Raw genomic sequence first — 54,188 nt, 5'->3', positions numbered from 1 at the left:
GAGTACAAGCAGGACGTCGTCTTCACCAAGCAGCGCCTCGGGGGTGCGTTCCAGGTGCAGGCGGGCGCGCTGCACGTGGTTCCCTTCGCCCTGGAGATCCCGTGGGAGACGCCGATCACCCACTACGCGGGGCAGCACCTGCACGGCATGAACATCGGGGTCAGCACCGAGCTGGAGATCGCTCGCGCGGTGGACGCCGGTGACCTCGACGCGATCAACGTGCACCCGGTGCCGGCGCAGCAGGCCATCCTGGACGCCTTCCGCCAGCTCGGTTTCACCTTCCGCAGCGCGGACATGGAGCGGGGCCACATCCGCGGGACGCGGCAGACGCTGCCCTTCTACCAGGAGATCGAATTCCTGCCGCCGTCGCAGTACCGGGGTCTGCACCAGGTCGAGCTGACCTTCGTCTCGGACGGCCGGGAGATGGACGTCGTTCTGGAGATGGACAAGAAGCCGGGGCTCTTCAGCGAGGGCAGCGACACCTACCGCTGCTTCCAGGTGGGTCTGCAGTCGTACCAGAGCACGGACTGGGCGGCGTACCTGAACCAGTGGATCGCCTCGGTGGGCTCGCAGCGCAACTGGTTCTGAGGCCCTTGTGAGCTGGACGGGGTGACGGCCCTGCCGTCCGTGCGGCGGGGCCCGGGGGGAGGCCTAGGCTCCGTCTCTGCAGGGTTTCCATTCCGATCAGGAGGTTTCGACGTGACCGAACGTGACAGGCCGCCGCTCCCCCACGATTTCCACCCCGAGGTGCCCGGGTTCACCGTGACGAGCGAGGACGTCTCCCACGGGGCCGACCTGCACGCGGCCCAGGTGCTCACGGGCAAGAACGTCTCGCCGCACCTTCGGTGGGAGGGGTTCCCCGAGGGGACGAAGAGCTTCGCCGTCACCTGCTTCGACCCGGACGCGCCCACGGGCAGCGGCTTCTGGCACTGGGTCCTCTTCGACCTGCCCGTCTCGGTGACGGAGCTGTCGGCCGGCGCGGGCAGCGGGGACTTCCCGGGTCTGCCGGAGGGGGCCGTGCACGCGCGGAACGACTACGGCACGCGGGACTTCGGCGGCGCGGCCCCGCCGCGCGGGGAGCGGCACCGCTACGTGTTCACCGTGTACGCGGTGGACCGCGAGCAGCTCGGTCCGGACGCGGACTCCTCGCCGGCGGTCGTCGGTTTCCACCTGCGGTTCCACGCGATCGGGCGGGCGCAGCTCGTCGCCGAGTACGAGGCGCCCGCCGCGCGCTGATCGTTCGCCCGCCGTTTGCCCGGTCCTGGTCTGAAGAAGGCCTGGACCGGGCAGTTTTATTGCGTTGTCCCGCGTGGCGCGCGCGGCCAGAGTGGTCGCGGGCCCTGCCGCCATGGTGGTCGCGGGCCTGCACACGGGAGGTGGGCGAGATGCGGGACACGCTGGTGCTGAATGCGAGCTTCGAGCCGCTGTCGACGGTGACGCTGAACCGGGCTGTGGTCCTGGTGCTGCAGGACAAGGCCGTCGTCGAACAGTCGCACCCCGATCTCCGTGTCCGCGCCGCCACCATGGAGCTTCCGATGCCTCGGGTGATCAGGCTCTGCAGGTACGTCAGGGTGCCGTTCCGAAGACATGCTCCCTGGTCACGGAGGGGGGTGCTGGTCCGGGACCAGCACCGGTGCGCGTACTGCGGCAAGCGCGCGACCACCGTCGACCACGTGCTGCCCCGGGCGCAGGGTGGTGGGGACACCTGGCTGAACACGGTGGCGTCCTGCGCCGAGGACAACCACCGCAAAGCGGCCCGGACGCCGGAGGAAGCGGGGATGCCCCTGCTCCGCAAGCCCTTCGTGCCCTCTCCGGCGGACGCCATGCTCCTCGCGCTGGGGGTGGCCGGGGAGGAGGCGCTCCCGGAGTGGCTGGGGCGTTCCGCTTGAGTTCTCTCCGCTGAGCGGCGTAGATCTTCTACGTCGCTCAGCGGGCCACCAGCTGGACGATCGCGAGGACGCCGACCGTCACGATGACTCCCCGCAGGATGTGGGGCGGGAGGCGGCGGCCGACCTTGGCTCCGATCTGGCCGCCGATCGTCGAGCCGACGGCGATGAGGAGGACGGCCGTCCAGTCGAACTCGGCGACGAAGAGGAAGAAGACGGCTGCGATGCCGTTCACGAGGGCGGCGATGACGTTCTTGACGGCGTTGATGCGTTGCAGGTCGTCGCGGAGCAGCAGGCCCATCAGGCCGAGGTAGAGCACGCCCTGGGCGGCGCCGAAGTAGCCGCCGTAGGCGCTGGAGAACAACATGCCGCCGAGCAGGGCCGGGCCGCCGTCGGGGTGGCCGGTGTCGCCGCCGGCGGCTTCCTGGCGTCGGCGCAGGGCGGCGGCGAGCCGCGGCTGGAGGACGACGAGGACGAGCGCCAGTCCGATCAGGACGGGCACGATCGTGTCGAAGGAGTCCGACGGCAGGGCGAGGAGCAGGGCCGCGCCCGCGAGTCCTCCGACGGCGGATACCGCGCCGAGGCGCAGGATGCGGGCGCGCTGCCCCCGGAGCTCCTTGCGGTAGCCGATGGCTCCGCTGAGGGAACCGGGCACGAGGCCGAGGGTGTTGGAGACGTTGGCGGTGACCGGCGGCAGGCCGGTGGCCAGCAGCACCGGGAAGGTGATCAGGGTTCCGGAGCCGACGATGGTGTTGATCGTGCCCGCGCCGATGCCGGCGGCGAACACCGCGAGTGATTCCCAGATGGACATGGACTGCGCCATCCCCTTTGCACGAGTGAGTCGCCTCCCCGCCATGAAGGTCGAGGGGCCTCACTGATCATGCATCAGGCGCGGGCTCCGTCAGTCGATGGGGGGCTGCTCGCGGCGGTCGGCGGAGTCCTTGTCCCGGGCGGCCGGGATGCTGCCGTCGCCCTTGCCGGAGTTCTGCGGGTTGAAGCCGGAACCTCCGCCGAGCGGGCCGAAGTTGCCCATGGCGCCGGAGAGGCCCTTGAGGGCGTCGCCGATCTCGCTGGGCACGATCCAGAGCTTGTTGGCGTCGCCCTCGGCGATCTTCGGGAGCATCTGGAGGTACTGGTAGGCGAGGAGCTTCTGGTCGGCGTCGCCGGCGTGGATGGACTCGAAGACCGTACGGATGGCCTGCGCCTCACCCTCGGCCTTGAGCGCGGCGGCCTTGGCCTCGCCCTCGGCGCGCAGGATGGAGGACTGCTTCTCGCCCTCGGCGCGCAGGATCTCGGACTGCCGGACGCCTTCGGCCTGGAGGATCGCGGCACGCTTGTCGCGGTCGGCGCGCATCTGCTTCTCCATCGAGTCCTGGATGGAGGTCGGCGGCTCGATGGCCTTGAGTTCGACGCGGTTGACGCGGATGCCCCACTTGCCGGTGGCCTCGTCGAGGACTCCGCGCAGGGCGGCGTTGATCTCCTCGCGGGAGGTGAGGGTCCGCTCCAGGTCCATGCCGCCGATGATGTTGCGCAGGGTGGTGACGGTGAGCTGCTCGATCGCCTGGATGTAGCTGGCCACTTCGTAGGTGGCGGCCCGGGCGTCGGTCACCTGGTAGTAGATGACGGTGTCGATGTTGACGACCAGGTTGTCCTGGGTGATGACGGGCTGCGGCGGGAAGGGGACGACCTGTTCACGCAGGTCGATCCGGTTGCGGATCGAGTCGATGAACGGGACGACGATGTTGAGGCCCGCGTTGAGGGTGCGGGTGTAGCGGCCGAACCGCTCGACGATGGCGGCGCTGGCCTGCGGGATCACCTGGATCGTCTTGACCAGTGCGATGAAGACCAGAACCACCAGAATGATCAGGACGATGATGATCGGTTGCATGCGGTTCCCCGTGCCCTTCCGGCTGTCTGTGCTGCCCCGTTGATCGGAGTCTCGCAGACCTGTGGGCCGCGAGCAGGCTGCTTCTCACATCACGACGGCCGTGGCTCCGTCGATCTCCACCACGTCGACGGACTGGCCGGGTTCGAAGCTGGTGTCCGCGTCGAGGCTGCGGGCGGACCAGACCTCTCCGGCGAGCTTGATGCGGCCGCCGGCGCCGTCGACGCGTTCGAGGACGACGGCGGTCCTGCCCCGCAACGCGTCGACTCCGCTGCGGTGTTGGGGCCGCTGGTCGCGGTGGCGGTTGGCGATGGGCCGGACGACGGCGATCAGCGCCACCGACACCACCACGAACACAAGGACTTGGGCCACCACTCCCCCGCCGAGGGCCGCCGTGGCGGCTGCCGCCACCGCCCCGACGGCGAACATGCCGAACTCCGGCATGGCGGTCAGGACCAGGGGGATGCCCAGTCCGACCGCGCCGATGAGCCACCACACCCACGCGTCGATGTCCACGGGGGTCATGGTAGGTCGGTCGGGCACGGTCGGGACAGGGTGCGGGGAACCGTACCCGGAGCGTGACCGGTGCGGTCGCCCGGCGGGGCCCGACGGCTCAGCCGAGGGGCAGGCCCTGCGCGGTCCAGCGGTCGGTGCCGTTGCGCTCGACGACCAGGGGGAGGCCGAAGCAGAGCGAGAGGTTGCGGGAGGTCAGTTCGAGGTCGATCGGGCCCGCGGTGACGACCTTGCCCTGACGGATCATCAGGACGTGGGTGAAGCCGGGGGCGATCTCCTCGACGTGGTGGGTGACCATGACCATGGAGGGGGCGAGCGGGTCGCGGGCGAGCCGGCCGAGGCGGCGTACGAGGTCCTCGCGGCCGCCGAGGTCGAGGCCGGCGGCGGGCTCGTCGAGCAGCAGCAGCTCGGGGTCGGTCATCAGCGCGCGGGCGATCAGCGTGCGCTTGCGCTCGCCCTCGGAGAGGGTGCCGAACTTCCGGTCGAGGTACTCGGTCATGCCGAGGCGGTCGAGGAAGGCGCGGGCGCGCTGCTCGTCGACGGCCTCGTACTCCTCCTGCCAGGTCGCCGTCATGCCGTAGGCGGCGGTGAGGACGGTCTGCAGGACGGTCTGCTGCTTCGGGAGCTTGTCGGCCATCGCGATGCCGGCCATGCCGATGCGGGGGCGCAGCTCGAAGACGTCGACCTTGCCGAGGGTGCTGCCGAGGATGGTGGCGGAGCCCTTGGTGGGGAAGAGGTAGCTGGAGGCGAGGTTCAGCAGTGTGGTCTTGCCGGCGCCGTTGGGGCCGAGGATCACCCAGCGCTCGCCCTCCTTCACCGACCAGGAGACCTGGTCCACCAGAGCCCGGCCCTCGCGGACCACGGATACGTCCACCAGCTCCAGAACATCGCTCATGAGCGTGTTGTCACCCCTTGCAGTCACGGTTCACTGTGCGCCGGTAGACGCAGCCCCAGGGGAAAACCTACGCCACTCGGGGAGGGGTCCGGGGCCGGGGCCCGGTGCGGGTGGCGATCCGTAAAGTGGGGGGATGCTTTTCGAACCACGTTCAGGGCGGCTGGCCGCCTGGGGGAACGCGCTGCTGGCCGGTCTGGTGTCGCCCGACGAGGCCGCGATGTCGATCGTGGGTGAGGACGCCGTGCACCGGGTGGAGGGGCTGCCGGGCGAGGCGGGTCCGGTGGGGCTGACGCTGGCGCTCGGCCGGCTGCGGGCGCTGGGGGTGACCGGCCTGCGGGTCGCGCTGCCGGCGCCGGGGCACCCGCTGGGGCTGAGCGGACCGCCGGAGTTCAACGCGCGGGCGCTGGAGGCCGAGGAGGCCGTCGTCGCGGTGGGGGCGGCGCTGGGGCTGGTGCCGGAGGTGGCGGAGGCCGGGCCGGCCGGGGACGTGCACGTGGCGGTGACCTGGCACGTGCTGCCGGTACGGGAGGCCCCGCCGGCCGACGTGCCGTCGCTCGGTGAGGCGGAGCGGGAGCTGGCGGAGGCGCTGCGGGAGGCGACCGTGGTGCTGACGCGGCTGGACGTGGCCGGCTCCGGGCCGGTGGCGGAGGCGGCGCTGTCGGCGTACCGGGCGCGGGCGGACGCGGGGCGGGAGGCGCTGGCGCCGGGGTATCCGGCGCGGGCGGTGCGGGTGCTGGCGCTGGCGCAGCGGGTGGACCTGATGGTGTCGCTGGCGTACGAAAGCGGGCACGGGGGTGCGGTGGCGGCGTCGGAGATGGCGGCGCGGGCGGAGGCGCTGCGTCCGGTGGAGCGGGTGGCGCGGCGGGCGCTGGTGGCGGCTTACAACTCGGCCGTGGAGGCGCGCGAGCGGGGGTGACGGTCCGCCGAGCGGCGGACGAGGGCCGGGCCGGGTGGGGCTCCGCCCGGCACCCCGCGCCTCGAACGCCGGCGGACCGGGTGGGCTGCGTGCGGCGCGACCGGTGAGGCTCGCGCCGGGGGCCTCGACGGGCGGATGCACCGCGGCGGCCCCGCTTCCCGGGGAGAGGGGGGAAAGCGGGGCCGCGGGTCGGGGTGGGGTCAGGCGTTGACGCCGGTGTTGCCCCAGGCGCCGTTGAGCAGGCCGATCACGCTGACCGTGTTGCCCACGGCGTTCACGGGGACCTGGACCGGCACCTGCAGCAGGTTCCCCGAGGCCACGCCGGGCGAGTTCAGGGCCTCGCCCTCCGCCGACGCACCGCCGTGCGCCGAGGAGACACCGGCGCCGGCGGCGAGGAGGCCGCCCGCGATCATGGTGACGGCTGCGGCCTTCTTGAAGTTCTTCACGTTCTCGTTCCTCCGTTGCGTCGGCCGCGACCAGCCGTCGCGGCACGCCATGGGAAACGTCCGCCCCCGCTCCGGGGTACGCCATGTGGGCTACATACACCCGACCGTATGAACCTCAGACCGGAAGGAAGCGGTCCGGTTCTGCCCCTTCACTCGGCGATTCCGTGCCTGACCGCCCACAATGCCGCCTGGGTCCGGTCGGAAAGGTCCAGCTTCATCAGGATGTTCGACACGTGGGTCTTGACCGTCTTCTCGGACAGCACCAGGGCCCGGGCGATCTCCCGGTTGGAACGGCCGTCCGCGATGAGGCCGAGGACCTCGCGCTCGCGCTCGGTCAGCGAGCCGGGCCGGCCCGCCGCGGGGCCGTGCTCCTCCTGAGCGAGCAGGGCCTGCGCCACCTCCGGCTGGAGCAGGACGTGGCCGGCGTGGACGGAGCGGATGGCTCCGGCCAGGGCGTCGGGGTCGATGTCCTTGTACACGTATCCCGCCGCGCCGGCGCGCAGGGCGGGGACCACCGTCCGCTGCTCGGTGAAGCTGGTGACGATCAGCACCCGGGCCGGGTTGGCCAGCTCGCGCAGCCGGCGCAGGGCGTCGATGCCGTCGGCGCCCGGCATCTTCACGTCCATGAGGATCACGTCGGGCCGCAGCTCCTCGGCGCGGGCGACGCCCTCCTCGCCGTCGGCGGCCTCCCCGACCACCTCGATGTCCTCCTGGACCTCCAGGAAGGTGCGCAGGCCCCGGCGGACCACCTGGTGGTCGTCCACCAGCAGGACCCTGATGCGGCTGCGGCCGGTGCTGTCAGCCACCCGGGACCTCCATCTCGATCGTGGTGCCCCGGCCGGGCTCGGAGTGCACCGCGAGCCGGCCTCCTGCACCGCTCGCGCGGTCCCGCATGGAGACCAGGCCGAGGTGGCGGCCCGCCCGGCGGACGGCCCGGGGGTCGAAGCCCTTGCCGGAGTCGGCGACCCTGAGGACGGCGCCCCCGCCGGCCGTCCGGGCCAGGGCAACCTCGACGCGGTCGCCGCCCGAGTGGCGCAGGGCGTTGTGGAGGGCCTCCTGGGCGACGCGCAGCACCGCTTCCTCCTGGGCAGCGGGCAGGGCCCGTACGCCGTCGCAGGTGAAGGTGACGTGCGCGGTGTGCGCTCGGTCGAGTACCTGGACGTGGGTGCGCAGCGTGGCCACGAGGCCGTCCTCGTCCAGGGCGGCAGGGCGCAGCTCGGTGACGGCGGCGCGCAGTTCGTCGGCGGCCTCCGCCGCGAGGGCGGCGACCTGCTGGAGCTCGCCCTTGGCCCGGGCCGGGTCGCGGTCGACGAGGGTCGCGGCGGCCTGGGCGGTCAGGCGCAGGGAGAAGAGCTTCTGGCTGACGGCGTCGTGCAGTTCGTGGGCGAGACGGGAGCGCTCCTCCGCGATGGTGAGCTCGCGGCTGCGTTCGTACAGCCGGGCGTTGGTGAGGGCGATCGCCGCGTGCTGTGCGAGGAGGGAGAGGAGTTCCTGGTCCTCGTCGGTGAAGACGCGTTCGCTGCCGTCGGGGGCGTGGCGCTTGTTGGCGAGGAAGATCGCGCCGAGGGTCTCCTCGCCGTCCCGTACGGGCATGCCGAGGAAGTCGGACATGTCCGGGTGGGCGGCGGGCCAGCCTCCGAAGCGGGGGTCCTTGCGTACGTCGGCCAGCCGCTCGGGGCCGTCTTCGTGGAGCATCGCGGCGAGGATGCCGTGCTGGCGGGGCAGCGGGCCGATCCGCCGCCACTGCTCGGCGCTGATGCCGTCGACGACGAACTGTGCGAAGCCGCCGTGGTCGTCCGGGACGCCCAGGGCCGCGTACTCGGCGTCCAGCAGCTCGCGGGCCGACACGACGATGGTGCGCAGCACGTCGCGGACCTCCAGGCGGCGGCTCATGGCGAGCAGCGCGGTGCTCACTGCGGCGAGGCCGCTGCGGGGGCCGCCCTGCAGGGGGCTTGCGGTCATGGCCTCACCGTACCGGCGGCCGCGACCTGCCGGATCGGGCGGTGGGGGGACTCGGGGCACGCCGTGCGACGTAGGTCGAAGGGACCGGTGCGGCTGGGGCCGGCGGCCGACGCGGCGGCGGCGGGCCCCTTCCTACGTTGAGGACATCTGCTGATCGAAGAGACGAAGCGAGGGTGCTGTCATGTCGGTGGCGATCGTGACGGGGGCGTCCAGGGGGCTCGGCCGGGCACTGGCCGGGGTGCTGGCGGCGCAGGGCTGGGACCTGGTGCTGAGCGCGCGGGGCGCGGCGGCGCTCGAGGAGGCGGCGGCCGGGATGGAGCGGGCCGAGGGGGCGAGGGTCGTGGCGGTGGCCGGGGACGTGGCCGAGGAGCGGCACCGGGCGGCGCTGGTGGCGGCCGCACGGGAGCTGGGCGGGCTGGACCTGCTGGTCAACAACGCGGGAGTGCTCGGGGCGGAGCCGCTGGTGCCGCTGGCGCTCCAGCCGCCGGCCGGGTTCCGGGAGGCGTTCGAGGTCAATGTGGTGGGGCCGCTGGGGCTGGTGCAGGAGGGGCTGCCGCTGCTGCGGGAGTCGCCGGCGGGGGCGGTGCTGAACATCAGCTCGGACGCCGGGGTCGTTCCGTACGCCACGTGGGGTGCGTACGGGGCGACCAAGGCGGCGGTGGACCTGATGTCGGCCGTGCTGGCGGTGGAGGAGCCGGGGCTGCGGGTGTGGTGGGCGGACCCGGGGTCGATGCGGACACGGATGATGGCGGCGGCCGAGCCGGGTGAGGACCTGTCCGGGCTGCCGTCCCCGGAGCAGGTGGCGCCCGTGCTGCTGCGCCTGGCGGCGCGGAACCTGCCGAGCGGGCGGTACACGATGGAGGCGCTCGCCGCCGGCACGGGTCCCGAGGCCGGCGTCGGAGCCGGCCGATGACCGGCGGCCGGGCCCTGCGGGAGGGCGGCGCGCGGGACGACGCAGCCCGGCGGGAGCACGGACGGCGGCGCGGGCGCGAGGACGCGCTGCCGCCGGGGCCGCAGCACGCGTTCCTGCCGGGGCGCGAGGACGGGCCCCTGCGGGAGGGGTGGCGCGGGATGGGGGCGCCGGGGGACGGAGCGGGGCCCTATATAACGGACATTCCGCCCGAACTGCTGGCGCGGGTGCCGGTCGAGCAGCGGATGCCGGGGCGGGGGCGTGACGCGGTGCGGCTCCTGGTGTCCCGCGGCCGGGCCGAGCCGTCGCTGCACGCCTTCCGGGAGCTGCCTGACCTGCTGCGGGCCGGTGACGTGCTGGTGGTGAACACGTCGGCCACTCTCGCGGCGGCGGTGGACGCCCGGTTGGGCGGCGAGGAACTGGTCGTGCACTTCTCGACCCGCGGCGACGACGGCCGCTGGGCGGTGGAACTGCGCGTCCCGACGGGCGGCGGCACGACCGGGCCGCGTCCCGGCGGGCCGGCGGGGGCGGTGGTGGAGCTGGCGGGCGGCCGCCGCCTGGTACTGGAGGAGCCACTGGCCGCGGGCGCCGACCGGCTGTGGTGGGGGCGCCCCTCCCCCGGGCCGTACGCGGTCCCGGAGCTGCTGCGGGAGCAGGGGCGGCCGATCCGGTACGCCTACACGGAGCGGGACCAGCCGCTGTCGGCGTACCAGACGGTGTTCGCGGTGCCCGCGGCCGACGGGGCGGGCTCGGCGGAGATGCCGAGCGCGGGCCGCCCCTTCACGGCGGAACTGGTGGCACGGCTGGTGAGCCGGGGGGTGCAGTTCGCGCCGCTGACCCTGCACACCGGGGTGGCTTCGCAGGAGGCACACGAGCCGCCGTACCCGGAGCGGTACGCGGTGCCCGGCGCGACGGCTGCGCTGGTGAACGCCGCCCGGGCGGGCGGCGGGCGGGTCATCGCGGTGGGGACCACCGCGGTGCGGGCCCTGGAGTCGGCGGCGGACGAGCGGGGGGTGGTCCGGGCCGCCGGCGGGTGGACGGACCTGGTGGTGACGCCGGAGCGCGGGGTCCGGGCGGTGGACGGCCTGCTGACCGGGCTGCACGAGCCGGAGGCGTCGCACCTGCTGATGCTGGAGGCGGTGGCGGGGCGGGCCGCCGTACGGCTCGGGTATGCGCGGGCCGTGGCCGAGCTCTGCCTGTGGCACGAGTTCGGCGACGTCCATCTCCTCCTCAGGGAGGACAGCCGTCACGCATCGCATTGCTGAAGCAACGCATGGTGAGAACGAGGTAAGGGCGATGTGAGCCCCGGCATAGGACCCACATCACTTACGAAGCTCCCTAGTGGAAGGTTGCAGGTACCACCGGGGCGGGCGGATGCAGCGCCGGGGACCGGAATCGGGTCCCGGCGCCCTCCCCTGATCCACTAAGCGGGATCGTACGTCACACCTTTGCCACAGGATTTTGCCGCCGCTAAGAATTGCTCCCGTCGCCAGGCGCCGCGGATCCCGGATCCGTCAGGCGCCTTCCTGCGGCCCCCGCTATTCGAAGAGGTTGCCCCGCCATGTCTGCTTCCCGCACTCCCGGTCACAGTCGTCTGACGAAGGCACACAAGCTGTCCCTCGCCGGTGTCGCCACGCTGAGCGCCGCCGCCGTCGCCTTCTCCCTCGTCCCCGCCGACGCCGCCGAGGCCGAGACCACCATCTCCGCCGCCCCCGTCGCCTGGGCCCAGGCCGTGAACGGCACGCAGACGAAGGCGCTGTACGGGCACCTCTCCACCCAGCAGGTCATCGCCAGCGCCAACGCCAAGGCCGCCGCCGCCAAGGCCGCTGCCGCCAAGGCCGCCGCCAAGGCCAAGGCGGACGCCGACGCCAAGGCCAAGGCCGCCGCCGCCGCGAAGAAGGCCCGCGAGCAGAAGGCCGCCGCGAGCCGCTCCGCCGCCCGCACCCCGGTGTTCGCCAACAACCTGGACGGCTGGATCAAGGAAGCCCTCTTCATCATGAAGCGCGAGGGCATTCCGGGCAGCTACGCCGGCATTCACCGCAACATCATGCGCGAGTCCAGCGGCAACCCGATGGCGATCAACAACTGGGACATCAACGCCCAGAACGGCATCCCCAGCAAGGGTCTGCTCCAGGTCATCTACCCGACCTTCAAGGCGTACCACGTCAAGGGCACCAAGTTCGACCAGTACGACCCGGTCGCCAACATCGTCGCCGCCTGCAACTACGCGGCCGACCGGTACGGCTCCATGGACAACGTCAACAGCGCCTACTAGGCCTGGGCGGTCCTCCCCCTGCACACGCCGAAGGGCGGCACCCGGATTCCGGGTGCCGCCCTTCGGCGGTTCCGTGCGCTGCGCGCCGGTGACTACTTGCCCGCGCGCATGACCTCGGGCTCGTGGCGGCGCAGCAGGCGCTGTACGAGGAAGCCGCACGCGATGCCGAGCGCCAGCAGGATGATGATGTTCAGGCTCCACTGGCCGACCGTGGCGTCCCAGAGGGGGTCGGTGTTGGTCGGGTTGTCCTGGTCCCACGGCGGCATGAGCACTCCGAGGTTCAGGGTGGTGCCGGCGGCGGCGACGGCCCAGCGGGACGGCATCAGCCAGGCGAACTGCTCCAGGCCCGGGGAGTCGTAGACCTGGAAGAGGATGCCGGTGAAGACGACCTGGACGATGGCGAACATGACGAGCAGCGGCATGGTCTTCTCGGCGGTCTTCACCAGCGAGGAGATCACCAGGCCGAACATCATCGACGTGAAGCCGAGCGCGATGACGGACACGCACAGCTCGACGGCCGGCGGCATCAGCAGGCCCTCGGCGGGCAGGTCGCGCGGGGCGAAGCCGATCGCGCAGATGATCACGCCCTGGATGGCCGTGATGACGCCGAGGACGATCACCTTCGACATGAGGTACGCCGACCGGGACAGGCCGGTCGCGCGCTCACGTTCGTAGATGACGCGTTCCTTGATCAGTTCGCGGACCGAGTTGGCGGCGCCGGAGAAGCACATGCCGACCGCGAGGATCAGCATGATCGTGCCCGCGTCGCCGTTGAACCGCGACGGCGGGGTCGGCGGCGCCAGGCCGAAGGTCGCCGGGATGACCGTGGAGACCACGCCCAGCACGGCCGGCAGGATCAGCATCAGACCCATGAAGCCCTTGTCGGACGCGATCACCGAGACGTAGCGGCGGATCAGCGTCCACAGCTGCGAGCCCCAGCCCTGCGGCTTGGTGGGGCGCATCTGCTGGGCCGACGGCATGACGACCGGCTGGGGGGCGACCGCGTCGAGCTCGGCGGCGTAGAGCTGGTAGTGCTGGGAGCCCTTCCAGCGGCCGGCCCAGTCGTAGTCGCGGTAGTTCTCGAAGGCCGAGAAGACGTCCGCCCAGGTGCCGTAGCCGAAGAAGTTCAGCGCCTCGTCCGGCGGACCGAAGTAGGCGACCGACCCGCCGGGGGCCATGACCAGCAGCTTGTCGCAGAGCGACAGCTCGGCGACGGAGTGCGTGACGACGAGGACCGTGCGGCCGTCGTCGGCGAGGCCGCGCAGCAGCTGCATGACGTCGCGGTCCATGCCCGGGTCGAGGCCGGAGGTCGGCTCGTCCAGGAAGATCAGCGAGGGCTTGGTGAGCAGCTCCAGGGCCACGGACACGCGCTTGCGCTGACCACCGGAGAGCGCGGTGATCTTCTTGTCCTTGTGGATGTCGAGCTTGAGCTCGCGCAGCACCTCGTCGATCCGGGCGGCGCGCTCGGACTCGGCGGTGTCGCCGGGGAAGCGAAGCTTGGCCGCGTACTTGAGCGCGGTGCTGACCCGGAGTTCCTTGTGCAGGATGTCGTCCTGCGGGACCAGGCCGATGCGCTGGCGCAGCTCGGCGAACTGCTTGTACAGGTTGCGGTTGTCGTAGAGGACGTCGCCCTGGTCGGCGGGCCGGTAGCCGGTCAGCGCCTTGAGCAGCGTCGACTTGCCGGAGCCGGACGGGCCGATGACGCCGATCAGCGACTTCTCCGGGACGCCGAAGGTGACGTCCTTGAGGATCTGCTTGCCGCCGTCGACCGTGACGGTGAGGTGGCGGGCCGAGAAGGAGACCTCGCCGGTGTCGACGAACTCCTCCAGACGGTCCCCGACGATCCGGAACGTCGAGTGGCCGACACCGACGATGTCGTTCGGGCCGAGGAGCTGGGTGCCCGACTTCGCCAGCGGCTGGCCGTTGACGTAGGTGCCGTTGTGGCTGCCGAGGTCGCGGATCTCGAAGCGGCCGCCGGGCATCGAGCGGAATTCGGCGTGGTGGCGCGAGACCTGGAGGTCGGAGACCACCAGCTCGTTCTCCAGCGCACGGCCGATTCGCATGACGTGGCCCAGCGACAGCTGGTGGAACGTCGTCGGGCTGCGGTCGCCGCCGTACCCCGGCGCTGCGGCCTGCGGTTGGCGCGGCGCGCCGGCGCCGCCCTGCTGCTGGGGGACGTGCGCCTGCGGCTGCTGGTGCTGCTGCTGGTTCCAGGCCTGCTGGGGCTGCTGCGGGGTCTGGTAGGCCGCGGCCTGCGGCTGGGCGTACGCCTGAGCCTGGCTCTGCTGCGCCACGGCGGGCTGCGGCGCGGCGGCGGCGCTCAGGTTCAGCCGCGGTCCGTCGGTGGCGTTGCCCAGGTGGACCGGCGTGCCGGGCACCAGCGCGGTCTGCTGGACCCGGGTCCCCTGCACGTAGGTGCCGTTGGTGCTGCCGTGGTCCTCGAGCCCCCAACCCTGGCCGTTCCAGGCGATGGTGGCGTGCCGCCACGACACCCGTGCATCGTCGATCACCACGTCTCCCTGGGGGTCGCGCCCCAGCGAGTACGACCTGGACGGATCGAGCGTCCAGGTCCTGCCATTCAATTCCAGTACGAGTTCCGGCACTCCAGCCCCACTTAAGTCCCCCGAGAATCCCCCATGACGTCAGGGAGTCTAGGGATGGCGAACATCCGGGGGAACTATTTCAGGCCTGCAGCCGTATGTGGAATCCGGGCCCGGTCCGGGCGTCCGTGTCCGCCCGTCGACGGGGTCGAAAGCCGCCCGGAGAGTGCGATACGGGACTTCTCGCCCCGGGTTTCGGCGCCTGCCGCTCGAAGACGCCGCATGGTCCTCGCGATGTGTGGAACCACTGCCCCCTCGGGTGGCGTCCCGGTTCTCGGAGTTGCCCTGGCGGGGGTCGAAACCGCCCTGCCCGCCATGCCCTTGGGCTGCGCCGGGCGGGGTGCTCGTGCACGCGCTGGGGGCGCGACGGCCGGTGCACCCCTCCCCCACCGGGTCGGGGACCCGGGCAGGGACCGGGTGGGCTGCTCCGGGCCATCCGCCGCAGCGGCGGCCCTGCAGCCCGGCGCCGCCGCCGAAGGGCCGCCGCCACCGAAGGGCCGCCGCCGCCTCGGGGCCGCCGGCGCCTCGGGGCCGCCGGCGCCTCGGGGCCGCCGCCGAAAGCCACCGAACCGCCGGACCCCGCCGGACCCGCCCGGTGACGGCGGGGCGGCGGCACGCGCGGGACGTTCAGGAAGTGGGACGGGGGTCTCGTCGGGCGGGCAGGGAAGATACGGTGAGGGGACCATGAGCGCATCGCAGACCTCCGACGTCCCCACCCTCCTCGTCAAGATCTTCGGCAAGGACCGTCCCGGGATCACCGCCGGGCTGTTCGACACCCTCGCCGCCTACTCGGTCGACGTCGTCGACATCGAGCAGGTCGTCACCCGTGGCCGCATCGTCCTGTGCGCCCTCGTCACCAAGCCCGTCGGCGGTACCGAGGGCGACCTGCGGGCCACCGTGCACAGCTGGGCCGAGTCGCTCAAGCTGCAGGCCGAGATCCTCTCCGGCACCGGTGACAACCGGCCGCGCGGCAGCGGCCGGTCCCACGTCACGGTGCTCGGCCATCCGCTCACCGCCGAGTCCACGGCCGCCATCGCCGCCAAGATCACCGGGGCGGGCGGCAACATCGACCGTATCTTCCGGCTCGCGAAGTACCCGGTGACCGCGGTGGAGTTCGCCGTCTCGGGCGTGGAGACCGAGCCGCTGCGCACCGCACTGGCCACGGCCGCCGCGCACATCGGTGTGGACATCGCCGTGGTCTCGGCCGGCCTGCACCGCCGGGCGCAGCGCCTGGTCGTCATGGACGTGGACTCGACCCTGATCCAGGACGAGGTGATCGAGCTGTTCGCCGCCCACGCCGGGTGCGAGGCCGAGGTCGCCGAGGTCACCGAGCGCGCGATGCGCGGCGAGCTGGACTTCGAGCAGTCGCTGCACGCCCGGGTGGCGCTGCTGGCGGGGCTGGACGCGTCCGTCGTGGACAAGGTCCGTGCCGAGGTGCAGCTGACCCCGGGCGCGCGGACGCTGATCCGTACGCTGAAGCGGCTCGGCTACCAGGTGGGCGTGGTGTCCGGCGGCTTCACCCAGGTGACGGACGACCTGCGGGAACGGCTGGGGCTGGACTTCGCCTCCGCCAACACCCTGGAGATCGTCGACGGGAAGCTGACGGGCCGGGTCACCGGGGAGATCGTGGACCGGGCGGGCAAGGCCCGGCTGCTGCGCCGCTTCGCCTCCGAGGCGGGGGTGCCGCTGGCCCAGACGGTGGCCATCGGCGACGGCGCCAACGACCTCGACATGCTGAACGCGGCCGGGCTGGGTGTGGCCTTCAACGCCAAGCCGGTGGTCCGCGAGGCGGCCCACACGGCGGTGAACGTGCCCTTCCTGGACGCGGTCCTCTACCTGCTGGGGATCACCCGCGAGGAGGTCGAGGCCGCCGATCTGGCCTGATCCCGTCCGGGCGCGTCCAGCACCCCGAGCCCGGGCAGGCGTGGGCCCCGGCGGCCGGTCCGGTCGCCGGGGCCCTTGTGCGTGCGGCGCCGGTCAGTGGCCCTTGGGGGTCCAGTAGTCCACCAGGGTGCCCACCCCGTGCTCCAGGGACTTCCACGAGCCGGTGAAGGAGACGACGGCGAGCGCCGCGGTCGGGAACCCCGTACGGGTCATTCGGGCCAGGGTGTCGCCCTCCGCGCGCCCGGTGAGGGCGTCGGCGAGGGCGTGCATGCCCGGGTTGTGGCCGATGACGAGGAGGTCGCGGACCTCGTCGGACACCTCGTTCAGCAGGGCGATGAGCTCACCCGGGGACGCGTCGTAGATCCGCTCCTCGTAGTGGGTCCTCGGCCGGTGCGGCATCTCCTGGACGGCGAGCTTCCAGGTCTCCCGGGTGCGGGCGGCGGTGGAGCAGAGGGCGAGGTCGAAGGCGATGCCGGTCTCGGCGAGCTTCAGACCGGCGGCCGGTGCGTCCTGGCGGCCCCGCTCCGCGAGCGGACGGTCGTGGTCGGCCACGTCGGGCCAGTCGGCCTTGGCGTGCCGGAGGAGGGCGATCCTGCGGGCTGTGTCTGCGCTCATGGCTCCCAGCTTCCCATGAAACGGGCCGTGCGGCGCAGGGTGTTGAGGGGACTCACCCCAGGTGGGGGCGCGCTCGGGAGGTCAGCCGACGGCGCGCAGGAACTGCTCGGCGACCTGGACGAGAGCGGAGACCTCGCCGGTGGCCGCGTGGGCCTCGCCCGAGCCGGCGAGGAGCAGCAGGAGGAGTCCGAAGGCGAGTGCGGGCAGGGCCAGCGCCCACCAGTGCAAGCGGGTGCTCGCACCGGTGGCGGTGCCGGCCCGGTGGGCGGACGGGAGGGACCGTGTGTGCGTGGGGGCCGACATGGCCGCCTCCGTGGGGGTGTGGACCGGACTGGCTCGCTGCCTGCGAATCTACGGATCCGGGAGGGCGCTCCCCATCCGGGGCGCACCCCACTTCACCCTGAGCCTGACCCCCTAGGGGTGGGTGGGGACAACCCCACCCATCCGCACGGCGGTCGGGGTCACGGGGAGGCGATCGTCGCGATGACGGAGATGATCACGGTGATGCCGAGGATGGCACCGAGGACGAGGCCGAGCTTCTTGCGGCCGTCCTGCGGGTTCGGTTCGAGTACGGGCGACATGCGGTTCAGTCTCGCACGCCGCATTCGTCCTCGATGGTGCGGTCCCGTCCTGCCAGGATGCCGAGGGCGATCTGCGGGACGAGCAGGCCGGCCATCAGGACGAGCGGCAGGTCCCAGCCTCCGCTGTGCTGGTAGAGGGTGCCGATGAGGAGCGGGCCGGGGATGGAGATGAGGTAGCCGGTGCTCTGGGCGAAGGCGGACAGCTTGACCACGCCGGCCGGGGACTTGGCGCGCAGCCCGATCATGCTGATGACGAGGGGGAACGCGCAGTTGGAGACGCCGAGCAGGAGCGCCCAGGCCCAGGCTCCGGCGGCGGGGGCGAGGTAGAGCCCGAGGTAGCCGGTGAGCCCGAAGACACCCAGGGTGACGGCGATGGGCCCCTGGTTCCTCATCCGGCCCGCGAGGCCGGGGATGACGAAGGCCAGCGGGACGCCCATGACCATGGTGACGGCGAGGAGCACGCCGGCGGCGGAGGCGGAGACGCCCGCGTCGCGGAAGATCTGCGGGAGCCAGCCCATGGTGATGTATGCGCCCGTGGCCTGGAGGCCGAAGTAGCAGGCGAGGGCCCACGCGGTACGGCTGCGGACGACCCGGGGGCCCGTGTCGGGGCGTTCGGCGGCGTTCGCGCCGTCGGTGGCGGCGGCCCCGGCACGGTCGGCGCGCCGGGCGGCCCGGGCGATGGGCAGCCACAGCAGTACGGCGGCCACGGCGAGGGAGGCCCAGACCAGCAGGCCGGTGCGCCAGCTGCCGCCGAGGGCCTCGGTCAGCGGGACGGTCGCGGCTGCGGCGAGCGAGGTGCCGGCGGCCAGGGCCATGGAGTAGAGGCCGGTCATGGTGCCGATGCGGTCCGGGAAGCAGCGCTTGACGATCACCGGGAGCAGGACGTTGGTGAGGGCTATGCCGGCCAGGGACAGGGCACTGGCGGCCAGGAAGCCGGCGGCGCCCTGCGCGAAGGGGCGGATCAGCAGTCCGGCGGCGACGGCGGCCATGCCGGCGCAGACGACGGCGACCGGGCCGAAGCGGCGGGAGAGCCGGGGCGCGGTGACGCCGAAGACGGCGAAGCACAGGGCCGGGACGGAGGTGATCAGTCCGGCGACGGCGCCGCTCATGCCGAGGCCGGCGCGGGTCTCCTCGAAGAGCGCGCCGAGGCTGGTGATGGCGGGGCGCAGGTTGAGGGCGGCCAGCACGATTCCGACGACGAGCACCGGGCCGAGCCAGGCCGGCGCCGCCGCCTGCGGGGTGGCGCGGTCCGCGGCAGGGCGGTGGAGCGTGCGGGTCTTCTCGTCGAACATGGAACCATCATAGAATCATGGGATCATTGGTGGTCCAGTCGCCCGCTCGCACCACATCCCGCGTGAGGAACCCATGCCGCTGACCTCGCCCCGGCGCTCCGCGCTCGTCGATCAGGTGATCGCCCAGTTGCGCAACCAGATCACCTCCGGCGAGTGGCCGGTCGGCTCGCGCATTCCCACCGAGCCGGAGCTCGTGGAGCTGATGGGCGTAGCCCGCAACACCGTGCGCGAGGCCGTCCGGGCGCTGGCGCACAACGGCCTGCTCGACATCCGCCAGGGGTCGGGCACCTACGTCATCGCGACGAGCGAGTTGGCCGGCGTCATGCACCGGCGCTTCGCCGGGGCCGAGCCGCGCCACGTCGCAGAGCTCCGTTCCACGCTGGAGTCGTCGGCGGCCCGGATGGCGGCGGAGCGGCGCACGGAACGGGACCTGGCCCAGCTGGACGCCCTGCTGGCGCGCCGCGAGGAGGCCTGGGCGAGCGGGGACGCGGAGGTCTTCGTCGCGGCGGACGTGAGCCTGCACATGGCGGTGGTCACGGCCTCGCACAACGATGTGCTCATCGAGCTGTACGCGGACCTCGGCGAGCTGGTGGCCGACTGGCTCCGGGCCGACGTCGGCACCGTGCTGGACCCGGCCGCCCATCTCGACCACGGGCGGCTGATCGAGGCGATCCGGCGCGGGGACGGGGACGCGGCCGCCGCGGAGGCCGCCGGGTACCCGTTCGTCTGCCTCGGCAAGGACGGCCCGGCCGGCACGAACGCGCAGGGCGGTCCGGTCACGCCCGTCGGTGGCTGACCCAGGCCGCGCGGACCTCCTTCCAGCACCGGCCGGTGAGCTCGACCCGGGCCGCCGGACCGACGGCGACGGCCGCGCCGTCGCCGTCCAGGTCCCACCAGCGGTCGCACTCCACGTGGAGGCTCACCAGATCGGTCTCCGGGTAGGCGTTGTGGCAGTGCGCGGTCACCCGGGAGCCGTCGATGGTGGTGGCGCAGTCGGCGCCGAAGAGTTCACGGGCGGCGGGCGGCGAGGGCTGCACGGGTGGTTCGGCCGGGATGTCGGAGAGTTCCACGACGGCCGGGGCGGCCGCCTCGGGGCCGGGTGCCGCCTCTTCGCCGGAGGGCTGCGCGGCCACGGCCGGGACCAGGAGTCCGGTCACGATCACTGACGTGACCAGTATCGATACCGCTCGGCTCGGCCTGGTGCGCACTCCTGCCTCCTCCCCGCCGGAGCCGGGAAGATCCCGACGTGGTCAGTTTGCAGGCATCTGTCGCGGTTTTCGACTCGGGAAGATCCGGTCGGCCGGTGAACATGCGAACGAAGGCACCGCGGCGCCGGGGGTGCCGCGCCTCCTGCCGCCGTACGGACCCGGGGTCCTGATCGCGGCGGGGTTCAGGCGCCCATCGCGTGCAGGCCGCCGTCCACGTGGACGATCTCGCCGGTGGTCATCGGGAACCAGTCCGACAGCAGGGCGACGACGCCCTTGCCCGCCGGCTCGGGGTTGCTCATGTCCCACTCCAGCATGGAGCGGTGGTTCCAGGTGTCCGCCAGGTCGGAGAAGCCCGGGATGGACTTGGCGGCCATGGAGCCGAGCGGCCCGGCCGAGACCAGGTTGCAGCGGATGTTCTCCTTGCCCAGGTCGCGGGCCAGGTAGCGGCTGGTGGCCTCCAGCGCGGCCTTGGCCGGGCCCATCCAGTCGTACTGCGGCCAGGCGAACTGGGCGTCGAAGGTGAGGCCGACGACGGCCGCGCCCTCCGCCGGGAAGAGCGGCTTGCACGCCATGGTCAGCGACTTCAGCGAGAACGCCGAGACGTGCATGGCGGTGGCGACCGACTCGAACGGCGTGTTCAGGAAGTTGCCGCCCAGCGCGTCCTGCGGGGCGAAGCCGATGGAGTGCACGACGCCGTCGAGGCCGCCGAGCTCGTCGCGGACGAGGCCCTCCAGGCGGGCCAGGTGTTCCTCGTTGGTGACGTCGAGCTCGATCACCTTGACCGGCTTCGGCAGCTTCTTCGCGATGCGCTCCGTCAGCGACGGGCGCGGCCACGCGGTCAGGACGATCTCGGCGCCCTGCTCCTGGGCCAGCTTGGCCGTGTGGAAGGCGATGGAGGACTCCATCAGCACACCGGTGATGAGGATGCGCTTGCCCTCGAGAATTCCGCTCATGGTGATCAGTGACCCATGCCCAATCCGCCGTCAACGGGAATGACGGCTCCGGTGATGTACGCGGCGTCGTCGGACGCCAGGAAGCGGACGGCTGCCGCGATCTCCTCGGGCTGCGCGTAGCGGGCCAGCGGCACCTGCGCCACGATGCCCGCACGCTGCTCGTCGGTGAGCACCTTCGTCATGTCGGTGTCCACGAAACCGGGCGCGACGACGTTGAAGGTGATGTTGCGGGAGCCCAGCTCGCGGGCCAGGGAGCGGGCGAAGCCGACCAGCGCGGCCTTGGATGCGGCGTAGTTGGCCTGGCCGGCCGAGCCCATGAGCCCGACGACCGAGGAGATCAGGACGACGCGGCCCTTCTTGGCGCGGAGCATGCCGCGGTTCGCGCGCTTGACCACCCGGAACGTGCCGGTGAGGTTGGTGTCGAGGACCGAGGCGAAGTCCTCCTCGGACATGCGCATCAGCAGCGTGTCCTTGGTGATGCCGGCGTTGGCCACGAGCACCTCGACCGCGCCGTGCGCTTCCTCGACCTGCTTGTAGGCCTGCTCCACCTGCTCGGAGTCGGTGATGTCGCACCGCACCGCCAGGACACCGAGCTCGGTGAGGTCCTGCGGGGGCTCGCCCGACCGGTACGTGATCGCGACCTTGTCGCCGGCCTCCGCGAAGGCTCGGGCGATGGCGAGGCCGATGCCCCGGTTTCCTCCGGTGACGAGAACCGAGCGGCTCAACGGATCACCCTTTCGCTAGCGGTCTGAATACCGAAAACCTATAGGCCGTACCGCTCGTACGGAGAATCGACCCCCGACAGGGCCTCGCAGCGGGCTCTGTCGAGTCCCTACAGAAAGATGTAGGCACAACGGCCCCGATCGCGACATGATCGGGGCGACCGTCCCCGACCCCGGGAGGACTTCCGTGCCCCATTCCATCGACGCGGCCTTCACCGCGCTGCCCCTGCGGGCGCTCGCCGACGCGGCGCTCGCCCGGGCCCGCGCGCTGGGCGCCGACCATGCCGACTTCCGGCTGGAGCGGATCCGCAGCGCCTCGTGGCGGCTGCGCGACGCCAAGCCCTCCGGCGGGTCCGACACCACCGACCTCGGCTACGCGGTCCGGGTCGTGCACGGGGGCAGCTGGGGGTTCGCCTCCGGCGTGGACCTGACCATGGACGGCGCCGCCCGGGTGGCCTCGCAGGCCGTGGCCATGGCGAAGCTGTCCGCCCAGGTGATCAGGGCCGCCGGTTCGGACGAGCGCGTGGAACTCGCCGACGAGCCGGTGCACGCGGACCGGACGTGGATCTCCTCCTACGACGTGAACCCCTTCGACGTGCCGGACACCGAGAAGGCGGCGCTGCTCGCCGACTGGAGCTCGCGGCTGCTGGCCGCCGACGGCGTCGCGCACGTGGACGCCTCGCTGCTCGCCGTGCACGAGAACAAGTTCTACGCCGACACCGCGGGCACCACGACCACCCAGCAGCGGGTCCGGGTCCACCCCCAGCTGACGGCGGTCGCCGTCAACGGCACCACCGGCGAATTCGACTCCATGCGCACCATCGCCCCGCCGACCGGCCGCGGCTGGGAGTACCTGACCGGCACCGGTTGGGACTGGGACGCCGAGCTGGAGGAGATCCCCGGCCTGCTCGCGGAGAAGATGCGTGCGCCGAGCGTGCAGGCCGGGCGCTACGACTTGGTGGTGGACCCGTCCAACCTGTGGCTCACCATCCACGAGTCCATCGGCCACGCCACCGAGCTGGACCGCGCGCTGGGCTACGAGGCGGCGTACGCGGGGACCTCCTTCGCCACCTTCGACCAGCTGAACAAGCTCCGGTACGGCTCCCCCATCATGAACGTGACGGGGGACCGGACCGCCGAGCACGGCCTGGCCACCGTCGGCTTCGACGACGAGGGCGTGGAGGCGCAGAGCTGGGACCTGGTCAAGGACGGCACCCTGGTCGGGTACCAGCTGGACCGGCGGATCGCCAGGCTGACCGGTCTGGGGCGCTCCAACGGCTGCGCCTTCGCCGACTCCCCCGGGCACGTGCCCGTCCAGCGGATGGCGAACGTCTCCCTCCAGCCCGATCCCGGCGGGCTGTCGACCGAGGACCTGATCGGCGGTGTGGAGCGCGGGATCTTCGTCGTCGGCGACCGCTCCTGGTCGATCGACATGCAGCGCTACAACTTCCAGTTCACCGGGCAGCGGTTCTTCCGGATCGAGAACGGCCGGCTGGCCGGGCAGCTGCGCGACGTGGCCTACCAGGCCACCACCACCGAGTTCTGGGGCTCGATGGAGAAGGTCGGGGGCCCGCAGACCTACGTCCTGGGCGGTGCCTTCAACTGCGGCAAGGCCCAGCCGGGCCAGGTCGCGGCGGTCTCGCACGGCTGCCCGTCCGCGCTGTTCCGCGACGTGAACATCCTGAACACCACGCAGGAGGCCGGCCGATGAGCCGATCGACCAAGCCGCACGAGATCGTCGAGCGGGCCCTGGAGCTGTCCACCGCCGACGGCTGCGTCGTCATCGCCGACGAGGAGTCGAGCGCCAACCTGCGCTGGGCGGGCAACGCCCTGACGACCAACGGCGTCACCCGCGGCCGCACCCTGACCGTCATCGCCACGGTCGACGGCAAGGAGGGCACGGCCTCGGGGGTCGTGTCGCGCTCCGCCGTCACCGCCGAGGACCTGGAGCCGCTCGTCCGGGCCGCCGAGGCGGCCGCGCGGGGCGCGGGACCCGCGGAGGACGCCCAGCCGCTGGTCACCGGGGTCCCGGCGTCGCCCGACTTCACCGACGCACCGGCCGAGACCTCCTCCGCCGTGTTCGCCGACTTCGCCCCGGCCCTCGGCGAGGCCTTCGCCCGGGCCCGGGCCGGCGGCCGTGAGCTGTACGGCTTCGCCCACCACGAGCTGGTCTCCACCTACGTCGGCTCCTCCACGGGCCTGCGGCTGCGCCACGACCAGCCCACCGGCACCCTGGAGCTCAACGCGAAGTCCCCGGACCGGCTGCGCTCGGCGTGGGCCGGCCGCTCCACGCGCGACTTCAAGGACGTCGACCCGACCGCGCTGGACGCGGAGCTCGCCGTCCGCCTGGGCTGGGCGGAGCGGAAGATCGACCTGCCCGCCGGGCGGTACGAGACGCTGCTGCCGCCGACGGCCGTGGCGGACCTGCTCATCTACCAGATGTGGTCGGCGTCGGCCCGGGACGCGGTGGAGGGCCGTACGGTCTTCTCCAAGCCCGGCGGCGGCACGCGGCTCGGTGAGAGGCTGACCGAGCTGCCGCTGACGCTGCGCAGCGACCCGAACGCACCGGGCCTGGAGTGTGCGCCGTTCGTCATCGCCCACAGCTCCGGCGACGACGTCTCCGCCTTCGACAACGGCCTGCCGGTCCCGGCGACCGAGTGGATCAAGGACGGCGAACTGGCCCGGCTGGCGACGACCCGGCACACCGCCGGGCTGACCGGCCTGCCGGTCTCCCCCGGCTTCGGGAACCTGATCCTGGACGGCGGCGGCGAGAAGTCCCTCGACGAGATGGTCTCGGACACCGAGCGGGGCCTGCTGCTGACCTGCCTGTGGTACATCCGTGAGGTGGACCCGGCGACGCTGCTGCTGACGGGCTTGACCCGGGACGGCGTCTACCTGGTGGAGAACGGGCAGGTCGTGGGCGAGGTGAACAACTTCCGGTTCAACGAGTCCCCGGTGGACCTGCTGTCGCGGGCCTCGGAGGCGGGCCGGACGGAGAAGACGCTGCCGCGCGAGTGGAGCGACTGGTTCACCCGGGCCGCGATGCCGGCTGTCCGCATCCCGGACTTCAACATGAGTTCGGTGAGCAAGGGCGTCTGACCCACCTAGACTGAGCACGGCATTTCCACAAACCGTAAGGAGTCGAGAGACCGTGACGGACATCGTCGACGAACTGAAGTGGCGCGGGCTCTTCGCCCAGTCCACCGACGAAGAAGCGCTGCGCAAGGCCTTCGCGGACGGTCCGGTCACGTTCTATTGCGGCTACGACCCGACCGCCGCCTCGCTGCACGTCGGCCACCTGGTGCAGGTCCTCACCATGCGGCGGCTGCAGCTGGCGGGCAACCGGCCGCTCGCGCTGGTCGGCGGTGCCACCGGTCAGATCGGTGACCCCCGCCCGACCGCCGAGCGCACCCTGAACGACCCCGCGGTGATCGCGGAGTGGGTGGACCGGCTGCGCTCGCAGATCGAGCCGTTCCTGTCCTTCGAGGGTGAGAACGCCGCGGTGCTGGTCAACAACCTGGACTGGACGGCGGGCATGTCCGCCATCGAGTTCCTGCGGGACATCGGCAAGCACTTCCGCGTCAACAAGATGCTGACGAAGGACTCGGTCGCCAAGCGGCTGGAGTCGGACCAGGGCATCAGCTACACCGAGTTCAGCTACCAGCTGCTCCAGGGCATGGACTTCCTGGAGCTGTACCGGCGGCACGGCTGCACCCTGCAGCAGGGCGGCTCCGACCAGTGGGGCAACCTGACGGCCGGCCTCGACCTGATCCACCGGGTCGAGCCGGACGCGCACGTCCACGCGATGGCGACCCCGCTGATGGTCAAGGCGGACGGCACGAAGTTCGGCAAGACCGAGGGCGGGGCCGTCTGGCTGGACCCGGAGATGACCACCCCGTACGCGTTCTACCAGTTCTGGCTGAACGTGGACGACCGGGACATCTCCACCTACATGCGGATCCTCTCCTTCAAGTCCCGTGAGGAACTGGAGGAGCTGGAGGCGCAGACCGCGGAGCGGCCGCAGGCGCGCGCGGCCCAGCGGGCGCTGGCGGAGGAGCTGACGTCGCTGGTGCACGGCGCCGACCAGTGCGCCGCCGTGATCGCCGCGTCGCGGGCGCTGTTCGGCCAGGGCGACCTGGCCGGGCTGGACGAGGCCACGCTGGCCGCGGCCCTGTCCGAGCTGCCGCACGCCAGGGTGTCGGACCTGGCGCCGGTCGTGGACCTCTTCGCGGAGACGGGCCTGGTCGCGAGCAAGTCGGCCGCACGCCGGACCGTGAAGGAGGGCGGCGCCTACGTGAACAACGTGAAGGTGACCGCCGAGGACGCGGTACCCGCCAAGGAGGACCTGCTGCACGGGCGCTGGCTGGTCCTGCGCCGCGGCAAGAAGAACCTGGCTGCGGTGGAGGTCACCGGCGCCTGACGCGTCCCGGGACGCGTCGCCCGTACGGCACACGGCGGAGGGGCCGGTGAGGACGTGATGTCCGAACCGGCCCCTCCGTCATGCGCCGCGGGCGCCGCGGAGCGGCTCAGGTCATGCGGCGGCTGCCGCCGCGCATCGCCTTGTAGGCCATCTCGCCGAGGAAGACGAAGAGGACCGCTCCCGCGAGCTGCAGCAGGTGCCTGGTCCAGTCGATGCCGCGGGTGTCGGCGACTCCGATCCAGCCGGCGACGGCGTTGCCGAGGACGCCGCCGATGATGCCCATCAGCGTGGTCAGCCACAGGGGCTGGTGCTGTTTGCCCGGCAGGACGGCCTTGGCTATCAGCCCCAGCACGAAACCGACGATGATCGCCCACAACCAGCTCATGTCCAGCCTCCTCCTGGCGCGGTGTGCGCACGTGGGGCCAGTCTCGGCCCGCCCGGCGTGCCGCGCATGTCGGGCGGCGCCGCCCGGGGGGGGTCCCCTGTGCCCATGGCGGCGCGGTCGGCGTACCGTGGAAGGGTCCGGGCCGGGGAAGGCCCGGCCGGCGATCGGGTGGTAGGACGTGGAACGGGTCAGGCGACAGAAGAGGAACGGGGCCGAGGTCTTCCGGATCACCGGCGCCCGGATGGGACTTGCCGAGGACGTGCGGGGTCGCCAGCGGCGATACGTGATCTCGATGACGATCAGGACGCTGTCGGTCATCGCGACGGTGCTGTTGTGGGACGTGTCCCGCCCCATCGCGGTGGTGACGCTGATCGCGGGCGCCCTGCTCCCGTACGTGGCCGTGGTCATCGCCAATGCGGGGCGCGAGTCGGCGCCGTCGCTGCCCTCGCACTTCGTCCCGACTCCCGACCGTCCGGCCCTGGAGGCGGGAAACCTCAAGAAAACCTCAGATCAATCATGAAGTTCCGGTGCACTGCACCCGGTCCTGCGTGACATACTGCTCACGCGCTCCGCATCCCCCGTCGGAGCGACGGACCGACGCCGGGCAGCTCCCCCCGTTGCTGCTCGGCGTCGCCATTCCGTTCGGAACAGCCCCTAGGGTGGGGTCGTGACTTCCTCCGACTCCCCCACTCCCGACGCCACTGCCACCTGCTCGGCCAAGGGCTGCCGCGCCGCGGCCGTCTGGGTCCTCGCGTGGAACAACCCGACGCTGCACACGCCGGAGCGGCGCAAGACGTGGCTGGCGTGCGAGGAGCACCGCGAGCACCTGTCGCAGTTCCTGGGTGTGCGCGGTTTCCTCAAGGACGTCGTGAAGCTGGAGGAGTGGGTGCAGCCGGAGGGCTCGGAGCGCCTGCGCTGACCGCGTGCGGCGGCCGGACCGGCCGGCCGCTGCGGGCGGCGGGCGGGTCAGCCGCCGATCGCGGACATGGGGCGGTCGGGCTGCAGGAACGAGGGGTCGTCGAGGCCGGAGCCGGCCTTCTTGCCCCACATCGCCACCTTCCACAGCCGGGCGATCTCCTCGTCCGGGGCGCCCGAGCGCAGCGCAGAGCGCAGGTCCGACTCCTCGGTGGCGAACAGGCACGTACGGATCTGGCCGTCGGCCGTCAGCCGGGTACGGTCGCAGGCGCCGCAGAACGGGCGGGTGACCGAGGCGATGACGCCGACGGTGGCGGGGCCGCCGTCGACGATCCAGCGCTCGGCCGGGGCGGAGCCGCGCTCGTCGGCGCCCTCCTCGGTGAGCGTGAACCGGGTGCGCAGCGACTCCAGGATGTCCCCGGCCGTGATCATGCCGTCGCGCTTCCAGCCGTGCTGGGCGTCCAGGGGCATCTGCTCGATGAAGCGGAGCTCGTACTCGTGCTCGACGGCCCAGGCCAGCAGGTCGGGGGCCTCGTCGTCGTTCAGGCCCGGCATGAGCACGGCGTTGACCTTGACCGGGGTCAGGCCGGCCTCGCGGGCCGCGGCCATGCCCTCGATGACGTCCTTGTGCCGGTCGCGGCGGGTCAGCGTCTTGAAGACCTCGGGGCGCAGGGTGTCCAGGGAGACGTTCACCCGGTCCAGGCCGGCGGCCTTCAGGGCCGACGCGGTGCGCTTGAGGCCGATGCCGTTGGTGGTGAGCGACATCTTCGGGCGGGGCTCCAGCGCCGCGCACTGCTCGACGATCCCGACGAGGCCGGGGCGCAGGAGCGGTTCGCCGCCGGTGAAGCGGACCTCGGTGATGCCGAGCTGCGTCACCGCGATGCGGATCAGCCGGACGATCTCCTCGTCGGTGAGGAGGTCGGACTTCCCGAGCCACTGGAGGCCCTCTTCGGGCATGCAGTACGTACAGCGCAGATTGCACCGGTCGGTGAGCGAGACGCGCAGGTCAGTGGCCACGCGGCCATAGGTGTCGAGAAGCACTGTGGGCCCCCTCCCCTGTCCGGAAGTAGAGGTGCGCGCGCCATCGGATCCACTGCACGCGTCCTCTTTCGAGACTACGTGACGCGTGTGTCGTTCTGTGGTCCCCGAATGAACGAGACGTAACGCGGCCGCGTCGTAGGTCCCTACGACGCGGCCACGCTGGGTGTTCGGACGATGTCAGTGCGCCCCTGTTCCGGTGAGGGAGCGCACCTCCAGCTCGGCGAACTTCTGCGGATCGGCCTTCTCCTTGGTGAGGACGGTTCCCAGCCATCCGAGGAGGAAGCCGAGGGGGATCGAGATGATCCCCGGGTTCTCCAGCGGGAACCAGTAGAAGTCCGCGTCCTTGAACATCGAGGTGGGCTTGCCGGACACGACCGGGGAGAACAGCACCAGGCCGACCGCCGAGACGAGTCCGCCGTAGATCGACCAGAGCGCGCCCTGGGTGGTGAAGCGCTTCCAGAAGAGGCTGTAGAGGATGGTCGGCAGGTTGGCGGAGGCGGCGACGGCGAAGGCGAGCGCGACGAGTCCGGCGACGTTGAGGTCGCGGGCGAGGGCGCCGAGGCCGATCGCGACGGCGCCGATGACGACCGTGGACCAGCGCGCGGCGCGCACCTCCTCCTGTTCGGTGGCCTTGCCCCGGCGGATCACGTTCACGTACAGGTCGTGGGCGAAGGACGAGGAGGAGGCGAGGGTGAGGCCGGCGACCACGGCGAGGATGGTGGCGAAGGCGACCGCCGAGATCACGGCGAGCAGGACGGCGCCGCCGGTGGAGTCCGCGCCGCCGCCGACCGCCTGGGCGAGCAGGGGGGCGGCGGTGTTGCCGGCCTTGTTGGAGGCCAGGATGTCGGCGCGCTCCAGCAGCGCCGCGGCGCCGAAGCCGAGGGCGATGGTCATGAGGTAGAAGGCGCCGATGATGCCGATGGCCCAGTTGACGGACTTCCGGGCGGCCTTGGCGGTGGGCACGGTGTAGAAGCGGATCAGGATGTGCGGGAGGCCGGCGGTGCCGAGGACCAGCGCGAGGCCGAGGGAGAGGAAGTCCAGCTTCGAGGTGGAGTCCTTGCCGTACTTCAGGCCCGGTTCGAGGAACTTCACTCCCTGGCCGCTGTTCTCGGCGGCCTTGCCGAGCAGGTCGGAGACGTTGAAGTTGAACTTCACGAGCACCAGCAGGGTGATCAGGAGGGCGCCCGCGATCAGCAGGACCGCTTTGATCATCTGGACCCAGGTGGTGCCCTTCATCCCGCCGATGGTCACGTAGACGATCATCAGGACGCCGACGAGCGCGACGACCGCCACCTTGCCGCCGTCGCTGGTGATGCCGAGGAGCAGCGAGACGAGGACGCCGGCGCCGGCCATCTGGGCGAGCAGGTAGAAGATCGACACCACGATGGTGGAGGTGCCGGCGGCGGTGCGGACGGGCCGCTGGCGCATCCGGTACGCGAGGACGTCGCCCATCGTGTAGCGGCCCGAGTTGCGCAGCGGCTCGGCGACGAGGAGCAGGGCGACCAGCCAGGCGACGAGGAAGCCGATGGAGTAGAGGAAGCCGTCGTAGCCGAAGAGGGCGATGGCCCCGGCGATGCCGAGGAACGACGCGGCGGACATGTAGTCGCCGGAGATGGCGAGGCCGTTCTGGAAGCCGGTGAACTGGCGGCCGCCGGCGTAGAAGTCCGCGGCGTCCTTGGTCTGGCGGCCGGCCCAGACCGTGATGACCAGGGTGGCGACGACGAACAGCCCGAACAGGGTGATGATGAGCGGGCGGTGCTCGGAGGCGCCCGCGGCGAGCGTCGTCACGTGGTGCGTGCCGGTCATTCGGAGGCCTCCATCCGGGCCTTGATGGCCGCAGCGCGCGGGTCGAGCCGGGCGGCGGCGTGGCGCGCGTACAGCCAGGCGATGAGGAAGGTCGTCGCGAACTGGGCGAGGCCGAGCACCAGGGCGACGTTGATGTTGCCGAAGACCTTGGTCCCCATGAAGCCGCCCGCGTAGTTGGACAGCAGCACGTAGAGCAGGTACCAGGCGATGAAGGCCACGGTGAGCGGGAAGGCGAAGGAGCGGTAGGAGCGGCGGAGTTCGGCGAACTCGGGGCTCTGCTGGACGCTCACGAACTCTTCGGCCGTGGGGCCCGCCAGGGGCGTTCCCGCGCTGCCCGGAGGCGGCGCTGCTTCGGTGGTCACGGGGGGATCTCCTTGTGACGCAGGTGCGGTGGGGACGACGGACAAAACAACCTCCGTGGGGCGGGGTCGATGGCGCTGACCCCCCTCTGTCAACGGCACGGCCGGCGTGTCGGGACGGTTCAACACCTGTGGAATCTTGGAGAACTGTTTTCTCGAACTGATGGCGGAAACGGGAACGGCGGCACTAGGTTCGCTTGTCATGACCCCGTCCGGCGCGACCGCGTGCGGACGGCTTTTCCGAAAGATGATCTGGAGAACCCATGGCTCATCTGGGATCCGCCCGCCGGCGTGCCCTCGCCGTACCGGTCGGCCTGGCGCTCACCGCCTCGCTCGCCCTGCTGCCCTCGGTGTCGGCCTCCGCCGCCCCGCTGGGCACCGGTGCGGAGGCGGCGACGGCCTCCCCGTCCGAGACCACCGGCCCCAAGCTGTCGTACGTGGCGAACCTGAACGCGTACGCCACCATGAAGGCGGCGAAGAAGGCCGTCGAGCGGGCCGGCGGAACGGTGGTGACGGCGTATGAGCAGATCGGGGTCGTCGTCGCACACTCCCAGAACCCGGACTTCGCCAAGCAGCTGCGCGCCCAGCGTGGGCTGTTCGTGTCGGTCGGCGCCACCCGGACGGCCCCGCTGCAGGCGGTGCAGACCACCGACGAGGGCGCGACCCAGCGGCTGAGCGAGGCGGATGCCGCCAAGGCGGCGTCGCAGGCCCAGGAGGGTCAGGAGCCGCTGGAGCCCAACCAGTGGGACCTGCGGACGATCAAGGCCGACGAGGCTCACAAGATCAACGATGGCAGCCAGGACGTCACCGTGGGCGTCATCGACACGGGCGTGGACGACACCCACCCCGATCTCGCCCCGAACTTCTCCAAGGGCCAGTCGGCCAACTGCGTCGGCGGCGTCGCGGACACCACCGAGGGCGCCTGGCGCCCGTACCCGGACGGCAGCGACCACGGCACGCACGTCGCCGGCACCATAGGCGCCCCGCGCAACGGCGTCGGCATCAGCGGTGTGGCGCCCGGCGTGAAGATAGCCGCGATCAAGGTGAGCGAGCCCGGGACGAGCCTCTTCTACACCGAGGCGGTCGTCTGCGGCTTCATGTTCGCCGCCGAGAAGGGGATCGAGGTGACCAACAACAGCTACTACGTCGACCCGTGGCTCTTCAACTGCAAGACCGACGACGACCAGAAGGCGCTGGTGGAGGCCATCGGCCGGGCCACCAAGTACGCCGAGCGCAAGGGCACCCTGCACGTGGCGTCGGCCGGCAACTCCAACCAGGACCTGGCCGCGGCCTCCCTGGAGGACACCACCAGCCCGAACGACACCACTCCGGTGACGCGCACCATCGACCCGAAGGTCTGCCTGGACCTGCCGACGCAGCTGCCGGGCGTGGTCACCGTCTCCGCGACCGGTGACAAGGGCCTGCGCTCGTACTACTCCAGCTACGGCCTCGGGGTCGTGGACGTCGCGGCCCCGGGCGGCGACAAGTGGCAGGTCCCGGCCACCCCGGACGCCAACGGCCGCGTGCTGTCGACCGTCCCGGGCGGCTACGGCTACAAGCAGGGCACCTCGATGGCCGCCCCGCACGTCGCGGGCGTCGCGGCGCTCCTCAAGAGCACCCACCCGTCGGCCACGCCCTCGCAGCTCCAGGCGATGCTGAAGGCGCAGTCCACGAAGGCGACGTGCCCGGCACAGATCTACGACGCCACGGGCGCGCTGATCAACGCCACCACCTGCCAGGCCAAGTGGGGTCAGACGGGCTACTACGGCCACGGCGTCGTGGATGCCCTCAAGGCCGTGAAGTAGTACGGCACACCGTCACGGTCGTACGGACGGGCCGGGCGGGGTGATCCCCGGCCGGCCCGTCCGCGCGTGCGCAACGCCCGTGGGTCAGGGCTTGATCAGCACCTTCAGCGCGGAGCGGTCGTCCATGGCCCGGTAGCCGTCCGGGACCCCGTCCAGGGGCACCGCGCGGTCGAAGACGGGCGCCGGGTCGATCACGCCGGCGAGCACGTCCTCCAGCAGCTCCGGGATGTAGGCGCGGACCGGGGCCACCCCTCCGCGCAGGGTGATGTTGCGGTCGAACATGACACCGAGGTCGAGGCCGGTACCGCTGCCGTGCGGCACGCCGACGTAGCCGACGGCCCCGCCGTCGCGGGTGATGTTCACGGCCGTGCGCATGGACTGCTCGGTGCCGACCGCCTCGATGACGGCGTGTGCGCCGCGACCGCCGGTGAGTTCGCGCACGGCCGCCTCGGCGGCCTCGCCCCGCTCGGCGACGACGTCGGTGGCCCCGAAGAGCCTGGCGATGTCGGTACGGACGGTGTGGCGGCCCAGCGCGATGATCCGCTCGGCGCCCAGCCGCTTGGCGGCGAGCACGCCGCACAGGCCGACCGCGCCGTCACCGACGACGGCGACCGTGGAGCCGGGGCGCACCCCCGCGCCCAGAGCCGCGTGGTGCCCGGTGCCCATGACGTCGGAGAGCGCGAGCAGACCGGTCAGCAGGTGGTCGTCGGAGACGGCCTCGGCGGGCAGCTTGACCAGGGTGCCGTCGGCGTGCGGGACGCGGACGGCCTCGCCCTGGCCGCCGTCGTGGCCGACCGAGCCCCAGAAGCCGCCGTGGTCGCAGGAGGTGTAGAGACCCTCCTTGCAGTATTCGCAGGTGCCGTCCGACCACATGAAGGGCGCGACGACGAGGTCTCCGGCGCGCAGCCCGGACACAGCGGGTCCGGTCTCCTCGACCACGCCGAGGAACTCGTGACCGATGCGCTGCCCCGGCTGCCGCTCGGCCTCGCCCCGGTAGGCCCACAGGTCGCTGCCGCAGATGCAGGCCCGCAGGACGCGGACGACGGCGTCCTCGGGGCGCTGGATCGCAGCATCGGGCACCTCCTCCACGCGGATGTCGTGCGGGGCGTGGATGACGGTGGCGCGCATGGTGGTGCAGTCCTCCCGATCAGGATCGTTCAGTCTTGTACGACTGATGACCGTCCTACGGTACGCCTGCTTCGCGCGTGGTCGCGCCGGTGGCCAGGAGGTATTGGGCGGCCAGGTACGTGGCCATGATCCAGAAGTCGGGACGGGGCAGCTGCGGCCAGTCGGCGACACCGGTGGCGATGAGGGTGTCGGACAGCAGGAACAGCGCGCCGCCGATGCCGGCGCGCAGGCCGAGGGCGCTGGAGCGGAAGGCCATGGCGGTCAGCAGCAGGCTGTACCCCGCCACCGGGATCCGCAGGTCCGCGGGCAGGTCGGCCCAGAGCAGGGCGACGGTCCCGAGCAGGGCGAGGCCGTAGGCGCCGCCGAGCAGCGGGTTCGCGGGGCGCTTGCCGAAGAGCACGAGGTAGCAGACGTGCCCGACGGCGAAGGAGCCCATCCCGACGAGGAAGGCGGCCTCGGCGTCGAAGAGCAGGGCGAGGTCCCCGCCCCAGCCGAACAGCAGGGCGGCGACCAGCAGGCGGGGGGCACCGCGCGTGACGGCGTGGCCGACGAGCAGCGGCATCAGCAGCGGCTTGGCGATGACGTGCCCGAGGTGCCAGCCGGCCAGCAGTGACCCGAGGTCGACGGCGGTGGCGGCGGCGAAGCCGTACAGGGCGAGGCGGCCCCGCCGCGCCCGGTCGGCCGCGGCCCGCGGGGCGGCCCAGGAGGGGGCGGGGCGGCCCGGTGACTCGGTGCTCACGCGCTGGTCTCCTGTACGGCCGGATCGGCGGCGGGGACGGCCGCGGGGGCGGCCGCGGGGGCGGAAGCACCGGCGGTCGCCGGGGCGGGTGCGGCCGCGGAAGTCGGCGCGCCGGCGGTCGCGGCAGAGGCACCCGCCGTCGCGGGGACCGCGGCCGGGGCAGGCTGCCAGCCGGGGCCGCGGAAGACCCGGCCGGCCCGTTCGCTCCAGCTCCGGGCTGCGCGCACGTCCCGCGCGATGGCGGCGTACTCGTGCGTGGCGACGCACAGCGGGTTGTAGGTGTCGATGTTCTTGGTGAGCCCGTAGACGGGCTTGTCGGTCTCCCCGACCCAGGATCCGAACATCCGGTCCCAGACGATCAGGATGCCGCCGTAGTTGCGGTCCAGGTAGCCGCCCTGGGACGCGTGGTGCACGCGGTGGTGGGAGGGGGTGTTGAAGACGTACTCGTAGGCGCGGGGCAGCTTCCCGATGCGCTCGGTGTGGACCCAGAACTGGTACAGCAGGTTGATGCCGTAGCAGAAGGGGATCACGGCCGGGTGCACGCCGACGGCCACCATCGGCAGGTAGAACCAGTACGTCGTGGCACTCGTCCAGGGCTGGCGCAGGGCGGTGGTGAGGTTGAACTTCCGGCTGCTGTGGTGGACCACGTGGCAGGCCCACAGGATGCGGATCACATGGTGGCCGCGGTGCTGCCAGTAGTAGAGGAAGTCCTGGGCGAGCAGCATCAGCGGAAGGGTCCACCACAGCAACGGCACCCGCAGCGGGGTGAGTTCGTAGACGGCGGTGAAGACCGCGACCACCGGGATCTTCCAGAGGAGGTCGAAGCCGATGCTGCCGAGGCCCATGCTGATGCTGGTGACGGCGTCCTTGGTGTCGTAGCCCTCCGCGTCGTCGTCCGGATGGAGGCGGTAGCTCACCAGCTCGATGACGGTGAGCAGCACGAAGGCGGGAATGGACCACAGCACGACATCGGGCAGGTTCGGCATGTCCGCACCATAGAGGCGCCTTCGCGGGTGCCGCTAGAGGTTGTTACCGATCGGTATCCGATGTGGTTACCGTCGGTTCGGCGAGGGTGGGGAATGAAAGGGTTCGAGACGTTTCGTCACCAGACGCGGACCGAGCCCCCCGGGGCGAAGGCAGGGCTGGTGGCCGCCGGGGGGATTTCCGCCAGGGGTTCGGCGATCTCCCGGACCAGCGGGCCGTGCTTCGCCGCGAGGGCGTCGAGGAGGGTCGGGTCGAAGCCGTAGACGCGGGCCGCGTTGCCGCCGACCATCGCGGCGACCTCCTCGCGCGGCAGGCCCGCGTAGGCGATGCGCAGACCCTCGCGGGAGAAGGGGGTCGTGCCCTCGTCGTGGGGGTAGTCGCTGCCCCACATGATCTTGTCGAGACCGATCCGGTCCCGCAGGGGGACCTCGTGCGGACGCATGAAGCTCGCCCCCACGAAGCAGTTGTCCCGCCAGACCTCGCTCGGGCCCTTGCCCATGGCCTCGGCGAGGCCCGCCCCGAACTTGGCCTCGGCCGTGGCCGACGCCGCGACCAGGCGGCCGTGGTAGTAGTCCAGCATCTCCAGCACGCCCGGGATCCAGCCGGAGCCCTGCTCCGTCAGGACCAGCTTCAGCCCCGGGTGGCGCCGGAACGCCCCGCCGAAGACGAGGTGCCACAGGGCGCGGTGGGAGAACCACGTGGTCTCCACCATGAACACCGCCCGGGCCGCCGGTTCGTCGCCGAGCGGCGGCGACGCCGAGCCGCCGTGGTGGTTGACGGGGACGTCGAGCTCGTCGCAGACCGCCCAGACGGGGTCGTAGACGGCCGAGTACAACTCGGGCACCGGGGAGCCGGGCGGTACGCCGGGCAGCAGGATGCCGCCCGTCAGGCCCGCCTCTTTCGTACGGCGGATCTCCCGGACCGCCGCGTCCACGTCGTTGAGGAGGATCTGCGCGACGCCCGCGCGCCGGCCCGGCGCGTCCGCGCAGAAGTCCGCCAGCCAGCGGTTGTGGGCCTGGAGGCCGGCCCAGCGCATCGCGAACTCCGCGGCGGTCGGCGGCTGGGCCATCAGGGAGGCCTTGGGGAAGAACGGCGGGACGGTGTTGGGGAAGACGACCTCGGCGACGATGCCGTCCGCCTCCAGCTCGGCCAGTCGGCGGGCCGAGTTCCAGTTGCGGTCCGCCGTGTCCGCCAGGAGGTCCTCGTACGGGTTGACGTACGTGGCGGCCCAGGCGTCGAACTCGTCGTGGTGGCGCTTCTCCAGGTACGGCTTGTAGTCCAGCAGGTCTGCGCCCGCGTGGCAGTCCGCCGAGATCACCGTGTAGCGGTCGTCGCCGGTCACCGTGCCACCCCCAGGACCGGGAAGTCGTGGCCGGTCAGCCAGTGCCGGCCGACCTCGCGCGAGCGCGCCCAAGAGGCCGCCACCGCCGCCTGGTCCGGGGACTGGCCCAGCTCGGCGGGGGTGGGGCCGATCCGCCGGGCGATCGGGGCCAACTTCTCCGTGTCGAAGCCGAAGACCTCGGCCGCGGCGAGCCCGAGCATCCGCCGGGTCTCGTCGACCGGGATGTCGTGGAAGGTCTTCCGCAGCCAGGCGCGGGTGTCGGGCCAGGTGCCCTCGGGGTGCGGGAAGTCCGAGCCCCACAGGATGTTGTCCACGCCGATCTCGTAGCGCTGGGCCAGCTCGCGCCGCTTGGTGTTCGTCGCGCAGACGAACACCTGCCGGTCGAGGTACTCGCTCGGCGGCCGCTTCAGCTCCTCGAACGGCGAGAGCTTCTTGCCGCCGTGCGCGCCGAGGTAGAGCCGGTCCATGAACCACAGCTGGTTCGGCAGCCACCAGCAGCCCGACTCCGCCACTCCGAACCGCAGGCCGGGGTGCCGCTCGAAGACCCCGGACCAGAGCAGGAACCACAGCGGGCGGGCCGGCCACCAGGTGACCTCGGAGACGAAGATGCCCAGGTGGTCGCCGTACTCGTGGCGCGGCGAGGCCCCGGAGTGGGTCACGATCGGCATCCGTGTCTCGGCCGCCGCCGCCCAGACCGGGTCGTAGCGGCGGTCGTGGTAGGGCGCCTTGTCGACCCACATGGCGGGGATCATCAGCGCGCCCAGCCCGGACTCCTTGGCCCGGTGGACCTCGGCGACGACCTCGGACGGCTCGCCCGTGATGGGCAGCAGGGCGACGCCGCAGTGCCGTTCGGGGTTCTGCGAGACGAACTCGGCCAGCCACCGGTTGTGCGCCTGCGCGCCCGCCATGCCCAGCTCGGGGTCCTGGTCGCCGGAGAGCCCGAGCCCCACCCCGAAGGGGGCCGCGGTCCGGCTGTCGACGGCGTCCGCGTCGGGGAAGACGACCTCCGCGGCGACGCCGTCGCCGTCGAGCTCCTTCAGCCGCCGGCCGGTGTCCCAACCTCCCCGGAGGCCTTCCTCGTGGTCGTGGAACCACTTCTCGGCGAAGGCCTCGTTGCGCACGCCCAGCCGGGTGGCCTCCGCGCGGCGGGCGTCGCGCCGGCCGAGGAACTCGTCGAACTGCGGGTGGAAGCGGGAGTCGAGATAGGGGCGGTACAGCTCCGTGGGCAGGCCCGCGTGGCAGTCGGAGGAGATGATCAGGTACGGGTCTTCGTACGGTGTGTCGCTCATGGCGGACGCTCCTCAGTCGAGGATGAAGCTCTCCAAGTAGGCGGGATTGGCGCGGTCGAGCATCGATTGCGCCCGGGCGCGGATCTGGCGGTCGCTGTGCTCGCTCGGCGGCAGCATCCAGAAGCGGTCGGCGCGGATGCCGTCGACGACGTGCTCGGCGACCTCCTCGACGGGGGTGAAGTCCACCTCGCGGCCGGCCTGCTTCATGGCGGCCTCGTACTGGTCGAGGGTGCGGTACGGGGTCCTGCGCGGGCGCTGCTTCGCGTAGCGCCCGGGCCGGTTGCGGTGGGACTCCCACAGTCCGGTGCGCAGCATGTGCGGGCCGGGGAAGAGCACGGAGGCGCCGACGGCGGCGCCCTCCGCCCTCAGGTGGGCGTAGAGGGACTCGGTCATGGTGACCACGGCGGCCTTGGTGACGGCGTAGACGGAGGCGGTGGGCAGCGGGGCGATGCCGCCGTCGCCGGAGGAGGTGTTGACGACGTGGCCCGGGGCGCCGCCGGCGATCATGCGGGGGACGAAGGCCTGGATTCCGTGGAAGACGCCCCAGACGTTGACGGAGAAGGCCCACTTCCAGTCGTTGGGCTCGTGCTCCCACATCCGGCCCTCGGCGCCGGAGCCGACGCCGGCGTTGTTGCAGAGCACGTGGACGGCGCCGAAGGCGTCGTACGCGGCATCGGCCAGGGCGAGCACGCTGTCGCGGTCGCCGACGTCGACGGTGCGTGCGAGGATCCGGGCCCCGTCCGCGGCGAGTTCGTCGGCGGCCTTGCGCAGGGCGGCCTCCTCGACGTCGGCGAGGACCACCCGCAGCCCCTCGGCGGCGAAGCGGCGGGCCATGGCGAGGCCGATCCCGCTCGCGGCGCCGGTGACGACGGCCACCTGTCCCGCTTCGAGCCTCATCTCACACGCTCCCTTCGGGGGGTCCGTCGAGGATCTGCAGGGGGTCGTCGTAACGCTGGTGGATGTACGGGAGGAGGGCCCGGGCGCTGACCTGCTCGACGACCCGGCCCTTCTGGTCGGTGGTCCGCTCGCCGATGGTGATCTCCACGAGCCGGCGGACGGGCAGGTCGGCCACGGGATCGAACATCGACTCGCGCAGGACGACGTCACCGGTGACGTGCTCCAGCCTGCGGGCCCGCTCGTTGCGGACGCAGTGCACGAGGACCGGTTCGGCGTCGAAGCCCGAACCGTCCACGGAGGGCAGGAACTTGAAGTAGAAGTCGGTCTTGCGGACGGCCCCGGGCAGGGGGAGCTCGCGGTCCACGGCGCCGCGCACCTCCACGAAGGCGATGCCGTGCCGGGCGAGGGCGGCCCGGACGACGAGGCCGTCCCGCTCGACGGTGACCTCGCCGAGCTTCTTCGGTTCCCCGAAGACCTCGCGGCCGCCGGTCAGGGCGCGCTCGTGGGTCATCGGCATGACCAGCGGGTACCAGCCCTCCACCCCGTCGTGCCGTGCGGCGACGGCCACCGAGCCCGCGCCGAGCGGGTGGCCGGGCAGGTCGACCTTGCTCATGTTCGCCCGTACGAGGGGCCGGTCGGCCGGTTCGAGCGGCGGCGGGAGGACCGCGGCGACGACGTCCGGATCGGTCTCCCAGACGGCCACCACACCGGTGGACCAGATGTCGGGGAGCCGGGAACTTCTCTCGCGCGATGCGGCGATCTCGGCCTCGGTCCGCGCTCCGTACCGTACGCGTGCCATGTGTCGCACCATCTCTCGGCTAGGCGGAGTCGGTTCTGTAACACAGTTACACCGCTGCCGATGAAGAATGAAGACCCCTGCACGCACAAGAACTGACGCATCGACAGACGGATGGGACCGCGGACATGGCCAGACCCTCGCTGACCCGCGACGAGGTCCTGGACGCCGCCGCGTCCCTGGTCGAGCAGGGCGGTCCGGCCGCCCTCACGATGCGGGCACTGGCCGCGGAGCTGGGCACCGCGGTGACGTCCATCTACTGGCACGTCGGCAACCGCGAATCGCTGCTGGACGCCCTCGTGGAGCGCACCGTGCAGGAGATGGGCGCGATCCGCCCCGCCGGCCGCACCCCGGCCGAGCGGATCCTGTCGGTCGCCCGGATCCTGCGCCGTGAGCTGCGCGGACGGCCCCACCTGATCGCGATGGTCCACGAACGGGGGCTCACCGAGCGGATGTTCCTCCCGGCTCAGCAGGCGCTCGTGCACGAGGTGCACGCCGCGGGACTGCGCGGCGCCCGGGCCGCGGACGCGGTGCGCGCCGTGCAGTTCCAGATCGTCGGCTTCCTGCTCGTCGAGCGCAACCGCGAGCGCTCCCCCGCCCAGTCCCCGGCCGAGAGCGAGCTGTGGGATCCGGCCTCGGCCCCCCACGACCCGGCGCTCGCCCGCGCGCTGGCCCGGCCGGCCGATCCGGAGCGCCTCTTCCTGCTCTCCGTACGGGCCCTGGTGGCGACCCTGCTGGCGCAGGGCCGACCCGGCGGCGAGGCAGGGGCACGGCAGGGCTGACGCAGGCTGACCCAGGGTGGGGCAGCGGTGTCAGTCCGTGCCGATATCCTCTGTGACCATGCTCGACGACCGTACGACCGCAGAGACCGCGTGGCCGACCGCGTACCCCCAGGGGTACGCGGTCGTCGACGTGGAGACCACCGGGCTCGCGCGCGACGACCGGATAGTCTCCGCCGCCGTCTACCGGCTCGACGCTCAGGGCAACGTGGAGGACCACTGGTACACGCTGGTCAACCCCCAGCGGGATCCGGGGCCGGTGTGGATCCACGGTCTGACGAGTGCCGTCCTCGCGGATGCGCCCCTCTTCGAAGACATCGCCGAGGAGTTCGCCGGCCGGCTCGCGGACCGGGTCCTGGTCGCGCACAACGCCATCTTCGACTGGCAGATGATCGCCCGCGAGTACGCGCGCGCCGAGACGTCCGCGCCGGTCCGTCAGCGCCTGTGCACCATCGCCCTGTCGAAGGAGCTGAACCTCCCGCTGCCCAACCACAAGCTGGAGTCGCTGGCCGCGCACTTCGGGGTGGTCCAGCAGCGCGCCCACCACGCGCTCGACGACGCACGCGTCCTCGCGGAGGCCTTCCGGCCGTCGCTGCACGCGGCGGCGCAGGGCGGCGTACGGCTGCCCCTGCTGGAATGCCGGCCGCTGACGGAGTGGACGGACTCGGCCGCCACCCCGCGCATCGGCCACCAGGCGTCGTACCGGGGCGGCGGCAGCTGGCGGCCCTCGCGCCGGCGGCCGCCCTGCCCGCACCCCAATCCGGGCCGGTTCGAGGACGGAAAGCCGCTGAAGCAGGGCATGCGGATCGCCTTCTCGGGTGACACCTCGGTGGAGCGGGAGCTGTTGGAGGACCGGGCGATCGAGGCGGGGCTGCACGTCGCGACGAGTGTGTCGCGGCTCACGAGTCTCCTGGTGACGAACGACCCGGACTCGGCGACGTCGAAGACGGTGAAGGCGAAGTCCTTCGGCACCCCGGTCGTCGACGAGGCGGCCTTCACGCAGCTGCTGCGGGACGTGGCCCCGGCCGGGGAGTGAGCGGACGGGCCGCTGCCGGTTGGGCCGGGCGGGTGTCCGCGCGGCGACTCACCAGGGTGGATCTTGTTCCGCCGCTCCGCCGTGCGCAGCATGCGGCCCATGGCACGTTGTGAGGTCTGCGGAAACGACTACGGCATGTCCTTCGAGGTGCACGCGCAGGGCGCGGTGCACGTCTTCGACTGCTTCGCCTGCGCCATCCACCGCATGGCGCCCATCTGCGAGCACTGCCGCGTCCAGATCATCGGACAGGGCGTCGAGGTCGAGGGCCAGTGGTTCTGCGGCGGGCACTGCGCCCGCGCGGAAGGGAAGGTGGGCATCGTCGACCACGTCTGACCGCCGCACCCCGCGCGCCGCGACCCCGGTGGGCCACCCGGCCACCGGGGTCCTCGTCGTCCGGGGTACCGTCGTGGGCGTGTACCGCTTTGTGCTGACCCGGCAGTGGGTGTCCCTCACCCTCGTCGCCCTCGTCCTCATCCCCGTGATGATCAAGCTGGGGTTCTGGCAGTACCACCGCCATGTGCACCGGGTGGCGCAGAACCAGCTGATCGAGGCGAACCTGCGGGCGGAGCCCGTCCCCATGACGGAGGTCACCTCCCCCGGCCACAAGGTCCCCCGGGCCGACTTCTGGCGCTCGGTCACCGCGACCGGCACGTACGACTCCGCGCACGAGGTGGTCGTACGGATGCGCACCTCGAACGGCGACAAGGTCGGCTTCCACGTCGTGACCCCGCTCGTCCTCACCGACGGCCGGGTGGTGCTGGTCGACCGCGGCTGGGTGCCGGGCGGCGACGACCCGCGCGCCTATCCGCCGGTGCCGGCCGCGCCCGCGGGCGAGGTCACGGTCACCGGGCGGCTGAAGGCGGACGAGACGAGCGGCAGCAGCGGTATCAAGGACCGCAAGGGCCTGCCCGACCGTCAGGTGATGCTGATCAACAGCGCGCAGCAGGCGGAGCGCCTGGGCCGGCCGGTCCTCGGCGGCTATCTGGAGCTGACCGGTCCGGATCCGGGCGAGGGTGGTCCGGAGACCGTCGCCGACCCCGACCACGACTCGATCGGCGCGCACATGGCCTATGCGGTGCAGTGGTGGCTGTTCGCCTCCGCGGTACCGGTGGGCTGGCTGGTCCTGGTGCGGCGCGAGAAGCGCGACCGCGAGGCGGCGGCGGCCCGCGCCGAAGCCGCCGAGCAGGAGCCCGCGACGGCGTAGCGTGTCGGGCATGGATCTTGGACTGAAAGACCGTGTCTACATCGTCACCGGGGCCACGCGCGGCCTCGGTATGGCCTCCGCCCGGGAACTGGTCGCCGACGGCGCGAAGGTCCTGGTGACGGGCCGGGACGAGCAGCGCGCGGCGGACGCCGCGGCCGCACTGGGCCCGAACGCCGTCGGGGCCGCCGCGGACAACGCGGACCCGGCGGCGGCCGGCCGGCTCATCGCCGCCGCGCACGAGCGCTTCGGCCGCTTCGACGGCATCCTCATCAGTGTCGGAGGGCCCGTGCCGGGTTTTGCCGTCGACAGCACCGACGAGCAGTGGTCGGCCGCCTTCGAGTCCGTCTTCCTGGGCGCGGTGCGCCTGGCCCGGGCGGCCGCGGCGGCACTGGGCGAGGGCGGGGTCATCGGTTTCGTGCTGTCGGGCTCGGTCCACGAGCCGATCCCCGGCCTGACCATCTCCAACGGCCTGCGGCCGGGCCTGGCGGGCTTCGCGAAGTCCCTCTCGGTGGAGCTCGGTCCGCGCGGGATCCGCGTCGTGGGACTGCTCCCGGCGCGCATCGACACCGACCGGGTGCGCGAGCTCGACGCGCTGTCCGGTGACGCCGAGGCGGCCCGTGCCGGCAACGAGTCCCGCATCCCGCTGCGCCGGTACGGCTCGCCGGAGGAGTTCGGCCGCACGGCGGCGTTCCTGCTCTCGCCGGCCGCCTCGTACCTGACGGGCGTGATGCTCCCGGTCGACGGCGGCTCCCGGCACGGCTTCTGACCCTGCGTTGCGGCAGCCGCCGCCGGCGGCTGCCGCTCAGGGGTCAGCTGACGCGGCGGGCCCGGTGGGAGGTCACCTTGAAGCGGGCCTCCGCCGGCAGTTCCGGGAGGTTGGCCGAGGTGCGGGCGTGGGTCAGGACGGGCCCGGCCAGGCCGGCCAGGGTGTCGGCCGGCACCGCGTGGGGCTCCAGCTCCACCGCCACCCGCAGGGCCGGTGAGCTGCGCCGTCCGCGCAGGGCGACCCGGCAGCGCGCGACCCCGTCCAGGGCACCGGCCTCGGCCGCGACGGCGTCCGCCAGGGCGCGGCCGCGCAGTACGGCGAAGGCTCCGTCCCGGGTGTCCACGGCGACCGTCCGCAGCCGGGCACGCTTCAGCTGGGCCAGCAGCCACCACAGGGCGAGCAGCAGGCACACGGCGAGGGCGGCGACCAGCAGCCACCACCACCAGCCGTCGGCGTGCAGGTACCGGCGCCGGTCGGCGGCGGTCAGCAGGGGTTCGGTGCGGCCCCGCAGCGGCCGAGTGGCCGTCAGCAGGACGATCCCTGCCGCCAGCAGCACGGCTCCGGTCACCGCCAGCAGGGTCCGGTTCACGATCCCGATCAATCCGCTCGCCTCCTGACCCGTAGTCGCGGCCGCGGCGGGTGCACGAGGCCCAGTTCCTCGATGCCGACGGCGATCACCCGGTCCAAGTCGGCCCGTACCTCGTCCAGGTCGCGGAAGTGGGAGGTGGCGCGCACCCGGACGCGGGAGCGGCCCATCCGGACCCGGGCGGACCGCACACCGGGCACTTCCATGGCCCGGTCCCGCAGCACCTGAGCGGCGTCCTTGCGGCCAATGCCGGCCCGCAGGGCGCTACCGGCCCCGGGCGCGCCGTCCGGTTCGGGGCCGCGCATCATCAGGATCCGGCGGATCCCGGGGGTGAGGGCCAGCACCAGGAGCACCGCCCCCGCCAGGGCCAGGACCCCGCCGGCCACCTGCACCCACAGGTCGGCCGGGGTGTGGACCTCCAGCCGGCGGGCGAGCTCGCGGCGCCAGGCCATGGCGGGGCGACCGGCCCGTACCGCGGCCAGGTCGTAGAGGAACAGGCCGACCACGCCGATGACGACCAGGGCGACGAGCGCCGCGGGAATGCGGCGGGCGGAGCGGAAGCGGTGTGCCGTCACAGCAGCCGCCGGTCCCGCCCGGCGCCGGTCCGGCCCCGGGAGGAGTGCAGGTGCTCGATGTCGACGTCCACCTCGGGCACGGACATGTTCGCGTACTCCTCGACGCGGCGCACGACCCTGCTGCGGACGGCGGCGCACTGGGCCGCGAGGTCGGAGGGGTAGTCGAGCTCGATGCTCACCCGGACCCGCGCGATGTCGTGGTGCACGGTGACGGTGGCGTGCGGGGGTGTGCCGGAGTTCCCGGCGAGCGCCTCACGGGCCGCCTGCGCGGCGATCTTGGCGACGACCCGGTCTGCGACACGGATGGCCCCGCGGTCGGCGGCGGCCACCGCCGCCGGGGTGGGCCGTGCGCCGGCCGGCGGCGCAGCGCGGCCCGGCGGGGTGGGGCCCGGCGGGGTGGCCTGCGGCAGGGTGCTCATCGCGGCTCACCTCCGCCGGTCGCGGCTGCGGAACAGGTCCCCGGCATCCAGGTCCCCGTCGAGGAAACGACCGGCGACGAAACCGACGGCCCCGAGGGCCGCGACCAACAGAAATGCGCCGAATCCACCGAAATACCCGGCGAATCCTAGGGCAATGCCGGCCAACATGCCGGCGACCGCCATGCTCATGTGCGGGCTCCTCTCGGCTACTGGAGTCGGGACTCCGGCTCCTCGTCGGGCTCGTCGGGCAGCTTGACGTCGCCCACGGCGATGTTGACCTCGACGACCTCCAGTCCGGTCATGCGCTCGACCGAAGAGACGACGTTCTCGCGGACCGCCCGCGCCACGTCACGGATCGAGACGCCGTAGTCGACGACGATCTCCAGGTCGAGGGCGGTCTGGACCTCGCCCACCTCGGCCTTGACGCCGCGGGTGACCGCGGCCTTCTCGCCGCCGGGGACCCGGTCCCGGACTGCGCCGAACGTACGGGAGAGGCCGCTTCCCAGAGCATGCACGCCGACCACTTCCCGGGCGGCGAGGCCGGCGATCTTCTCGACCACCCCGTCTGCGATGGTCGTGCGCCCCCGGTCGCCGGGTGCCTTGTGGGAGCCCCCTGATGCGGTGTCGGTCATCGCGTGTCCCTTCACGTGTACGGACTCACTCCGTCCACGGTAGGCGCGCGGAGGCCAGAAGGCGCCCCGGGGCTACGCCGGTCGGCGTGCTCCGGGGCGCCTTCCGGCCCGCGGGTGGGGGTGGAGTCAGTCCGACAGGCCCGCCAGGTCCCGCAGGCGGCGGGCCTGGGCGGCGCGCTCGGCGGCGCGCTGCTCGTCGTAGGAGCGGGTCTGCGCGGAGCGCAGCAGGGTCTTCGTCTCGATCACGGCGTCCCGCGGCGGGGCCAGCAGGGCGGTGGTCAGGTCCTGGACGGCGGCGTCGAGCTCGTCCGCCGGGACGACCAGGTTGGCGAGGCCGACCCGCTCCGCCTCCTCGGCGTGCACGAAGCGGCCCGTCGCGCAGATCTCCAGGGCGCGGGCGTAACCGACCAGGGAGGCCAGCGGCTGGGTGCCGGCCAGGTCGGGGACGAGGCCCAGGCTCGTCTCGCGCATGGCGAACTGCACGTCGTCGGCAACCACGCGTAGGTCGCATGCGAGCGCGAGCTGGAATCCGGCGCCGATCGCGTGCCCCTGCACGGCGGCGACGGAGATGATGTCGTTACGCCTCCACCAGGTGAACGCCTCCTGGTACTCCGAGATGGTGGCGTCGAGCCGTTCGTCCGAACCGCGCGCCAGATCGAGGAAGGACGGCTCGCCCTCGAAGCCTTCGGGGGTGAACGCCTGCCGGTCGAGCCCGGCGGAGAAGGACTTGCCCTCGCCGCGCAGCACGACGACCCGGACGGTGCCCGGCAATGACCTTCCCGCCTCGGCCAAAGCCCGCCAGAGCGCGGGGGATTGGGCATTTCGCTTGGCCGGATTGGTCAGTGTCACCGTGGCGACCGTGTCGTCGACGGTGAGCCGTACGCCGTCCTTGTCGAGCAGAGCCATCCGTGTGCCTCCGGTGTGCAGTCGGCCGCAAGCTCGGCCTAAGTGACTGCACAGTAACCACCCGGTCGACCGGGAGGCCGACCGGGGGTCACCGGAAGGAACGTCGGATCATGTGAGCCTTGGAGCGGTTGGAGCGTTGGAACCGATGGACCGGGGTCAGGCCGTAGCCGCCTTCTTGCCGCGCGTCGCGCCACCGCGGCCACGCAGTGAAACCCCGGACTCACTGAGCATCCGGTGGACGAATCCGTAGGACCGGCCGGTCTCTTCGGCCAGCGCCCGGATACTCGCACCGGAGTCGTACTTCTTCTTCAGGTCTGCCGCGAGCTTGTCGCGCGCGGCGCCGGTCACCCGGCTGCCCTTCTTCAGAGTCTCGGCCACCCGTGCCTCCTCATGGGAAGTGCGCTCTGGACTTCTCATGATCACCCCTCCCCGGCTTCCTGGCCACCCATTCAGCAAGGTCGGTACGGCGGGCTTTCCCGAGCCATGGACACCCGACCAGAACGGAATCTCCCCTTCCGCCACATGACTTCCGTCACACTTCGCCGTCCGGCGCGGAAACCTCCAGGTCAGGGGCGGGACGACGGAACGACGAAGGCCCCGGCCGCGCCCCTCGCGGGAGCGGCCGAGGCCCTCGTACGACGCGCAGCGGTACGAGACGGTCTCACTCAGTTGATGGATCACCCCTGAGCCGAATGATCCATAAGGGACTGGATCAGCACCGGGACCGCATCCCGGCGCCCTCTCCGCTCCTGCCCGGCCCGGCCGAGCGGCGGTGGCCGGGGGGCGGGCGAGGGGTCAGGCCAGGGCCACCAGGTCCCGGTAGTCCGGGCCCCACAGGTCCTCGACGCCGTCCGGCAGCAGGATGATGCGCTCCGGTTCGAGGGCCTCGACGGCGCCCTCGTCGTGCGTGACGAGGATGACGGCGCCCTTGTAGGTGCGCAGCGCGCCCAGGATCTCCTCGCGGCTGGCCGGGTCGAGGTTGTTCGTGGGCTCGTCGAGGAGCAGCACGTTCGCCGAGGAGACGACCAGCGTGGCCAGCGCCAGACGGGTCTTCTCGCCGCCCGAGAGCACGCCGGCGGGCTTGTCGACATCGTCGCCGGAGAACAGGAAGGAGCCGAGGGTCTTGCGCACGTCGACCAGGTCCAGGTCGGGCGCGGAGGAGCGCATGTTCTCCAGGACCGTGCGGTCGGGGTCCAGGGTCTCGTGCTCCTGGGCGTAGTAGCCGAGCTTGAGGCCGTGGCCGGGCGTGACCTGGCCGGTGTCGGGCTGCTCGGCGCCCGCGAGCAGGCGGAGCAGGGTGGTCTTGCCGGCGCCGTTGAGGCCGAGGATGACGACGCGGGAGCCCTTGTCGATGGCCAGGTCGACGTCGGTGAAGATCTCCAGGGAGCCGTACGACTTCGACAGGCCCTCGGCGGTCAGCGGGGTCTTGCCGCAGGGCGCCGGGTCAGGGAAGCGCAGCTTGGCGACCTTGTCGGAGACGCGGACGGCCTCCAGGCCGGACAGCAGCCGCTCGGCGCGCTTGGCCATGTTCTGCGCGGCGACCGTCTTGGTGGCCTTGGCGCGCATCTTGTCGGCCTGCGAGTTCAGGGCCGCGGCCTTCTTCTCGGCGTTCTGGCGCTCGCGCTTGCGGCGCTTCTCGTCCGCCTCGCGCTGCTGCTGGTAGAGCTTCCAGCCCATGTTGTAGACGTCGATCACGGACCGGTTGGCGTCCAGGTAGAACACCTTGTTCACGACGGTCTCGACCAGGTCGACGTCGTGGGAGATCACGACGAAGCCGCCGCGGTAGTTCTTCAGGTAGTCCCGCAGCCAGACGATCGAGTCGGCGTCGAGGTGGTTCGTGGGCTCGTCGAGGAGCAGGGTGTCGGCGTCCGAGAAGAGGATCCGGGCCAGCTCGACGCGGCGGCGCTGACCACCGGAGAGGGTGTGCAGCGGCTGGCCGAGGACCCGGTCGGGCAGGCTGAGCGCGGCCGAGATGGTGGCCGCCTCGGACTCGGCGGCGTACCCGCCCTTGGTGAGGAACTCGGTCTCCTGGCGCTCGTACTGCTTGAGCGCCTTCTCGCGGGTGGCGCCGGAGCCGGTGGCGATGCGCTCCTCGTTCATCCGCATCTTCTTGATGAGGACGTCGAGGCCGCGGGCGGACAGGATCCGGTCGCGGGCCAGGACGTCGAGGTCGCCGGTGCGCGGGTCCTGCGGGAGGTAGCCCACCTCGCCCGAACGGGTGATGGAGCCGCCCGCGGGCTGGCCCTCTCCCGCCAAGCACTTGGTGAGGGTGGTCTTGCCGGCGCCGTTGCGGCCGACCAGGCCGATGCGGTCGCCCTTGGCGATGCGGAACGAGGCGGACTCGATGAGGACGCGGGCGCCGGCGCGCAGCTCGATGCCGGTGGCGGTGATCACGGAAATGCTCCAGGGCGGGTCGGGACGGCGGAAGGGGGCAGGACGCGAGGGCTTCGACGCCGCTAATCCGCGAGGAGATTTGCCATGGGAGACATTCTACCGGGGGTGTGCAACCGGTTTACGGGGCGGCGGCGGCCGGCCCGCGGCCCTGTCCGCTCCCCCCGCATCCCCCTCGCCCGTCCGCCGTCCGGCTCCCGTCCGGCCCGCCGGCGAGCCGGCGGGCGGGGGCGCGGGCGGAGGCGAATGGGCCGATACTCGGCGCAGGTGCGGTCACGTGGCCGCACCGGCTTCACGGACGGGCGGATGGAGGGCGGTGCGGATGCAGTTCGACGACCATGCCGATCTGGACACGTCCGAGGTCAAGGACGTGCGGGGCAGTCGCATCCCAGGTGGCCGGGCCACCGTCGGCGGCGGCCTCGTCGGCATCATCGCGCTGATCATGGGTCTGCTCTTCGGGGTGGGGCCGGAGCAGCTGGGACTGTCCTCCGGTGACGAGGAGCCCGCACCGGCCGCGTCCTCCCTCAGCCAGGTGCAGCAGGCCTGCAGGACGGGCCGGGACGCGAACGCGCGCGAGGACTGCCGGCTGGTCGCGGTGGTCAACAGCACGCAGGACTTCTGGCGGCAGGAGTTCGCGCGCCGCCGCGGACAGTACGCCCCGGCGTCCACGGTCTTCTTCGGCGGCCGGGTGAACACCGCGTGCGGCGCCGCCACCGCCGCCGTCGGACCCTTCTACTGCCCCGCCGACCGGCAGGTCTACCTGGACCTGGGCTTCTTCGACGAGCTGCGCACGAAGTTCGGGGCGAGCGGCGGCCCCTTCGCCCAGGCGTACGTGGTCGCCCACGAGTACGGGCACCACATCCAGAACCAGCTGGGCACCCTCCAGCGGGCGCAGGACGGGCAGCAGGGTGCGGACAGCAACGCGGTCAGGGTCGAGCTGCAGGCCGACTGCTACGCGGGAGTGTGGGCGCACAACGCGACGCGGACCCCGGACGAGTCCACAGGACGGCCCCTGATCACGAACCTGACCGACGAGGACATCACGGACGGGCTCGACGCGGCGGCCGCGGTCGGCGACGACCGCATCCAGGAGAGGCTCCAGGGCCGGGTGACTCCGGAGTCCTGGACCCACGGCTCGGCGGAGCAGCGCCAACAGTGGTTCTACCAGGGCTATCGGACGGGCGACATGGCCCGGTGCAACACCTTCCGCTGACGGTCGTCGGCGCCTGCCATGCTGTGTGGCGCGGGTCACCGTCACGAGAGGGAGTGATCGTCATGGCAGGCGTTCCGTCCATCTGTCCCACGCTGGTCTACCGCGACGCGAAGGCGGCGATCAAGCTGCTGACCGAGGCCTTCGGCTTCAGCCAGGTCGCGGTGTACGAGGGGGACGACGGTTGCGTGGTGCACGCGGAGCTGGCGTACGGCAACGGGGTGGTGATGCTGGGCAGCAGGGGCACCGGCAGCGTCTTCGACAAGGCCATGGAGGGCGGCGGGCCCTGCGGGGTGTACGTGGTGGTCGACGACGTGGACGCCCACCACCGGCGGGCCGTCGAGCACGGGGTGGAGGTCCTGATGGAGCCCACCGACCAGGACTACGGCTCGCGCGACTACATGGCCCGCGACGGCGAGGGCAACATCTGGAGCTTCGGCACGTACGCCCCGCAGGTCTGAGACCCGCGACCGGGACCGGTCCTGCGGTGCGTACGCGCGTGGAGCTCAGGCACCTCCGGTGTGGACCTGGAAGGCGGCCCGCCGCACCGCTTTGGCCAGGGCCGGGTCCGGGTGGGCCGCGGCCAGCGCGACCAGGACCTGCACGGTGCGCGGATGGCCGACCGCGCGCACCTCGTCCAGCAGCCTGGGGACGGTGGTGCGGACGGCCGAGTCCAGGTGGCGGGCGAGCAGCTCCGCCTCACCGTGGTCGGCGATGGCGGCGGCGGTGTCCACCCAGAGCCAGGTCGACTCCTCGGCGGTGAGGACGTCCTGGGCGTCGTCGGGGTCGATGCCGTCGTGCTCGGCGAGCCAGAGCAGCGCGTACGGGCGCAGCGCGGGCTCGCGCACGGTGGCGCGCACCTCGGGCTCGGCGGGGGCGCCGACCACGCGCAGCGCCTCGAAGGCGAGGCCGCGCAGCAGGGCGTCCTCGCCGCGGGCGGCCTGGAGGAGCTCGGCCACGGCGTGGCCGACGGGCCGGGCGGCCAGCCAGGCCTGGTACTCGGCGCGGGCCGGTCCGGGGGTGAGGCGGGCGCAGCCGTGCAGCATGGCGGCGGCGGACTGTTCGATGTTCCCGGCGGGGCTCTGCGCCGCGACGCAGATCTGCTCCAGCTTGACCCAGACGGCCCAGCTGCCGAGCGGGGTGAGGGTGGCCCGGGCCGGTCCGAGGGTGACGGCGTCCACGGCGGCGAGGCCGCCGAGCGCCCAGCGCAGCAGCCGGGCGAGCGGGACGGGGCGGGCTTCGGCGGAGCCGGTGGCGCAGGTCGGTGCCACCGCGGACTCGGCCTCGTAGGGGATCTCGCAGCGCTCGTCGCGCAGTTCGCTGACGCGCTGGCCGAGCAGGTCGAGCAGGTCGGGGACGGTCACCGGGCCCGCGGACAGTTGGAGCAGCGAGAGCAGCTGGGGCATGGCCTCGACGACCTCGGCGACGGCCGCCGGGGCGATGTCGGCGGGGGCCGGGTGGACCAGCGACCAGGCGTCGAAGAGGGCGACCCAGCCGCGCAGCACGGCGGTGTCGTCGCGGTCCCATGCGCGCAGGCGCCAGCCGGGCCGGGCGTGGCCGCCGTGCACCTCGACGAGGCCGGCGAGGCGGGCGCGGTCCCAGCCGACGCGGATCTGGCCGTGCGTCAGGCCCAGCTCCTCGGCGGCGCGTTCGACGTCGGCTGCGGGCAGGGCTCCCGTGGGGGCCGGCCGGCCGCCGTCCGCGGCACCGAGGTTGTGCTCGGCCCAGCGGGTCAGCCGGACGGCGTCCGCCAGGGAGGCCCGGGCCCGGTCGGCGAGGTCGGCGGTGGCGGGGGTGCCCGCCGGGGGCCGCGGGGCGGGGCGGGTGCGGCGGTCGGTCACCGCCTTGCGTGCCGCGGCGACGGAGCGCGGGGAGACGAGTCGGAGTCTGGAGTCGCGAGCCAACTGCTCATCAGGCTTTCGGGACGTCACGGAAGCAGTCTCGCCCGTCACTGGCCGAAAGCCCAAACGGAATGGCCTCCTTCCGCCGCCCGCCGCCGGGGCAGACCGGGACATCCCGCCCGGAGGACCCTCTCCGTCACACGGCCTTCACATCAGCGGGGTGAGGAAGCGGCGCAGGGCCTCCTCGTACCCGTCGGGGTCGGCGTTCCACATCGCCCCGTGTCCGGCGTCGCGGACCGTCTGCAGGGTGACCAGGTCGGGTCGGGCGGCCGCGAGCCGGCGGGAGGGCTCCCAGGGGGCGAGGGTGTCGTCGGGGCCGTGGAAGATCAGTACGGGGACTTTGAGCGCTCCGGGGTCGGCGCCGGGCGGGAGGCGGTCGGCGCGCAGCCCGGAACGGCCCTCGGCGGCCCGCACCGCCAGCGCGAGCACCGGGGCCGGGGTGCGGCGCGCCGCGGCGAGTGCGCGAAGCGTGGTGCGCCAGTCGAGTACGGGCGAGTCCAGCACCAGACCGGAGATCCGGTCGGCGAGCGCCGAGCGCTCGACGGCGTGCAGGGCCATGGTGGCGCCGGTGGACCAGCCGTGCAGGATCACGCGCCGGGCGCCGTAGCGCAGGGCGTAGCGGATGGCGGCGTCCAGGTCCCGCCATTCCGACGCGCCGAGGTGGCCGAGGCCGTCGGGGGGTTGGGGGGCGCCGAGGTCGCCGCGGTAGCCCAGGCCGAGGACGGGCAGCCGGTGGCGGTGCAGGAAGGGCATGACGACCATCGGGTGCTCGCGGCCGGCGCCGAGTCCGTGCACGGTGATCACCCAGGTGTCGCGGGCGGCGGGCACGAACCACGCGGGGAGCGCGCCCAGCTCGCCGGGGACGTCCACGTCGGCGTGGTCGAGTCCGAGTGCGGTGCGCGGGTCCCCGGCGTGTACCTGGGGGGTCAGGGTGACCCGGGTGCCGGGGTCGAGCGTGCCGTGGGTGACGGAGAGGAGCCGGCGCACGACGGTGTCCGGGTCGTGGTCGGCGTCCGCGAGGACGGGCCCGACGGCTGCGTGCACACCGGGCGCGGCCAGGCCGTAGGTGCCGGGGCGGAGGGAGGCGAGGGAGCGGGTGAGCGCGATCCGGCCGTCCCCGGCGGAGTGGACGCTCAGCCGGGGCCCGCCGGGGAGTGGTGCGCCGGGCCGGGGGCGCAGGGCGGCGTCGGCGGCGTACCGGCCGGCCGCCACGGCGGCCACGCCCGCGCCGACGAGAGTCGTGGTGACGGCCACTGCCGTCGCTGTCACGGTACGCACGGTTCCAGTGTCGTCGCACAGAGTCCGCCGAGCCACTGGAGGGAGGCGTTCCGGGTCTACGCGGGGAGAGTGATCCGGGTCACTTTCGCGGGACGACAAGGGTGGCCGGGAGTCTCGCCGGGGACGTGCGGAGGGGTTCATTCACCCGGCTTTGACGTGCACCAATGCAGAAATCTACGTAATAATCAGGACGAATGTCCCGATCGCGCCCCGTGCCGGTACACCGCTCCGCCGGAGCCAGTTCACCTTCCGTTCATCCAGGTTGCCTACGTTCGCCGAGCCACTGACGCCAAACAGAAGCCTGGGTAAATGGAGCACATAACGCTTCTCCTCGGGATCGTGATCATCACCGCTCTCGTGTTCGACTTCACGAACGGTTTTCACGACACGGCCAACGCGATGGCCACCACCATCTCGACCGGCGCCCTCAAGCCCAAGACCGCGGTGGCCATGTCCGCCGTGCTCAACCTCGTCGGCGCGTTCATGTCCGTGGAGGTCGCCAAGACGATCTCCAAGGGCCTCGTCAACGAGGAAGGCATCCAGCCAGAGGTGATCTTCGCCGCGCTGGTCGGCGCGATCCTCTGGAACCTCGTCACCTGGCTGGTCGGACTCCCGTCCAGTTCCTCCCACGCCCTGATGGGCGGCCTGATCGGTGCCGCGGTCGCCTCCGCCGGCATCGGCGCGGTCAACGGCGGGGTCGTCGTGACCAAGGTCCTCATCCCCGCGATCGCCGCCCCGCTGGTCGCCGGCATCGCCGCGTACCTGGCCGCGAAGCTCACCTACAAGCTGGGTGACAAGGTCGGCGAGAAGACCTCCGCCAAGGGCTACCGCGCCGGGCAGATCGCCTCGGCCGGCCTCGTCTCCCTCGCGCACGGCACCAACGACGCGCAGAAGACGATGGGCATCATCACCCTGGCCCTCATCGCCGGCGGCGCGCTCGCGCCCGATGCCAACCCCCCGGTGTGGGTCATCGTCTCCGCGGGCGTCGCCATCGCGCTCGGCACCTACCTGGGCGGCTGGCGCATCATCCGCACCATGGGCAAGGGCCTGACCGAC

Annotated in this window: 59 protein-coding genes (2 of these 59 cut by a window edge); 23 read left to right on the top strand and 36 right to left on the bottom strand. The window is 72.3% G+C overall.

What is annotated here, in order from left to right; translation table 11 throughout:
• The 3 genes from IF89_RS0115070 to IF89_RS0115060 all read left to right on the top strand — a co-directional run.
• Window positions 1–588: the 3' portion of a sporulation protein gene (locus tag IF89_RS0115070; RefSeq protein WP_030766976.1), read on the top strand. 195 nt of this gene lie to the left of the window's left edge; the window shows 588 of its 783 coding nt (coding positions 196–783); its start codon lies off the left edge, out of view; its stop codon occupies window positions 586–588.
• A 111-nt stretch (window positions 589–699) separates the two neighbouring features.
• Window positions 700–1,236 carry a YbhB/YbcL family Raf kinase inhibitor-like protein gene (locus tag IF89_RS0115065; protein WP_030766973.1) on the top strand — a complete coding sequence of 179 codons (537 nt, stop codon included), beginning with the start codon at window positions 700–702 and terminating at the stop codon, window positions 1,234–1,236.
• A 149-nt stretch (window positions 1,237–1,385) separates the two neighbouring features.
• Window positions 1,386–1,889 carry an HNH endonuclease gene (locus tag IF89_RS0115060; protein WP_030766971.1) on the top strand — a complete coding sequence of 168 codons (504 nt, stop codon included), beginning with the start codon at window positions 1,386–1,388 and terminating at the stop codon, window positions 1,887–1,889.
• 37 nt (window positions 1,890–1,926) lie between these two features.
• On the opposite strand, the gene IF89_RS0115055 is transcribed toward IF89_RS0115060, so the two are convergent.
• The 4 genes from IF89_RS0115055 to IF89_RS0115040 form a co-directional block, all read right to left on the bottom strand.
• Window positions 1,927–2,697 (bottom strand): sulfite exporter TauE/SafE family protein, encoded by a 771-nt coding sequence (locus tag IF89_RS0115055; protein WP_030766968.1) that lies wholly within the window; start codon window positions 2,695–2,697, stop codon window positions 1,927–1,929.
• Between the two features lie 90 nt (window positions 2,698–2,787).
• On the bottom strand, window positions 2,788–3,774 hold the full coding sequence (locus IF89_RS0115050) for an SPFH domain-containing protein (RefSeq protein WP_030766965.1): 987 nt from the start codon (window positions 3,772–3,774) through the stop codon (window positions 2,788–2,790).
• An 84-nt stretch (window positions 3,775–3,858) separates the two neighbouring features.
• Entirely contained in the window at window positions 3,859–4,287 is a 429-nt protein-coding gene (locus tag IF89_RS0115045; RefSeq protein ID WP_030766962.1) for an NfeD family protein, read from the bottom strand.
• Window positions 4,288–4,384: 97 nt separating this feature from the next.
• Window positions 4,385–5,179, bottom strand: coding sequence for an ABC transporter ATP-binding protein (locus tag IF89_RS0115040; protein ID WP_030766959.1), 795 nt, complete (start codon window positions 5,177–5,179; stop codon window positions 4,385–4,387).
• 133 nt (window positions 5,180–5,312) lie between these two features.
• Between IF89_RS0115040 and IF89_RS0115035 the strand changes: the two genes are divergently transcribed.
• Entirely contained in the window at window positions 5,313–6,095 is a 783-nt protein-coding gene (locus IF89_RS0115035) for a hypothetical protein (protein WP_030766956.1), read from the top strand.
• A 200-nt stretch (window positions 6,096–6,295) separates the two neighbouring features.
• Here IF89_RS0115035 and IF89_RS0115030 read toward each other — a convergent pair whose 3' ends face one another.
• From IF89_RS0115030 to IF89_RS0115020, 3 genes are all read right to left on the bottom strand, one after another.
• Window positions 6,296–6,541, bottom strand: a complete 246-nt coding sequence (locus tag IF89_RS0115030; RefSeq protein WP_030766953.1) for a chaplin — start codon at window positions 6,539–6,541, stop codon at window positions 6,296–6,298.
• Window positions 6,542–6,690: 149 nt separating this feature from the next.
• Complete coding sequence (locus IF89_RS0115025) at window positions 6,691–7,347, bottom strand: response regulator (RefSeq protein WP_030766950.1); 657 nt, start codon at window positions 7,345–7,347, stop codon at window positions 6,691–6,693.
• Window positions 7,340–8,488, bottom strand: a complete 1,149-nt coding sequence (locus IF89_RS0115020) for a GAF domain-containing sensor histidine kinase (RefSeq protein WP_107047276.1) — start codon at window positions 8,486–8,488, stop codon at window positions 7,340–7,342. The genes IF89_RS0115025 and IF89_RS0115020 overlap by 8 nt, the downstream gene beginning before the upstream one ends.
• Before the next feature lie 196 nt (window positions 8,489–8,684).
• On the opposite strand from IF89_RS0115020, the gene IF89_RS0115015 reads away from it, so the two are divergent.
• The 3 genes from IF89_RS0115015 (at window position 8,685) to IF89_RS0115005 (ending at window position 11,688) form a co-directional block, all read left to right on the top strand.
• Window positions 8,685–9,416: an SDR family NAD(P)-dependent oxidoreductase gene (locus IF89_RS0115015; protein ID WP_030766944.1), complete on the top strand. Its 732-nt coding sequence runs from the start codon at window positions 8,685–8,687 to the stop codon at window positions 9,414–9,416.
• A 158-nt stretch (window positions 9,417–9,574) separates the two neighbouring features.
• Entirely contained in the window at window positions 9,575–10,678 is a 1,104-nt protein-coding gene (locus IF89_RS0115010) for an S-adenosylmethionine:tRNA ribosyltransferase-isomerase (protein ID WP_051807079.1), read from the top strand.
• A 296-nt stretch (window positions 10,679–10,974) separates the two neighbouring features.
• Window positions 10,975–11,688 (top strand): transglycosylase SLT domain-containing protein, encoded by a 714-nt coding sequence (locus tag IF89_RS0115005; RefSeq protein WP_030766934.1) that lies wholly within the window; start codon window positions 10,975–10,977, stop codon window positions 11,686–11,688.
• A gap of 92 nt (window positions 11,689–11,780) precedes the next feature.
• On the opposite strand, the gene IF89_RS0115000 is transcribed toward IF89_RS0115005, so the two are convergent.
• A complete protein-coding gene (locus tag IF89_RS0115000) occupies window positions 11,781–14,291 on the bottom strand; it encodes an FHA domain-containing protein (RefSeq protein WP_078628303.1) in 2,511 nt (836 codons plus the stop codon).
• 681 nt (window positions 14,292–14,972) lie between these two features.
• On the opposite strand from IF89_RS0115000, the gene serB reads away from it, so the two are divergent.
• Window positions 14,973–16,172, top strand: coding sequence for a phosphoserine phosphatase SerB (serB, locus tag IF89_RS0114995; RefSeq protein ID WP_030766929.1), 1,200 nt, complete (start codon window positions 14,973–14,975; stop codon window positions 16,170–16,172).
• Between the two features lie 93 nt (window positions 16,173–16,265).
• Here serB and IF89_RS0114990 read toward each other — a convergent pair whose 3' ends face one another.
• From IF89_RS0114990 to IF89_RS0114975, 4 genes are all read right to left on the bottom strand, one after another.
• Window positions 16,266–16,787, bottom strand: a complete 522-nt coding sequence (locus IF89_RS0114990; protein WP_030766927.1) for a SixA phosphatase family protein — start codon at window positions 16,785–16,787, stop codon at window positions 16,266–16,268.
• An 81-nt stretch (window positions 16,788–16,868) separates the two neighbouring features.
• On the bottom strand, window positions 16,869–17,090 hold the full coding sequence (locus tag IF89_RS0114985; RefSeq protein WP_030766924.1) for a hypothetical protein: 222 nt from the start codon (window positions 17,088–17,090) through the stop codon (window positions 16,869–16,871).
• Between the two features lie 158 nt (window positions 17,091–17,248).
• A complete protein-coding gene (locus IF89_RS49050) occupies window positions 17,249–17,368 on the bottom strand; it encodes an SGM_5486 family transporter-associated protein (protein WP_267882100.1) in 120 nt (39 codons plus the stop codon).
• 5 nt (window positions 17,369–17,373) lie between these two features.
• The gene (locus IF89_RS0114975; protein WP_030766921.1) at window positions 17,374–18,660 is read right to left on the bottom strand and encodes a CynX/NimT family MFS transporter; all 1,287 of its coding nucleotides are present in this window, start codon (window positions 18,658–18,660) and stop codon (window positions 17,374–17,376) included.
• A 73-nt stretch (window positions 18,661–18,733) separates the two neighbouring features.
• On the opposite strand from IF89_RS0114975, the gene IF89_RS0114970 reads away from it, so the two are divergent.
• Window positions 18,734–19,456 carry a FadR/GntR family transcriptional regulator gene (locus IF89_RS0114970; RefSeq protein ID WP_030766919.1) on the top strand — a complete coding sequence of 241 codons (723 nt, stop codon included), beginning with the start codon at window positions 18,734–18,736 and terminating at the stop codon, window positions 19,454–19,456.
• On the opposite strand, the gene IF89_RS0114965 is transcribed toward IF89_RS0114970, so the two are convergent.
• The 3 genes from IF89_RS0114965 to fabG all read right to left on the bottom strand — a co-directional run bounded on the left by IF89_RS0114965 (window position 19,437) and on the right by fabG (window position 21,546).
• Entirely contained in the window at window positions 19,437–19,817 is a 381-nt protein-coding gene (locus tag IF89_RS0114965) for a hypothetical protein (RefSeq protein WP_234327764.1), read from the bottom strand. The two genes, IF89_RS0114970 and IF89_RS0114965, sit on opposite strands and share 20 nt — an antisense overlap.
• 233 nt (window positions 19,818–20,050) lie before the next feature.
• Window positions 20,051–20,821, bottom strand: a complete 771-nt coding sequence (gene fabI, locus IF89_RS0114960; RefSeq protein WP_030766912.1) for an enoyl-ACP reductase FabI — start codon at window positions 20,819–20,821, stop codon at window positions 20,051–20,053.
• Between the two features lie 5 nt (window positions 20,822–20,826).
• On the bottom strand, window positions 20,827–21,546 hold the full coding sequence (gene fabG, locus IF89_RS0114955; protein ID WP_030766909.1) for a 3-oxoacyl-[acyl-carrier-protein] reductase: 720 nt from the start codon (window positions 21,544–21,546) through the stop codon (window positions 20,827–20,829).
• Window positions 21,547–21,730: 184 nt separating this feature from the next.
• Between fabG and IF89_RS0114950 the strand changes: the two genes are divergently transcribed.
• Genes IF89_RS0114950 through tyrS form a run of 3 tightly spaced genes read left to right on the top strand, consistent with a single transcriptional unit; the run spans window position 21,731 to window position 25,963 of the window.
• The gene (locus IF89_RS0114950; RefSeq protein WP_030766906.1) at window positions 21,731–23,254 is read left to right on the top strand and encodes a TldD/PmbA family protein; all 1,524 of its coding nucleotides are present in this window, start codon (window positions 21,731–21,733) and stop codon (window positions 23,252–23,254) included.
• A complete protein-coding gene (locus IF89_RS0114945) occupies window positions 23,251–24,642 on the top strand; it encodes a metallopeptidase TldD-related protein (protein WP_030766903.1) in 1,392 nt (463 codons plus the stop codon). The genes IF89_RS0114950 and IF89_RS0114945 overlap by 4 nt, the downstream gene beginning before the upstream one ends.
• A 52-nt stretch (window positions 24,643–24,694) precedes the next feature.
• Window positions 24,695–25,963, top strand: coding sequence for a tyrosine--tRNA ligase (tyrS, locus tag IF89_RS0114940; protein ID WP_030766898.1), 1,269 nt, complete (start codon window positions 24,695–24,697; stop codon window positions 25,961–25,963).
• A 106-nt stretch (window positions 25,964–26,069) separates the two neighbouring features.
• Here the strand turns inward: tyrS and IF89_RS0114935 are convergent, their stop codons facing one another.
• Window positions 26,070–26,348 (bottom strand): GlsB/YeaQ/YmgE family stress response membrane protein, encoded by a 279-nt coding sequence (locus IF89_RS0114935; RefSeq protein ID WP_030766894.1) that lies wholly within the window; start codon window positions 26,346–26,348, stop codon window positions 26,070–26,072.
• Window positions 26,349–26,589: 241 nt separating this feature from the next.
• Between IF89_RS0114935 and IF89_RS0114930 the strand changes: the two genes are divergently transcribed.
• Both IF89_RS0114930 and IF89_RS0114925 read left to right on the top strand, forming a co-directional pair.
• Window positions 26,590–26,868: a DUF3099 domain-containing protein gene (locus IF89_RS0114930; protein WP_051807077.1), complete on the top strand. Its 279-nt coding sequence runs from the start codon at window positions 26,590–26,592 to the stop codon at window positions 26,866–26,868.
• 147 nt (window positions 26,869–27,015) lie between these two features.
• On the top strand, window positions 27,016–27,267 hold the full coding sequence (locus IF89_RS0114925; RefSeq protein WP_030766887.1) for a hypothetical protein: 252 nt from the start codon (window positions 27,016–27,018) through the stop codon (window positions 27,265–27,267).
• Window positions 27,268–27,314: 47 nt separating this feature from the next.
• Here the strand turns inward: IF89_RS0114925 and moaA are convergent, their stop codons facing one another.
• From moaA to IF89_RS0114910, 3 genes are all read right to left on the bottom strand, one after another.
• Window positions 27,315–28,304 carry a GTP 3',8-cyclase MoaA gene (gene moaA / locus IF89_RS0114920; RefSeq protein WP_030766884.1) on the bottom strand — a complete coding sequence of 330 codons (990 nt, stop codon included), beginning with the start codon at window positions 28,302–28,304 and terminating at the stop codon, window positions 27,315–27,317.
• 177 nt (window positions 28,305–28,481) lie between these two features.
• Window positions 28,482–30,110: a cation acetate symporter gene (locus tag IF89_RS0114915; protein WP_030766881.1), complete on the bottom strand. Its 1,629-nt coding sequence runs from the start codon at window positions 30,108–30,110 to the stop codon at window positions 28,482–28,484.
• Window positions 30,107–30,472, bottom strand: a complete 366-nt coding sequence (locus IF89_RS0114910; protein ID WP_030766879.1) for a DUF485 domain-containing protein — start codon at window positions 30,470–30,472, stop codon at window positions 30,107–30,109. Before IF89_RS0114910 ends, IF89_RS0114915 begins: the two co-directional genes overlap by 4 nt.
• Before the next feature lie 260 nt (window positions 30,473–30,732).
• On the opposite strand from IF89_RS0114910, the gene IF89_RS0114905 reads away from it, so the two are divergent.
• Complete coding sequence (locus IF89_RS0114905) at window positions 30,733–32,274, top strand: S8 family serine peptidase (protein ID WP_030766878.1); 1,542 nt, start codon at window positions 30,733–30,735, stop codon at window positions 32,272–32,274.
• Window positions 32,275–32,358: 84 nt separating this feature from the next.
• On the opposite strand, the gene IF89_RS0114900 is transcribed toward IF89_RS0114905, so the two are convergent.
• The 7 genes from IF89_RS0114900 to IF89_RS0114870 all read right to left on the bottom strand — a co-directional run bounded on the left by IF89_RS0114900 (window position 32,359) and on the right by IF89_RS0114870 (window position 39,452).
• Window positions 32,359–33,402 carry a zinc-dependent alcohol dehydrogenase family protein gene (locus tag IF89_RS0114900; protein WP_030766877.1) on the bottom strand — a complete coding sequence of 348 codons (1,044 nt, stop codon included), beginning with the start codon at window positions 33,400–33,402 and terminating at the stop codon, window positions 32,359–32,361.
• Window positions 33,403–33,457: 55 nt separating this feature from the next.
• A complete protein-coding gene (locus IF89_RS0114895) occupies window positions 33,458–34,141 on the bottom strand; it encodes a lysoplasmalogenase (RefSeq protein ID WP_030766875.1) in 684 nt (227 codons plus the stop codon).
• Window positions 34,138–35,127 carry a sterol desaturase family protein gene (locus IF89_RS0114890; RefSeq protein ID WP_043193947.1) on the bottom strand — a complete coding sequence of 330 codons (990 nt, stop codon included), beginning with the start codon at window positions 35,125–35,127 and terminating at the stop codon, window positions 34,138–34,140. The genes IF89_RS0114895 and IF89_RS0114890 overlap by 4 nt, the downstream gene beginning before the upstream one ends.
• Before the next feature lie 116 nt (window positions 35,128–35,243).
• Window positions 35,244–36,467, bottom strand: coding sequence for an amidohydrolase family protein (locus IF89_RS0114885; protein WP_030766871.1), 1,224 nt, complete (start codon window positions 36,465–36,467; stop codon window positions 35,244–35,246).
• Window positions 36,464–37,756, bottom strand: coding sequence for an amidohydrolase family protein (locus tag IF89_RS0114880; protein WP_030766868.1), 1,293 nt, complete (start codon window positions 37,754–37,756; stop codon window positions 36,464–36,466). The genes IF89_RS0114885 and IF89_RS0114880 overlap by 4 nt, the downstream gene beginning before the upstream one ends.
• A gap of 12 nt (window positions 37,757–37,768) precedes the next feature.
• On the bottom strand, window positions 37,769–38,653 hold the full coding sequence (locus IF89_RS0114875) for an SDR family NAD(P)-dependent oxidoreductase (protein WP_030766866.1): 885 nt from the start codon (window positions 38,651–38,653) through the stop codon (window positions 37,769–37,771).
• 1 nt (window position 38,654) lies between these two features.
• On the bottom strand, window positions 38,655–39,452 hold the full coding sequence (locus IF89_RS0114870) for an acetoacetate decarboxylase family protein (RefSeq protein ID WP_030766864.1): 798 nt from the start codon (window positions 39,450–39,452) through the stop codon (window positions 38,655–38,657).
• Between the two features lie 125 nt (window positions 39,453–39,577).
• Between IF89_RS0114870 and IF89_RS0114865 the strand changes: the two genes are divergently transcribed.
• The 5 genes from IF89_RS0114865 (at window position 39,578) to IF89_RS0114845 (ending at window position 43,234) form a co-directional block, all read left to right on the top strand.
• A complete protein-coding gene (locus tag IF89_RS0114865; RefSeq protein WP_043193946.1) occupies window positions 39,578–40,231 on the top strand; it encodes a TetR/AcrR family transcriptional regulator in 654 nt (217 codons plus the stop codon).
• A gap of 58 nt (window positions 40,232–40,289) precedes the next feature.
• The gene (locus tag IF89_RS0114860; protein ID WP_030766860.1) at window positions 40,290–41,264 is read left to right on the top strand and encodes a DEDDh family exonuclease; all 975 of its coding nucleotides are present in this window, start codon (window positions 40,290–40,292) and stop codon (window positions 41,262–41,264) included.
• 99 nt (window positions 41,265–41,363) lie between these two features.
• Complete coding sequence (locus tag IF89_RS0114855; RefSeq protein ID WP_030766858.1) at window positions 41,364–41,597, top strand: hypothetical protein; 234 nt, start codon at window positions 41,364–41,366, stop codon at window positions 41,595–41,597.
• A gap of 79 nt (window positions 41,598–41,676) precedes the next feature.
• Entirely contained in the window at window positions 41,677–42,468 is a 792-nt protein-coding gene (locus IF89_RS0114850; RefSeq protein WP_030766855.1) for an SURF1 family protein, read from the top strand.
• Between the two features lie 10 nt (window positions 42,469–42,478).
• The gene (locus tag IF89_RS0114845) at window positions 42,479–43,234 is read left to right on the top strand and encodes an SDR family oxidoreductase (protein ID WP_030766852.1); all 756 of its coding nucleotides are present in this window, start codon (window positions 42,479–42,481) and stop codon (window positions 43,232–43,234) included.
• Window positions 43,235–43,277: 43 nt separating this feature from the next.
• On the opposite strand, the gene amaP is transcribed toward IF89_RS0114845, so the two are convergent.
• From amaP to IF89_RS0114805, 8 genes are all read right to left on the bottom strand, one after another.
• Complete coding sequence (amaP, locus tag IF89_RS0114840) at window positions 43,278–43,835, bottom strand: alkaline shock response membrane anchor protein AmaP (RefSeq protein WP_030766849.1); 558 nt, start codon at window positions 43,833–43,835, stop codon at window positions 43,278–43,280.
• On the bottom strand, window positions 43,832–44,395 hold the full coding sequence (locus IF89_RS0114835) for a DUF6286 domain-containing protein (RefSeq protein ID WP_043193944.1): 564 nt from the start codon (window positions 44,393–44,395) through the stop codon (window positions 43,832–43,834). The genes amaP and IF89_RS0114835 overlap by 4 nt, the downstream gene beginning before the upstream one ends.
• On the bottom strand, window positions 44,392–44,814 hold the full coding sequence (locus IF89_RS37995) for a hypothetical protein (RefSeq protein WP_043193943.1): 423 nt from the start codon (window positions 44,812–44,814) through the stop codon (window positions 44,392–44,394). Before IF89_RS37995 ends, IF89_RS0114835 begins: the two co-directional genes overlap by 4 nt.
• 6 nt (window positions 44,815–44,820) lie before the next feature.
• Window positions 44,821–45,003, bottom strand: coding sequence for a hypothetical protein (locus tag IF89_RS0114825; RefSeq protein ID WP_030766842.1), 183 nt, complete (start codon window positions 45,001–45,003; stop codon window positions 44,821–44,823).
• A gap of 17 nt (window positions 45,004–45,020) precedes the next feature.
• Window positions 45,021–45,446: an Asp23/Gls24 family envelope stress response protein gene (locus tag IF89_RS0114820; protein WP_030766839.1), complete on the bottom strand. Its 426-nt coding sequence runs from the start codon at window positions 45,444–45,446 to the stop codon at window positions 45,021–45,023.
• A 126-nt stretch (window positions 45,447–45,572) separates the two neighbouring features.
• The gene (locus IF89_RS0114815; RefSeq protein WP_030766836.1) at window positions 45,573–46,352 is read right to left on the bottom strand and encodes an enoyl-CoA hydratase/isomerase family protein; all 780 of its coding nucleotides are present in this window, start codon (window positions 46,350–46,352) and stop codon (window positions 45,573–45,575) included.
• Window positions 46,353–46,508: 156 nt separating this feature from the next.
• Window positions 46,509–46,730: a helix-turn-helix domain-containing protein gene (locus tag IF89_RS0114810; protein WP_030010789.1), complete on the bottom strand. Its 222-nt coding sequence runs from the start codon at window positions 46,728–46,730 to the stop codon at window positions 46,509–46,511.
• Window positions 46,731–47,147: 417 nt separating this feature from the next.
• Complete coding sequence (locus tag IF89_RS0114805) at window positions 47,148–48,746, bottom strand: ABC-F family ATP-binding cassette domain-containing protein (protein ID WP_030766833.1); 1,599 nt, start codon at window positions 48,744–48,746, stop codon at window positions 47,148–47,150.
• Window positions 48,747–49,065: 319 nt separating this feature from the next.
• Here IF89_RS0114805 and IF89_RS0114800 point away from each other — a divergent pair, with 319 nt between their 5' ends.
• Window positions 49,066–49,956 (top strand): neutral zinc metallopeptidase, encoded by an 891-nt coding sequence (locus IF89_RS0114800; RefSeq protein WP_030766830.1) that lies wholly within the window; start codon window positions 49,066–49,068, stop codon window positions 49,954–49,956.
• Window positions 49,957–50,018: 62 nt separating this feature from the next.
• Complete coding sequence (locus IF89_RS0114795; protein WP_030766828.1) at window positions 50,019–50,414, top strand: VOC family protein; 396 nt, start codon at window positions 50,019–50,021, stop codon at window positions 50,412–50,414.
• A 45-nt stretch (window positions 50,415–50,459) separates the two neighbouring features.
• Here IF89_RS0114795 and IF89_RS0114790 read toward each other — a convergent pair whose 3' ends face one another.
• Complete coding sequence (locus IF89_RS0114790) at window positions 50,460–51,884, bottom strand: hypothetical protein (RefSeq protein WP_078628307.1); 1,425 nt, start codon at window positions 51,882–51,884, stop codon at window positions 50,460–50,462.
• A gap of 117 nt (window positions 51,885–52,001) precedes the next feature.
• Window positions 52,002–53,132: an alpha/beta hydrolase family protein gene (locus tag IF89_RS0114785; protein ID WP_030766824.1), complete on the bottom strand. Its 1,131-nt coding sequence runs from the start codon at window positions 53,130–53,132 to the stop codon at window positions 52,002–52,004.
• A gap of 309 nt (window positions 53,133–53,441) precedes the next feature.
• On the opposite strand from IF89_RS0114785, the gene IF89_RS0114780 reads away from it, so the two are divergent.
• Window positions 53,442–54,188 carry the 5' portion of an inorganic phosphate transporter gene (locus IF89_RS0114780; RefSeq protein ID WP_030766821.1) on the top strand. Its footprint extends 522 nt past the window's final position, so the window shows 747 of its 1,269 coding nt (coding positions 1–747); its start codon is at window positions 53,442–53,444; its stop codon lies off the right edge, out of view.

The sequence above is a fragment of the Streptomyces sp. NRRL F-2664 genome, from assembly GCF_000719345.1.
Lineage (GTDB): Bacteria > Actinomycetota > Actinomycetes > Streptomycetales > Streptomycetaceae > Streptomyces.
This window is presented reverse-complemented; position numbering and strand designations above follow the sequence as displayed.

Excerpts from the sequence above, each read along its gene's own strand:
- IF89_RS37995 (WP_043193943.1), bottom strand. The coding sequence starts at position 44,814 with ATGAGCACCCTGCCGCAGGCCACCCCGCCGGGCCCCACCCCGCCGGGC.
- IF89_RS0114985 (WP_030766924.1), bottom strand. The coding sequence starts at position 17,090 with ATGTCGGCCCCCACGCACACACGGTCCCTCCCGTCCGCCCACCGGGCC.
- fabI (WP_030766912.1), bottom strand. The coding sequence starts at position 20,821 with ATGAGCGGAATTCTCGAGGGCAAGCGCATCCTCATCACCGGTGTGCTG.
- IF89_RS0114945 (WP_030766903.1), top strand. The coding sequence starts at position 23,251 with ATGAGCCGATCGACCAAGCCGCACGAGATCGTCGAGCGGGCCCTGGAG.
- IF89_RS0114990 (WP_030766927.1), bottom strand. The coding sequence starts at position 16,787 with ATGAGCGCAGACACAGCCCGCAGGATCGCCCTCCTCCGGCACGCCAAG.
- IF89_RS0114870 (WP_030766864.1), bottom strand. The coding sequence starts at position 39,452 with ATGGCACGCGTACGGTACGGAGCGCGGACCGAGGCCGAGATCGCCGCA.
- IF89_RS0114865 (WP_043193946.1), top strand. The coding sequence starts at position 39,578 with ATGGCCAGACCCTCGCTGACCCGCGACGAGGTCCTGGACGCCGCCGCG.
- IF89_RS0115055 (WP_030766968.1), bottom strand. The coding sequence starts at position 2,697 with ATGTCCATCTGGGAATCACTCGCGGTGTTCGCCGCCGGCATCGGCGCG.
- IF89_RS0115060 (WP_030766971.1), top strand. The coding sequence starts at position 1,386 with ATGCGGGACACGCTGGTGCTGAATGCGAGCTTCGAGCCGCTGTCGACG.
- IF89_RS0115005 (WP_030766934.1), top strand. The coding sequence starts at position 10,975 with ATGTCTGCTTCCCGCACTCCCGGTCACAGTCGTCTGACGAAGGCACAC.
- IF89_RS0114855 (WP_030766858.1), top strand. The coding sequence starts at position 41,364 with ATGGCACGTTGTGAGGTCTGCGGAAACGACTACGGCATGTCCTTCGAG.
- IF89_RS0114915 (WP_030766881.1), bottom strand. The coding sequence starts at position 30,110 with ATGACCGGCACGCACCACGTGACGACGCTCGCCGCGGGCGCCTCCGAG.
- IF89_RS0114930 (WP_051807077.1), top strand. The coding sequence starts at position 26,590 with ATGGGACTTGCCGAGGACGTGCGGGGTCGCCAGCGGCGATACGTGATC.
- IF89_RS0115040 (WP_030766959.1), bottom strand. The coding sequence starts at position 5,179 with ATGAGCGATGTTCTGGAGCTGGTGGACGTATCCGTGGTCCGCGAGGGC.
- IF89_RS0114890 (WP_043193947.1), bottom strand. The coding sequence starts at position 35,127 with ATGCCGAACCTGCCCGATGTCGTGCTGTGGTCCATTCCCGCCTTCGTG.
- IF89_RS0114860 (WP_030766860.1), top strand. The coding sequence starts at position 40,290 with ATGCTCGACGACCGTACGACCGCAGAGACCGCGTGGCCGACCGCGTAC.
- IF89_RS0114815 (WP_030766836.1), bottom strand. The coding sequence starts at position 46,352 with ATGGCTCTGCTCGACAAGGACGGCGTACGGCTCACCGTCGACGACACG.
- IF89_RS0115050 (WP_030766965.1), bottom strand. The coding sequence starts at position 3,774 with ATGCAACCGATCATCATCGTCCTGATCATTCTGGTGGTTCTGGTCTTC.
- IF89_RS0114935 (WP_030766894.1), bottom strand. The coding sequence starts at position 26,348 with ATGAGCTGGTTGTGGGCGATCATCGTCGGTTTCGTGCTGGGGCTGATA.
- IF89_RS0114825 (WP_030766842.1), bottom strand. The coding sequence starts at position 45,003 with ATGAGCATGGCGGTCGCCGGCATGTTGGCCGGCATTGCCCTAGGATTC.
- IF89_RS49050 (WP_267882100.1), bottom strand. The coding sequence starts at position 17,368 with ATGTCGCCCGTACTCGAACCGAACCCGCAGGACGGCCGCAAGAAGCTC.
- IF89_RS0114905 (WP_030766878.1), top strand. The coding sequence starts at position 30,733 with ATGGCTCATCTGGGATCCGCCCGCCGGCGTGCCCTCGCCGTACCGGTC.
- IF89_RS0114795 (WP_030766828.1), top strand. The coding sequence starts at position 50,019 with ATGGCAGGCGTTCCGTCCATCTGTCCCACGCTGGTCTACCGCGACGCG.
- IF89_RS0114880 (WP_030766868.1), bottom strand. The coding sequence starts at position 37,756 with ATGAGCGACACACCGTACGAAGACCCGTACCTGATCATCTCCTCCGAC.
- IF89_RS0115010 (WP_051807079.1), top strand. The coding sequence starts at position 9,575 with ATGGGGGCGCCGGGGGACGGAGCGGGGCCCTATATAACGGACATTCCG.
- IF89_RS0114900 (WP_030766877.1), bottom strand. The coding sequence starts at position 33,402 with ATGCGCGCCACCGTCATCCACGCCCCGCACGACATCCGCGTGGAGGAG.
- IF89_RS0115015 (WP_030766944.1), top strand. The coding sequence starts at position 8,685 with ATGTCGGTGGCGATCGTGACGGGGGCGTCCAGGGGGCTCGGCCGGGCA.
- serB (WP_030766929.1), top strand. The coding sequence starts at position 14,973 with ATGAGCGCATCGCAGACCTCCGACGTCCCCACCCTCCTCGTCAAGATC.
- IF89_RS0115035 (WP_030766956.1), top strand. The coding sequence starts at position 5,313 with ATGCTTTTCGAACCACGTTCAGGGCGGCTGGCCGCCTGGGGGAACGCG.
- IF89_RS0114970 (WP_030766919.1), top strand. The coding sequence starts at position 18,734 with ATGCCGCTGACCTCGCCCCGGCGCTCCGCGCTCGTCGATCAGGTGATC.
- IF89_RS0114820 (WP_030766839.1), bottom strand. The coding sequence starts at position 45,446 with ATGACCGACACCGCATCAGGGGGCTCCCACAAGGCACCCGGCGACCGG.
- IF89_RS0114875 (WP_030766866.1), bottom strand. The coding sequence starts at position 38,653 with ATGAGGCTCGAAGCGGGACAGGTGGCCGTCGTCACCGGCGCCGCGAGC.
- IF89_RS0114975 (WP_030766921.1), bottom strand. The coding sequence starts at position 18,660 with ATGTTCGACGAGAAGACCCGCACGCTCCACCGCCCTGCCGCGGACCGC.
- IF89_RS0114845 (WP_030766852.1), top strand. The coding sequence starts at position 42,479 with ATGGATCTTGGACTGAAAGACCGTGTCTACATCGTCACCGGGGCCACG.
- IF89_RS0114800 (WP_030766830.1), top strand. The coding sequence starts at position 49,066 with ATGCAGTTCGACGACCATGCCGATCTGGACACGTCCGAGGTCAAGGAC.